Origin of the sequence: Nocardia sp. NPDC057663, from assembly GCF_042799895.1 — a bacterium.
Classification (GTDB): Bacteria; Actinomycetota; Actinomycetes; order Mycobacteriales; family Mycobacteriaceae; genus Nocardia.
The window spans coordinates 1-57,671 of the sequence record NZ_JBHVHX010000011.1 but is presented as its reverse complement, the minus strand read 5'-3'; the positions used below and the strand labels follow the sequence as shown (position 1 = coordinate 57,671).

The 57,671-nt window shown below is 63.4% G+C and carries 49 protein-coding genes and 1 rRNA gene (1 of these 50 running past the window's edge); 20 read left to right on the top strand and 30 right to left on the bottom strand.

Translation table 11 applies throughout. The features are described from left to right. The 5 genes from pglX to ACFVAV_RS22470 form a co-directional block, all read left to right on the top strand. Positions 1–3,179, top strand: the 3' portion of a protein-coding gene (gene pglX, locus ACFVAV_RS22490; RefSeq protein ID WP_379037053.1) for a BREX-2 system adenine-specific DNA-methyltransferase PglX. The gene continues 454 nt to the left of window position 1, outside the view; 3,179 of the gene's 3,633 nt are visible here — the last part of the coding sequence; the start codon falls outside the window, past its left edge; it ends in the stop codon at positions 3,177–3,179. Then, positions 3,179–7,081, top strand: a complete 3,903-nt coding sequence (locus tag ACFVAV_RS22485) for a phage resistance protein (protein WP_379037051.1) — start codon at positions 3,179–3,181, stop codon at positions 7,079–7,081. The genes pglX and ACFVAV_RS22485 overlap by 1 nt, the downstream gene beginning before the upstream one ends. Beyond that, positions 7,078–9,894: a BREX-2 system phosphatase PglZ gene (pglZ, locus tag ACFVAV_RS22480; RefSeq protein WP_379037050.1), complete on the top strand. Its 2,817-nt coding sequence runs from the start codon at positions 7,078–7,080 to the stop codon at positions 9,892–9,894. The genes ACFVAV_RS22485 and pglZ overlap by 4 nt, the downstream gene beginning before the upstream one ends. Before the next feature lie 61 nt (positions 9,895–9,955). Then, positions 9,956–11,269, top strand: a complete 1,314-nt coding sequence (gene brxD, locus ACFVAV_RS22475; protein WP_379037048.1) for a BREX system ATP-binding protein BrxD — start codon at positions 9,956–9,958, stop codon at positions 11,267–11,269. 131 nt (positions 11,270–11,400) lie between these two features. Further along, positions 11,401–13,530 (top strand): DEAD/DEAH box helicase, encoded by a 2,130-nt coding sequence (locus tag ACFVAV_RS22470; protein ID WP_379037046.1) that lies wholly within the window; start codon positions 11,401–11,403, stop codon positions 13,528–13,530. A gap of 27 nt (positions 13,531–13,557) precedes the next feature. On the opposite strand, the gene ACFVAV_RS22465 is transcribed toward ACFVAV_RS22470, so the two are convergent. Continuing rightward, the gene (locus ACFVAV_RS22465) at positions 13,558–15,297 is read right to left on the bottom strand and encodes a DNA/RNA helicase domain-containing protein (RefSeq protein ID WP_379037045.1); all 1,740 of its coding nucleotides are present in this window, start codon (positions 15,295–15,297) and stop codon (positions 13,558–13,560) included. 850 nt (positions 15,298–16,147) lie between these two features. Between ACFVAV_RS22465 and ACFVAV_RS22460 the strand changes: the two genes are divergently transcribed. The 5 genes from ACFVAV_RS22460 to ACFVAV_RS22440 all read left to right on the top strand — a co-directional run bounded on the left by ACFVAV_RS22460 (position 16,148) and on the right by ACFVAV_RS22440 (position 21,481). Beyond that, positions 16,148–18,649 carry an AAA family ATPase gene (locus ACFVAV_RS22460; protein ID WP_379037043.1) on the top strand — a complete coding sequence of 834 codons (2,502 nt, stop codon included), beginning with the start codon at positions 16,148–16,150 and terminating at the stop codon, positions 18,647–18,649. After that, complete coding sequence (locus ACFVAV_RS22455; protein WP_379037042.1) at positions 18,646–19,005, top strand: hypothetical protein; 360 nt, start codon at positions 18,646–18,648, stop codon at positions 19,003–19,005. Before ACFVAV_RS22460 ends, ACFVAV_RS22455 begins: the two co-directional genes overlap by 4 nt. An 11-nt stretch (positions 19,006–19,016) precedes the next feature. Beyond that, positions 19,017–19,358 (top strand): hypothetical protein, encoded by a 342-nt coding sequence (locus ACFVAV_RS22450; RefSeq protein ID WP_379037041.1) that lies wholly within the window; start codon positions 19,017–19,019, stop codon positions 19,356–19,358. A 163-nt stretch (positions 19,359–19,521) separates the two neighbouring features. Continuing rightward, a complete protein-coding gene (locus tag ACFVAV_RS22445; protein WP_379037040.1) occupies positions 19,522–20,124 on the top strand; it encodes a hypothetical protein in 603 nt (200 codons plus the stop codon). A gap of 58 nt (positions 20,125–20,182) precedes the next feature. Further along, entirely contained in the window at positions 20,183–21,481 is a 1,299-nt protein-coding gene (locus ACFVAV_RS22440) for a uracil-DNA glycosylase (RefSeq protein WP_379037039.1), read from the top strand. 264 nt (positions 21,482–21,745) lie between these two features. Here ACFVAV_RS22440 and ACFVAV_RS22435 read toward each other — a convergent pair whose 3' ends face one another. The 3 genes from ACFVAV_RS22435 to ACFVAV_RS22425 form a co-directional block, all read right to left on the bottom strand. After that, complete coding sequence (locus ACFVAV_RS22435; protein WP_379037037.1) at positions 21,746–22,282, bottom strand: hypothetical protein; 537 nt, start codon at positions 22,280–22,282, stop codon at positions 21,746–21,748. Next, complete coding sequence (locus tag ACFVAV_RS22430; protein WP_379037036.1) at positions 22,279–22,890, bottom strand: hypothetical protein; 612 nt, start codon at positions 22,888–22,890, stop codon at positions 22,279–22,281. Before ACFVAV_RS22430 ends, ACFVAV_RS22435 begins: the two co-directional genes overlap by 4 nt. A 139-nt stretch (positions 22,891–23,029) precedes the next feature. Further along, a complete protein-coding gene (locus ACFVAV_RS22425) occupies positions 23,030–24,157 on the bottom strand; it encodes a hypothetical protein (RefSeq protein WP_379037035.1) in 1,128 nt (375 codons plus the stop codon). Positions 24,158–24,487: 330 nt separating this feature from the next. Here ACFVAV_RS22425 and ACFVAV_RS22420 point away from each other — a divergent pair, with 330 nt between their 5' ends. Then, complete coding sequence (locus tag ACFVAV_RS22420) at positions 24,488–24,661, top strand: hypothetical protein (RefSeq protein WP_379037033.1); 174 nt, start codon at positions 24,488–24,490, stop codon at positions 24,659–24,661. A 369-nt stretch (positions 24,662–25,030) separates the two neighbouring features. Here ACFVAV_RS22420 and ACFVAV_RS22415 read toward each other — a convergent pair whose 3' ends face one another. After that, positions 25,031–26,971 (bottom strand): N-6 DNA methylase, encoded by a 1,941-nt coding sequence (locus ACFVAV_RS22415; protein WP_379037032.1) that lies wholly within the window; start codon positions 26,969–26,971, stop codon positions 25,031–25,033. A 415-nt stretch (positions 26,972–27,386) separates the two neighbouring features. Between ACFVAV_RS22415 and ACFVAV_RS22410 the strand changes: the two genes are divergently transcribed. The 5 genes from ACFVAV_RS22410 (at position 27,387) to ACFVAV_RS22390 (ending at position 30,305) form a co-directional block, all read left to right on the top strand. Beyond that, entirely contained in the window at positions 27,387–27,767 is a 381-nt protein-coding gene (locus tag ACFVAV_RS22410) for a hypothetical protein (RefSeq protein ID WP_379037031.1), read from the top strand. Between the two features lie 87 nt (positions 27,768–27,854). Continuing rightward, a complete protein-coding gene (locus tag ACFVAV_RS22405) occupies positions 27,855–28,355 on the top strand; it encodes a hypothetical protein (protein WP_379037030.1) in 501 nt (166 codons plus the stop codon). After that, complete coding sequence (locus ACFVAV_RS22400) at positions 28,352–28,930, top strand: exonuclease domain-containing protein (RefSeq protein ID WP_379037029.1); 579 nt, start codon at positions 28,352–28,354, stop codon at positions 28,928–28,930. Before ACFVAV_RS22405 ends, ACFVAV_RS22400 begins: the two co-directional genes overlap by 4 nt. A gap of 55 nt (positions 28,931–28,985) precedes the next feature. Then, complete coding sequence (locus tag ACFVAV_RS22395; RefSeq protein WP_379037028.1) at positions 28,986–29,576, top strand: DUF4352 domain-containing protein; 591 nt, start codon at positions 28,986–28,988, stop codon at positions 29,574–29,576. A 54-nt stretch (positions 29,577–29,630) separates the two neighbouring features. After that, positions 29,631–30,305 (top strand): DUF4352 domain-containing protein, encoded by a 675-nt coding sequence (locus tag ACFVAV_RS22390; RefSeq protein ID WP_379037027.1) that lies wholly within the window; start codon positions 29,631–29,633, stop codon positions 30,303–30,305. A 150-nt stretch (positions 30,306–30,455) separates the two neighbouring features. On the opposite strand, the gene ACFVAV_RS22385 is transcribed toward ACFVAV_RS22390, so the two are convergent. Next, the gene (locus tag ACFVAV_RS22385) at positions 30,456–30,965 is read right to left on the bottom strand and encodes a hypothetical protein (RefSeq protein ID WP_379037025.1); all 510 of its coding nucleotides are present in this window, start codon (positions 30,963–30,965) and stop codon (positions 30,456–30,458) included. Positions 30,966–31,144: 179 nt separating this feature from the next. After that, a complete protein-coding gene (locus ACFVAV_RS22380) occupies positions 31,145–33,025 on the bottom strand; it encodes a M91 family zinc metallopeptidase (protein ID WP_379037024.1) in 1,881 nt (626 codons plus the stop codon). A gap of 313 nt (positions 33,026–33,338) precedes the next feature. Here ACFVAV_RS22380 and ACFVAV_RS22375 point away from each other — a divergent pair, with 313 nt between their 5' ends. After that, positions 33,339–33,647 carry a WXG100 family type VII secretion target gene (locus ACFVAV_RS22375; protein WP_379037023.1) on the top strand — a complete coding sequence of 103 codons (309 nt, stop codon included), beginning with the start codon at positions 33,339–33,341 and terminating at the stop codon, positions 33,645–33,647. 28 nt (positions 33,648–33,675) lie between these two features. Here ACFVAV_RS22375 and ACFVAV_RS22370 read toward each other — a convergent pair whose 3' ends face one another. The 3 genes from ACFVAV_RS22370 to ACFVAV_RS22360 all read right to left on the bottom strand — a co-directional run bounded on the left by ACFVAV_RS22370 (position 33,676) and on the right by ACFVAV_RS22360 (position 35,322). Then, complete coding sequence (locus ACFVAV_RS22370) at positions 33,676–34,077, bottom strand: restriction endonuclease (RefSeq protein WP_379037021.1); 402 nt, start codon at positions 34,075–34,077, stop codon at positions 33,676–33,678. Beyond that, positions 34,013–34,597, bottom strand: a complete 585-nt coding sequence (locus ACFVAV_RS22365; RefSeq protein ID WP_379037020.1) for a winged helix-turn-helix domain-containing protein — start codon at positions 34,595–34,597, stop codon at positions 34,013–34,015. The genes ACFVAV_RS22370 and ACFVAV_RS22365 overlap by 65 nt, the downstream gene beginning before the upstream one ends. Positions 34,598–34,971: 374 nt before the next feature. Continuing rightward, on the bottom strand, positions 34,972–35,322 hold the full coding sequence (locus tag ACFVAV_RS22360) for a transposase (RefSeq protein WP_379037019.1): 351 nt from the start codon (positions 35,320–35,322) through the stop codon (positions 34,972–34,974). Between the two features lie 106 nt (positions 35,323–35,428). Here ACFVAV_RS22360 and ACFVAV_RS22355 point away from each other — a divergent pair, with 106 nt between their 5' ends. Beyond that, the gene (locus tag ACFVAV_RS22355; RefSeq protein WP_379037198.1) at positions 35,429–35,683 is read left to right on the top strand and encodes a macro domain-containing protein; all 255 of its coding nucleotides are present in this window, start codon (positions 35,429–35,431) and stop codon (positions 35,681–35,683) included. Here the strand turns inward: ACFVAV_RS22355 and ACFVAV_RS22350 are convergent. From ACFVAV_RS22350 to ACFVAV_RS22290, 13 genes are all read right to left on the bottom strand, one after another. Further along, a complete protein-coding gene (locus ACFVAV_RS22350; protein WP_379037018.1) occupies positions 35,616–36,089 on the bottom strand; it encodes a SitI3 family protein in 474 nt (157 codons plus the stop codon). The two genes, ACFVAV_RS22355 and ACFVAV_RS22350, sit on opposite strands and share 68 nt — an antisense overlap. Positions 36,090–36,111: 22 nt before the next feature. Beyond that, the gene (locus tag ACFVAV_RS22345) at positions 36,112–37,098 is read right to left on the bottom strand and encodes a hypothetical protein (protein ID WP_379037016.1); all 987 of its coding nucleotides are present in this window, start codon (positions 37,096–37,098) and stop codon (positions 36,112–36,114) included. Positions 37,099–37,377: 279 nt separating this feature from the next. Next, positions 37,378–37,596, bottom strand: a complete 219-nt coding sequence (locus ACFVAV_RS22340) for a hypothetical protein (RefSeq protein ID WP_379037015.1) — start codon at positions 37,594–37,596, stop codon at positions 37,378–37,380. A gap of 5 nt (positions 37,597–37,601) precedes the next feature. Beyond that, a complete protein-coding gene (locus ACFVAV_RS22335) occupies positions 37,602–37,904 on the bottom strand; it encodes a WXG100 family type VII secretion target (protein WP_379037196.1) in 303 nt (100 codons plus the stop codon). Then, positions 37,904–38,242: a WXG100 family type VII secretion target gene (locus tag ACFVAV_RS22330; RefSeq protein ID WP_379037013.1), complete on the bottom strand. Its 339-nt coding sequence runs from the start codon at positions 38,240–38,242 to the stop codon at positions 37,904–37,906. The genes ACFVAV_RS22335 and ACFVAV_RS22330 overlap by 1 nt, the downstream gene beginning before the upstream one ends. Before the next feature lie 295 nt (positions 38,243–38,537). Further along, positions 38,538–39,086 (bottom strand): CBS domain-containing protein, encoded by a 549-nt coding sequence (locus ACFVAV_RS22325; RefSeq protein WP_379037012.1) that lies wholly within the window; start codon positions 39,084–39,086, stop codon positions 38,538–38,540. Positions 39,087–39,114: 28 nt separating this feature from the next. Beyond that, entirely contained in the window at positions 39,115–39,825 is a 711-nt protein-coding gene (locus ACFVAV_RS22320) for a restriction endonuclease (protein ID WP_379037011.1), read from the bottom strand. Positions 39,826–40,039: 214 nt separating this feature from the next. After that, positions 40,040–41,218, bottom strand: a complete 1,179-nt coding sequence (locus tag ACFVAV_RS22315) for a TIGR02679 domain-containing protein (RefSeq protein WP_379037010.1) — start codon at positions 41,216–41,218, stop codon at positions 40,040–40,042. A gap of 41 nt (positions 41,219–41,259) precedes the next feature. After that, entirely contained in the window at positions 41,260–45,390 is a 4,131-nt protein-coding gene (locus ACFVAV_RS22310) for a TIGR02680 family protein (RefSeq protein ID WP_379037008.1), read from the bottom strand. 10 nt (positions 45,391–45,400) lie between these two features. After that, the gene (locus tag ACFVAV_RS22305; RefSeq protein WP_379037006.1) at positions 45,401–46,552 is read right to left on the bottom strand and encodes a TIGR02678 family protein; all 1,152 of its coding nucleotides are present in this window, start codon (positions 46,550–46,552) and stop codon (positions 45,401–45,403) included. Continuing rightward, complete coding sequence (locus tag ACFVAV_RS22300) at positions 46,536–48,035, bottom strand: TIGR02677 family protein (RefSeq protein ID WP_379037005.1); 1,500 nt, start codon at positions 48,033–48,035, stop codon at positions 46,536–46,538. Before ACFVAV_RS22300 ends, ACFVAV_RS22305 begins: the two co-directional genes overlap by 17 nt. A gap of 111 nt (positions 48,036–48,146) precedes the next feature. Further along, entirely contained in the window at positions 48,147–48,830 is a 684-nt protein-coding gene (locus ACFVAV_RS22295) for a helix-turn-helix domain-containing protein (protein ID WP_379037004.1), read from the bottom strand. Next, positions 48,827–49,204 carry a hypothetical protein gene (locus tag ACFVAV_RS22290; RefSeq protein WP_379037003.1) on the bottom strand — a complete coding sequence of 126 codons (378 nt, stop codon included), beginning with the start codon at positions 49,202–49,204 and terminating at the stop codon, positions 48,827–48,829. The genes ACFVAV_RS22295 and ACFVAV_RS22290 overlap by 4 nt, the downstream gene beginning before the upstream one ends. A 740-nt stretch (positions 49,205–49,944) precedes the next feature. On the opposite strand from ACFVAV_RS22290, the gene ACFVAV_RS22285 reads away from it, so the two are divergent. After that, on the top strand, positions 49,945–50,436 hold the full coding sequence (locus tag ACFVAV_RS22285) for a hypothetical protein (protein WP_379037002.1): 492 nt from the start codon (positions 49,945–49,947) through the stop codon (positions 50,434–50,436). 15 nt (positions 50,437–50,451) lie between these two features. Here ACFVAV_RS22285 and ACFVAV_RS22280 read toward each other — a convergent pair whose 3' ends face one another. From ACFVAV_RS22280 to ACFVAV_RS22255, 6 genes are all read right to left on the bottom strand, one after another. Further along, on the bottom strand, positions 50,452–50,973 hold the full coding sequence (locus tag ACFVAV_RS22280) for a hypothetical protein (RefSeq protein ID WP_379037001.1): 522 nt from the start codon (positions 50,971–50,973) through the stop codon (positions 50,452–50,454). Next, a complete protein-coding gene (locus tag ACFVAV_RS22275; RefSeq protein ID WP_379037000.1) occupies positions 50,966–51,799 on the bottom strand; it encodes a hypothetical protein in 834 nt (277 codons plus the stop codon). The genes ACFVAV_RS22280 and ACFVAV_RS22275 overlap by 8 nt, the downstream gene beginning before the upstream one ends. Positions 51,800–52,046: 247 nt before the next feature. Then, the gene (locus ACFVAV_RS22270) at positions 52,047–54,173 is read right to left on the bottom strand and encodes a hypothetical protein (RefSeq protein WP_379036998.1); all 2,127 of its coding nucleotides are present in this window, start codon (positions 54,171–54,173) and stop codon (positions 52,047–52,049) included. Next, positions 54,170–54,895: a hypothetical protein gene (locus ACFVAV_RS22265; protein WP_379036997.1), complete on the bottom strand. Its 726-nt coding sequence runs from the start codon at positions 54,893–54,895 to the stop codon at positions 54,170–54,172. The genes ACFVAV_RS22270 and ACFVAV_RS22265 overlap by 4 nt, the downstream gene beginning before the upstream one ends. A 33-nt stretch (positions 54,896–54,928) precedes the next feature. Then, positions 54,929–55,573: a Crp/Fnr family transcriptional regulator gene (locus tag ACFVAV_RS22260; protein ID WP_379037193.1), complete on the bottom strand. Its 645-nt coding sequence runs from the start codon at positions 55,571–55,573 to the stop codon at positions 54,929–54,931. Positions 55,574–56,017: 444 nt separating this feature from the next. Next, complete coding sequence (locus ACFVAV_RS22255; RefSeq protein WP_379036996.1) at positions 56,018–56,581, bottom strand: GNAT family N-acetyltransferase; 564 nt, start codon at positions 56,579–56,581, stop codon at positions 56,018–56,020. Between the two features lie 181 nt (positions 56,582–56,762). Between ACFVAV_RS22255 and ACFVAV_RS22250 the strand changes: the two genes are divergently transcribed. After that, a complete protein-coding gene (locus ACFVAV_RS22250) occupies positions 56,763–57,254 on the top strand; it encodes a hypothetical protein (protein ID WP_379036995.1) in 492 nt (163 codons plus the stop codon). A 166-nt stretch (positions 57,255–57,420) separates the two neighbouring features. Here ACFVAV_RS22250 and rrf read toward each other — a convergent pair. After that, positions 57,421–57,537: ribosomal RNA gene (gene rrf / locus ACFVAV_RS22245) — 5S ribosomal RNA — on the bottom strand. Between the last annotated feature and the right edge of the window lie 134 nt (positions 57,538–57,671).

Here is a 57,671-nt window from a genome sequence, read left to right as displayed (position 1 = left end):
ACGGCGCCCGCGACCTCATCGAATTCTGGCGCACCCGAGACGAACACGGCGTCCTCGTCCACAACTTCACCGACCCCCTCGACGAAGACGGCATCAACGGCTGGGACACCCGCTTCCTCGGCGACCTCTACCAAGACCTCTCCGAAGACATCCGCAAAAACTACGCCCTCCTCCAAACCCCTGAATTCGTCGAAGAATTCATCCTCGACCGCACCCTCGAACCTGCGATTCGCGAATTTGGGTACGCGGAGATCAAACTTATCGACCCGACCTGCGGATCAGGACACTTCGTGCTCGGAGCGTTCAAACGCCTGAACGAGCGCTGGACCGTCGAGCAGCCGACCAAGGATCGACACGAACGCGTCCAGGCCGCGCTGAAGTCCGTCCATGGCGTCGACCTCAATCCCTTCGCGATCGCCATCGCCCGTTTCCGTCTCCTCGTGGCCGCGATGGCCGCCGCCAACGTCCGCACACTAGTCGAGGCCGCGCGCTACGAGTGGCCGATCAAACTCGCCGTCGGCGACTCACTGATCAAGTCTCGACAGTTGGAACTCAGCCTCGACGGGGACGACGGCGACCCGCTTGCCGAGTTCTCCTACGCGACGGAGGATGTGCACGAGCATCCAGGAATTCTCAGCCCAGGCAGGTACCACGTCGTGGTCGGCAACCCGCCATACATCACGGTTAAGGACAAGAACCTCAACGAGATATACCGCGGACTCTACAAGGCGTGTGCAGGCAAATACGCGCTGTCAGTCCCCTTCGCCCAACGATTCTTTGAGCTGGCAAAGGTTGGCGACCCCGATGGCCGCGGCTTCGGCCTAGTTGGGCAAATTACCGCCAACTCATTCATGAAGCGCGAATTCGGAACCAAACTAATCGAAGAGTTCTTCGCGCACACAGTCGAACTCACCGAGGTCGTAGACACCTCCGGCGCCTACATCCCAGGACACGGCACGCCAACCGTAATTCTGGTTGGAACGCGCCGGTCAGGAAAGAACCGATCAACGACAATCCGGACCGTCCGAAGTGTACAGGGCGAACCAAAAGCACCCCTCGAACCGGAGAATGGCCTGGTCTGGCGCGCCATCGCGGACCAAATCGACAGCGCTCCTAGCGCAAGTCAGTGGGTTTCCGTCGACGACCTCGATCGAGATCGATACTTCAGTCGGCAACCATGGGTGCTCCTTGATGGCGGACTCGAAATGACTGAAAAACTCGACGAGGGTGCGACTAAAAGGCTATCGGAGGTCGCAGACTCTATCGGCATCACAAGCTTCACCCTTGAGGATGACCTCTATCTTATCCCGCCAGAGGATGTCGCACGCCAACACATCCCGAGCGAATACATACGCCCAATGGTAACCGGTGACTATCTTCGCGACTGGAACGGTGGCGGGTTCGATGATGCGATTTTTCCCTACGACGATGAGTTGCGCCCGGTCGCCGTCGAACAGATTCCCGCGCTCTACAAGTTCATGTGGCCAGCTCGAACGAATATTTCGCGCAATATGATGTTCGGCGGGAAGACCAAGGTTGCAACCGGCTTGCGGTGGAGCGAGTACGGACGCCTCACTACGAAAAAGCTGCGCGTGCCAAAATCAATCACCTTTGCTTTTGTGGCAACGCACAACCATTTCGTGCTGGACCGGGGCGGGAAGGTGTTCAAGCAGTCCGCGCCGGTGATCAAGTTGCCGGAGGGGGCGAGCGAGGAGGAGCATCTGCGTCTGCTCGGGCTGCTCAACAGCTCCACCGCCTGCTTCTGGCTCAAGATGGTGAGTCAAGACAAACCAAGCAATGGGGTAGGGCGCGGGCTAGAGTCCGAAAAATGGACCGTTCGATACGAATTCACCGGCAGCAATCTTGAGGATTTTCCCCTACCAGACCGATACCCAGAAGACATCGGCACGCAGCTTGACCGGTTGGCTGCGGAATTGAATTCGGTATCGCCCGCCTCGATCTGTGCATCTTCGATCCCGACCGCCAATAAAATTCGCGATGCCCGCAACAAGTGGCACCGTCTCCGCGGACAAATGATTGCCCTCCAGGAGGAGCTTGACTGGGAAGTGTACTCGATCTACGGCCTAACCGACCGCGACTTCACGGCCCACTCACATGAAATCCCCGAGGTTAATCTTGGAGAACGCGCATTCGAGATTCATCTCGCCCGTCTCGTCGAAAATGAAGGCCTCGAAACCGATTGGTTCCGCCGGCATCGATCCACGCCGATAGTGGAAATCCCTGCACACTGGCCGAACGAATACCGCCGCATCATAGAGCAACGGATCGCAGCAATCGACTCGAACCGAGCACTAGGGATGATTGAACGCCCGGAAAACAAGCGCCGATGGTTGACCGATGGCTGGGACTCACTGCAGGAACAGGCACTCGGTTCTTGGCTTCTCGATCGCATGGAGTCTCGCGAGCTGTGGTTCGGTGACAGCGACCAACCGCAAGTCCTCACCCTGGCCAGGCTCACCGATCGTTTGGCTGCCGACGACGACTTCGTCTCCGTCGCGGCCCTCTACGCACCGCGCACCGATCTGGCAACGGTAGTCGCCGACCTCATCACCGACCAGCACGTGCCGTTCGTATCTGCTCTGCGCTACAAGCCATCCGGCCTCAAGAAGCGCAAAGACTGGGAGAACGTGTGGGGCAAGCAGCGGCAAGAGGACGCCATGCCCGACGGCCACGACAAGAACGAATACCGCAAGACCATCCCTGTCCCACCCAAATACACTTCCGCCGACTTCCTACGCGCCTCCTTCTGGCAAGCTCGCGGCAAGCTCGACGTGCCTAAGGAACGCTTCATCTCCTACGGCGCCACCAACGCCACCACACCGGAGCTGTACGGCTGGGCTGGCTGGGACCACCGCGAACAAGCCATGGCCATCGCCATCTACCTCGCCGAGCACAGCCTCTCCACCGAGGAGATCACCCCGTTCCTGGTCGGCTTGTTCGAACTACAGCCCTGGCTCGACCAGTGGCACAACGAGATCGACCCCGACTTCGGTATCGCGCCTTCGACCTTCCTCGCGGGCGATCGGCACGACAGGCAAGGCGAGCACGGTCTGACCGACGACGACCTGCGGAACTGGTGCCCACAACCCGCCACCCGCGGTCGCCGAACAACAACGAAGCGCACCACCAAGACTGAAGCAGCACAGGGGGATAACTGATGGACCAGCGCCCACTTCTGCGCGACCTCATCGATATCAAGGAGCACATCGCCGGCTCGGACTATGTGCTCACTCTGGCAGACGCAGTCACTGAAGAAGGCTCAACAAATGCTGTAGAGGACTACGTGCTCACTGAGCGCCTCCTCGGAAACTTCGACGAGGCTCTCGCGCTGATCAAGTCGGCGCTCGACGGCAACACGTCGAAGCCAGCCTTCCTGCATGGTTCGTTCGGTGCCGGTAAGTCGCACTTCATGGCGGTGCTCTACGCCCTGCTCTCCGGCAACCCGGTCGCCCGCTCCCGGAGCGAATTCGACCCGCTGCTCACCAAACACGAGTGGCTGCTGTCGGACGGCAAGAAGTTCCTGATGGTGCCGTATCACATGATCGACGCCAAAGCGATGGAGCAGCGGGTGCTCGGCGGCTACGTCGACTTCGTCCGCAAGCGGCATCCCGAAGCGATCATCCCGCCGGTGTACCGTACCGACGCACTGTTCACGGACCTGCGCTCACTACGCACCCGGATGGGTGAGGAGTCGTTCCTCGCGGCCCTCAACAGCGACCACGTAGATGAAGGTGACGACGAATGGGGTGAGCCGACCGCCTTCTGGACCACGCAGAAGGTCGACACCGCACTCGCCGCGTCCGAGGCCCACGACGGCAGCGGACTCAATCTGGTCAATCCGTCCACCCCGCCGGAGCTGCGCGCCAAGCTCGTCCACGATGCCGGCACCACACTGTTGCCCGGCTTCACTCAGCGCGCCGCCGAGGACGAGACCGGCTTCATCTCCCTCGACGCCGGCCTCAGTGTCATTGCGTCCCACGCGAAATCGCTCGGCTACGACGGCATCATCCTGTTCCTGGACGAGCTGATCCTGTGGCTGGCCAGCCTCATCCACGACGAGAAGCGGGTCGCGCGCGAAGCCAGCAAGATCACCAACTTCCGTGAGGGCGGCGACGCGCGTCGCGATATCCCGATCATCTCGTTCATCGCCCGCCAGCGTGACCTTCGCGAGTTGGTCGGCGAAGAACTCGCAGGCGCCGCGGAATCGGCGATTCAGGATGCGCTCAACCACGCGTCGGGCCGCTTCGACCTGATCAGTCTTGAAGACCGCAACCTGCCGCAAATCGCGCACGCCCGACTGCTCAAGCCACGCGACGACGACGCAATAGCCCAATTCGACGCGGCATTCGAACGGACCAGGAAACTCAGCCCGAAGGTGTGGGACACCCTCCTGGGGTCCGACGAGTCCACCACCGGCGCCGACGAGGCCTCGTTCCGGTTGAGCTACCCGTTCTCCCCCGCCTTCCTCGACACCCTTGTCCACATCTCGGCCGCCCTGCAGCGCTCTCGCACCGGCCTGAAACTGATGGGCCAGCTCCTCGCCGATCATCGCAACGAGCTGCGCCTCGGCGACCTGGTCCCGCTGGGTGACCTCTACGAACAGCTCACTCGCGGTGGCGACCGCCCGTTCGTCGCCGACAAGAAGGTCCTCTTCGACGCCGCCGACAAGCTGTACAAGTCACGTCTGCGCCCGTACCTGCTCAACACGTGCGAGGTCACCGAAGACGACATCGACGCCTACATCAACCGGCGCGAGACCATCACCGATGCCAAGCTCCTCGGCAACTGCAAGAAGTTCGTCGGCCAGAACCGCCTCGCCTGCACGGTACTGCTGGCTGCCCTGGCACCCAGCGTTCCTGCCCTGCGGGACTTGACGATTCGCCGTCTCGGCGCACTCAACTACGGCTCGATCACCACCATGATCCCCGGCCGGGAAGAGGGCGTGATCAAGGACATGATCGGCGAGTGGGCCGGTCGCTTCCCCGAGATCAAGCCCACCGGCACCGACGCCAATCCCGGTGTGCGCCTGGAACTGTCCGGTGTCGACGTCGAGTCGGTGATCGCCAACGCGCAGGTCAACGACAATCCGGCCAACCGGCTCGCCCTCGCCCGCGACCTGCTCGCCGAGGAATTCGGGCTCGATCGTGCCAACGGTCGCTTCGATGCCGATGAGCTGCGCTTCGTCTGGCGTGGGTCCAACCGCATAGCGGAAGTCGTGTTCGGCAACGTCAGCGATGACGACGCGCTGCCCAACCACGACCTGCAGCCCGCCTATGAAGGACGCTGGCGCATCGTCATCGACCTTCCCTACGACGAAGGCACCCACACCCCGATCGAAGACGCCGACCGTATTCGACGGCTCAAGGAAGAGCAGGGCACCAACCATCCCAACACGGTTGCGTGGCTGCCCACCCACCTGACCAAACCCCGCTGGGAGGACTTCCGGCGGCTGCTGGTCATCACGAAGGCGCTCGCCGATCCGTATCGGTTCGACACGCAGTACGCCCAGCATCTCAACCCCGACAATCGGGCCAGTGCCAAACAGCTGCTCGAATCGCAGCGCGAGGTCCTGCGTCAGCGCGTACTCGCCACCTTCAAGCAGGCTTACGGCCTGGCCGAACGTAAACCCGAGGACGTCACCAACGACCTGGGCGAGTTGTTCCACCCGCTGCCCGACATCGATGGACTGACCGTCTCGATCGGCCAGCCACTGCACGACGCCATCCGCAACCTCGCAGGCAAGCTCCTCGCCCACCAGTTCCCCGAGCACCCGAACCTCGACCCGGACGGGAGCGGAGTAGCGGTCAAGGCGACCGATGCGAAAGTCGTTCTTGCGCAGGTGAAGGGTGCTGCCGAAGCTCGCGACGGACGTTTCGAAGTACCTGCCAAAGAGCGCGCACTCATGCGCCGGATCGCGGAACCGCTCGGTCTGGGCCAGCAGAAAGAGGCCTACTTCGAGCTGTCCAAACGATGGGCCGACCACTTCCGGCGCGCCGCCCAGAACAACGGCAGCACCGGCGACCTGACGGTCATCTCGCTCGGCGATTGGATCGACCTGCCGCAGCCGCGCGGCCTGGAACCACACATCGCCAACCTGGTGATCGCCTCGTTCGCCGAAATGGACGACCGGATCTGGGTCCGTGGCGGCGTGCCCATCGACACCCCTGAACTCACCAAGATCCACAACGGCGACGCATTGCGCACCCAGCCGCTGCCGAGCGAATCGGACTTCGACTCCGCCCGCAATCGATTCGAGGTGATCTTCGGCGAGAAGGCTCCGACGCTCCTTCGCGGTGGGCCGGTGCAGCAGTTCGCGCGTCAGATCAACGGTGCCGCCACCAGGTACCAGGACTCCACGGCTCGCCTTGTCGAACAGCTGGAGAAGCACGCCGATTTCCTCAAGCTCGATGACAGCGATGCCGGTGAGCGGCTTGCGCTGGCTCGACGCTCGCTCGAGCTACTGACCGCCCTCGCCGCGGTCGGCACGGGCGGGTCCGCCGGCGCGAAGAAGGCTGTCGAAACGCTGGCTCGGTTCGATCTGGTCGAGGTCAATGCGGACCGATATGCGACCTCGATCAAGTCGGCCGATCAGGTCACCTCTGCCCTGACACACGCTGCCTGGCGCAACCTCGAGCAGGCCACCCTGCTCGGCCCTGCGGGCACGTCCCTGCTCGACTCACTGCGCACCACAGCGCGCGCCGACCAGCGCTCGGCCGATCTGGCAGAAGCACTGCGCACCATCGACCGGCAGGTCACCGAGCTGACGACGCGCAAGCTGCGCGAGGACGCTCTGCGCCAACAGCAGAGGGACACGCCGGCGACGCCTGTCGAACCCGCGCCGGTGATCGCCCCACCCACACCGACTCCCGACGAAATTGACCTGAGCACCAAGACCAGCACGCCACCGATCGACCCCACCAAGTCTCGCGCGGGCCGCCGGACCGGCATCTACACCACCACCGCGCGCGACGCCGCCGCGAGCTTCTCCGAACAACTAGCTGAGCTGGCGGCGCTCGAGCCGACTGCGCACATCGAAATCACGTGGCGGGTCGTCGAATGACCAGCACCACCGACACGACTGCCCTGCGCATGTCGAGGGCCACTGTGGCCCAATATCTTTCGGCACACAAGAAACTCCAGACGGAGCTGGCCACGCCAGGTGGACCTGTCACCCTGCTGCTGCGCGGCGAACCGGAGTGGGAGGGCGAACCTGTCCTCTCGCTCGCTGAAGGCCGTCGAGCCCAGGTATCGGTGGCTGCGTCGCCGCTGGCGGTGCACGAAACCGTCCTTGCACACGCCCGCGAAATCGCTCCCGACCCGCGGGTTCTCGTGCTGCTCACCGATATCGAGGAACACGATCTCGACCCCGCGATCCTCGCGCGCGCCCACCGAGGACGGGTCTATGCGATCGACCGCTGGGACATCGTCCGAGAATCGTTCGGCGCCATATCCATTGATCCCCGGCTCAAACGGGACGGCTGGGCCTGCGAGGCTCTGCTCGACGCTGCCGGCGCCCCAGGGTGGCCCACCGCGATGGCAGGCCGCGTCCTCTCCCGCGTCGCAGCACTCACCGCTCTGACCGGGCGTCGGCTGCGCATCCAGTCGGGGACCGATCGCATCGACCCCGTCACCCTGCTGGAGTGGACACAACGTCCGGGCGCGTCCCAACAGCTACTCGATCTCCGGGCACCTGAGCGCGACGGCCTCATCGAATTCCTCAGCGAGTCAGAACAATGCGGTGCTACCGGCACCGCGGTAGCCGCGCTGACCGTAGCTGGACACGGGGCGGAAGCACTCGCATACGGGCTCGTTTGCGCTGCTTTGTGGCAGCACGCCGCCCCTGGCAACGCCGTCTATCAGGCGCGTGGGCGCGTCGAGCGCTGGCTCGGTGATCGCCCCCCTGTACAGGGCGAAGCACTCGACCGCCTGCTCGCGACCTACGGCCGCACCTGCGAGGACTACGTTCGCGATCTGTTGGTGAAAGCACGCGCCGCCACCGACCTCGACGACGAAGCTGACGACGCCGCTATGGCTGCGCACAAAGTCGCGAAGACCGTTCTGGCCCAGGCTGATCTATTGGTCCGCCAGTTCGGCGCAGGCGAAGCCGCAGCGCAGAGCCCGCTGCTCGCGGCCGGACTCGAAGCCAGGTTCACCGCTGCCGGACAAGCGCTCGGCCGGGGCAATCCGAAGGAGATCGACCAGGCCGTCGCCGCCCTGCGCGACCACGACCTCGCCGCGGATCACCGTGTGCGCATCACCCGAGTTCGCATGGCCCAGCGCCTCACCCGGTGGCTGCACACCGAGCCCGACCCCACTGTCGACACCCATGTCGGGGCTGCGCTGAACCGTCAAATGCACAGCACAGCCTGGGCCGACCGCGCCCTCGACTACCTCGACGCCGGCGGGGACGACGATCCTGCCCTGCGCGTCGCGTACGACACCATCGCCACCCGTGCCCGCGCCATCCGCCGCGAATTCGACCGCGAGTTCGCGAAAAACCTTGCGGTATGGACGGATGCGGGCACGACACCGGCATCCTTGCTCACTGTGGAAACCTTCCTCCACCGGGTGGTTCGGCCACTGGCAGCCGAGCACCGCGTGCTACTGATCGTGGTCGACGGAATGAGCGCCTCCATCGCCACCGAACTGGCAGGTGAACTACGCGCCACGTTCGCCGAACACGACCCGCTGTCCGACGGTGACGCTCGCCGCCGCTGCATGGCCGCGGCGCTGCCGAGCTTGACTGCAGTCTCGCGCACGTCGCTGTTCGCCGGAAAGCTCATGAAAGGCGACCAGAAGACCGAGCAGCGCCTATTTCCCGCGCACTCGTTCTGGGGAGCCAGGCGCGCCGCGGTCTTCCACAAGAACGACCTGCGCAGCAAGCCGGGCGATCGATTCGGCGCCGATCTCAACAACGCGATCAACGATCAGGACTGCCACGTCGCGGTAGTCCTCAACACGATCGATGACCGCCTCGCCAAGGAAGCCAAACTCGACGACTCCGGCTGGGAAGCCCGCGAGATCGGTGACCTGCGGGCACTCGCCTCGGCAGCGACAGCCCAGGGCATGGTCGTACTGATCACCAGCGACCACGGTCACGTGATCGACCGACATGGCCAGACCGTCGACGCCACCAACATCGAATCGGCGCGACACCGCCTGCCCGCCGAGTTCGACCGCGGTTCCGAAACCGAGATTGCGTTGCGCGGCCCGCGCGTCGTCTGGCCCGAGCCCGGCGCATCAATCGTTGCCTTGTGGGACAACGACTCCCGCTACACCGCGCAAAAGGCCGGCTATCACGGTGGTGCTTCGCTGGCCGAGATCACCATTCCGGTCCTGGCTTTCCTCCCCTACGGTGCCGAGCGCCCCTCCGGCTGGCGCGAGCTGGGCGACCAGCGCCCGTCCTGGTGGCGCGACGATGCTGATGCGCTACCCGAACCCGAGGCCCCGGTGGCCATCAAGAAGGCCAACAAGCGCGTCACCGACCGAATCGCGGAAGAGACCTCCGCACAGATCACTCTCGATATACCGCTGCCAAGTCCTGAACCGCTGTCACAACCGGCGAATCCGGCCCAAGACCTGGTCGCCCGACTCCTCGCGTCGGACGTGTTCGCGGCACAGCTGGAACAACTCGCACGCAAACCGAGTAGCTCCAAGCTGGAGAAGGCCATTCGCGCTCTCCTCGACGGTCCCCAATCCACCACAGCCCTCGCCCAACGGGTCGGTGATCCACCGATCAGGGCAAACGGATTCGCGGCCGTTCTCGGGCAGCTCCTCAATGTGGATGGCATCCAGGTACTGGAGATCCTGGCGGACGGCCGCACATTACGACTCAATATCGGGCTGCTACGCGCGCAGTTCGGCATCCGTTGACGAGTCCGGCCGCCGCAGTGTGCAGCATTGTCCAGGATCACCTCATGGAAAGATTGCCCTGGTGAACAGCGTTCCTTCCCCGGTCAGCGCCGTCCGCCGCCGTGACGTCATCGACGCCCTGCGGCGCGGAGCAGTGCCGGGCAACGGACTCGACCTGCTGGCGACCGGCCTCGACCGGTTCGAGGCAGCACTCGATACCGAGCTGGACACCGTCGCCTCCGGCGGTGCGGTGTTCAAGGCGGTGCGTGGTGAGTACGGATCGGGTAAGACGTTCTTCTCACGGTGGCTGGGCGAGCGCGCCAGAGCGAAGCGGTTCGCTGTCGCGGAGATCCAGATCTCGGAGACCGAGACGCCGTTGCACAAGCTCGAGACCGTGTATCGGCGGGTCACCGAGCAACTGACCACCACAAGCTTTCCGCCCAGTGCGCTGCGACCGGTTGTCGATGCCTGGTTCTACGCGCTCGAGGAAGACGCGTTGGCCGCCGGCGCGGACGAGGACGGGCTGGCGGACGCGGTCGGCGAACTGATGGCCGCACGACTGGCCGAGGTGTCGCGCCACGCCCCGTCGTTCGCCACGGCGCTACGCGGCTACCACCGCGCGCTACTCGACAACGACGAGGCCACGGCGTCCGCGATCATCGCCTGGCTGGGTGGCCAGCCCAACGTTGCGGCGGCCGCGCGGCGGGCCGCCGGTGTCCGCGGTGAGCTCGACCATTTCGGCGCACTCGGCTTCCTGCAGGGGCTGCTGACGGTGCTGCGCGACAGTGGTCATCGTGGCCTGCTCCTTGTCCTGGACGAGGTCGAGACTCTGCAGCGGGTGCGTTCGGATGCGCGAGACAAGGCGCTCAACGCCTTGCGCCAGCTCATCGACGAAGTCCACTCGGGTCGCTTCCCCGGCCTGTACCTGCTCATCACCGGCACGCCTGCGTTCTACGACGGGCAGCAAGGCGTGCAGCGATTGGCACCCCTGGCCCAGCGCCTCGCCACCGACTTCACGACCGACCCGCGATTCGACAACCCGCGGGCTGTACAGCTGCGATTGCCCGGATTCACGATGGAATCCCTTGTAGCGCTGGGCAGCACGATCCGCAACCTCTATGCCGACGGCAGCACCGAGCCGGACCGCATCCGCCGCGTCGCCGACGACGCCTACATCGCCGACCTGGCCACCGCGGTGAGCGGCACGCTCGGTGGCAAGGTCGGCATCGCACCACGGGTGTACCTCAAGAAGCTGGTCGGCGATGTACTCGATCGCGTCGACCAATTCCCCGACTTCAACCCCCGCGAGCACTACACGCTGACTGTCGGCGTCACCGAACTCACCGATGCCGAACGAAATCTCGTCAGCGCAGACGACATCGACCTCGACGTGTGACCTCGGGATCCACACGTCACGTCGCCACCTCCGACCTGGACACCCTGAAATCGTTCGTCCGAATCCTCGACGACCACCTGCCGTAGCGGGCGAGCGATCCGACGCATCCGACCACATGGCAAGATCGGCCCGTGACCGACGAGGTATGGGATCGACTCGATCCGGTGGTGGTGCACCACATCGTCAACACGCTCGGCTGGCCAGGCCTGCGACCCTTGCAGCAAGAGGCGATCGAGCCATTGCTTTCGGGCGAGGACGTCGTGTTGCTCGCGCCGACTGCGGGCGGCAAGACCGAGGCAGCCTGCTTCCCGCTGCTCAGCGCGATGACGCAGCAACACTGGACCGGGACATCCGTGCTGTACCTGTGCCCGCTCAAAGCGTTGCTGAACAACCTGGCGCCCCGGGTCGACGGTTACGCACAGTGGCTCGGCCGTCGCGCCGCGCTATGGCACGGCGACGTGTCGAACGCCAAACGCGACCGGATCCGCCGGGAACACCCCGATATCCTGCTGACCACGCCCGAATCGCTCGAGGCAATGCTGATCGGCACGAAAACCGATCACAACCAGCTCCTCGGCAATATCCGCGCCGTCGTCATCGATGAAGTTCACGCCTTCGCCGGCGATGACCGCGGCTGGCACCTGCTCGCGGTTCTCGAACGACTCCAACGTGTCACCGGCCGCCCGATCCAGCGCGTCGGCCTCTCCGCCACGGTCGGCAACCCCACCGAACTCCTCACCTGGCTGCAAGGATCAGGGGCGGTGGCCCGGGCGGGGCGGGTCATTGCCCCCGGCGTCACCCTGCCCGCGTCCGGCCGAACAACGTCCCCACCACCGGGCGATGTCGAGCTCGACTACGTCGGGTCGTTGGAGAACGCGGCAAAGGTCATCGCCGCACTCCACCGTGGTGAGAAACGGCTGGTGTTCTGCGATTCCCGCCGCCAGGTCGAAGAGCTCGGGTCCGCTCTGCGCACCCGCGGGGTGACCGTGTTCCTCTCCCACGCCTCGCTCTCTGTGGACGAACGTGCCAGGGCCGAACAAGCTTTCGCCGAAGCACGTGACTGTGTAATCGTTTCCACGTCGACATTGGAACTCGGCATCGATGTCGGCGACCTCGACCGCGTGATCCAAATCGATTCGCCGACAACAGTCGCCTCGTTCCTACAGCGCATCGGCCGCACCGGGCGGCGGGCGGGCACGACACGCAACTGCTTGTTTCTGTCGACCACAGATGACGCCCTCGTCCAAGCCGCGGCCCTGATCCTGCTGTGGAGCCGTGGCTGGGTCGAACCGATCGTCGCGCCGCCTGAACCTCGTCACCTGGTTGCACAGCAACTGCTCGCCGTTACGCTGCAACAGCACTCCATCGGCGACCGTATCTGGGCACAGGAATGGAATGGGTTGCCGCCCTTCGACATCAGTGGCGCGCCGATCCTGCACCATCTCATTGCGGAGGGGCATCTCGACGACGACGGCGGTCTGCTCCATATCGGCCCCTCCGCGGAAAAGCGTTTCGGCAAACGCCACTTCCTCGACCTGACCGCCGCCTTCACCGCACCTCCACAATTCACGGTGCTGGCTGGTCGTCAGGAAATCGGCCACACCGACCCCTCGGTCCTGACGGACGACCGGCCAGGACCGCGCCTGCTGTTGCTTGCCGGTCGCAGCTGGCGAGTCACCTACATCGACTGGTCCCGTCGCCGTGCGTTCGTAGAGCCGGCCGATGGCGGCGGTGTCGCGAAGTGGTCGAACATCGGGTTGCGCGGACTTTCCTTCGAGCTCGCGCGCGCCATACGTGACGTGCTGCTCGGTGCCGACCCCCCGGTCACCCTCACCCGGCGAGCAAAGAATGAGCTCGCCGACATCCGAGCCACGAAGTCGGTGAACAGCGTCGATGGCAACGCCACCGTGATCGACCGCGAGGGTGAAGCATTGCGCTGGTGGACCTTCGCCGGCTTCCGCGCCAACGCCACCCTCGCGGCGTCTCTAGCCGCGGTGGTCGATCCCACCCAGCGCCCCAACGACTTCAGCATCCGCCTCCGACCGGATCTGACCGCCGAAATGTGGCGCGCTGCGGTAGCCGACCTACGCAAACCGGACTCGGTACTGGTACTTCCGATGGCCGACGAGCGAGCAGCCCGCGGACTGAAATTCTCCGACGTACTACCTGACAACTTGGCAACAGCAACGATATCCGCGCGTCTAGCAGATATCGAAGGTGCTCGAAAGATACTGACCGAAAGCACAAGCTTGCACTTGTAATGACCTGGTGGACTGCCGGTCGCGCCGTCACACTGAGGCGGCGTTGGCTCCGGGCCCGAGGTGTGACGGTCCGGGAACCAGGCTGGTGAGCAATTCCTGAGTGTTCGGATCGGTGGCGTAGATGACCACGCCCTTCATGCCGCGTGTAAGCAACACCTTGTAGATATTGCGGACCAACCGGTCGAATTCGTCGTCGAACAGGTCCTTGGCCCGCATAATCCTATCCTGATTGCCCACCCGGACACTCTTCAGCGTCCTGTCGTGAACCACCATGTCCAGGCCGATAATGACCCCTGCCCAGTCGAATTCGAAGCCTTGAGCGGTGTAGACACAGCCGATCTGATCGAAGCCCGCCGGTTCGGTCGCCCAGTACAACCGGGACGGAATGCCGTTGACCGACCTGTCGCTCTTCAGATTCCACGGCATGGACCACGATCCGATACTGACATCGTGGACCAAGCTCCCGTCCCGGTTCGGATCACTCCACGGCCAGCAGTACCCGGCAGTGATGCGTGCCACCTGGCCTTCCTCGTTCTTCGCCCGCAGAAAGTCCTGCATCTGCTGCGGCGACTGTGCCACCAGAACCTGGAAGTTCGGGTCCCCGGTCCAGGCAGTCGGACCGCCTGCCCGCAGTCCGAGCAACCGACGAACCCATTCGTCATATTCCTCGCTGCCACCGTACCGGAACAGCCCATCCAACTCGACGTGGTGCACTCGACAACCGGCACGAGTCGCGTGATCGTGAATCTCGCGATAGGTCCCGACCTCTCCCGGCCGAACGACCTGATGCTCGTCCAGGAGGAACACTGGGACGTTGGCGGCTGCGATGAGCTCGTCGACCTGCGGTCGGCCGGTCCTTTCACTCTGCTTCGAGAATCTGTTGGTCGAAACAGCCCGGATACGATGCGCCTCATCGCAGATCAGCACATCCAGCTCGTTCTTCTCGTATTTGGCGAATGTGCGGTAAAACTGAAACAAACTCTTGAGCGTGGTAGAACCTTTGGCCGGAAATTTTCGAAGCGACTCGGTGAATGCCTGCGATCCAGTCGCATGTTTGACCCGCTTTCCTTCGCGGTGCAGTTCCGCCAGCAGCGTGATCGCAATGAGGCTCTTGCCACTACCTGGACCGCCGGTAACAATGACGACGCCCTTGCCATCCTGCTTATGAGACAGCCGTACCTGGTCGATAACTCGCCGGTAGGCAATTTCCTGCGAGTCGAGCAGCGAATACTCCGTCGCCCGACGCAATTCCGATGCGATGAAGGAAATCAGGTCTGCCCGCGGCCGAATCGGACTTTCCAGCAACTTTTCAGCTGCCGCGGCGCCGGACTTCGGAGCCAATCGGTTCGCGAGGAACCGCAGGAAGTCCTCGCGTCCCTCGGCGGTATACATGCGGCCGGACTGATCGGGTTGCTGAGCTCGCAGACTGCCGATCGAACTCTCAGTCGCGTTATGGAGGTAGGCAACGCCGTGTACCGCTCGCGGTTGATCGTGTAGCACTTCGACGTACTGCGTGAGGTACTTGCAATAGCCTCGGACCTGGTCGATCGGATGAAGCTTCTCGCCCGGAAGGCCGGTGGCCCTGACGATTCGGTCACTGTTGAACTCCAGCTCGGCCGCGCTCCACTGCTTGAGCTCGACGACCACGTAGGTGTCTGCGCCGGTTTCGGGATCGATCCCGCAGAGGATCACGTCCGCCCGGGAACTCGCCTCCGGCAGACGATATTCGAGCAACATCTCGACCTGATCCAGGCCGAGATCGGTCAAGTGCTGCGCGATCAGCGGAAGGCTCCAGACCGGATGCTGCGCTGGACAGCCTGGCCGGACGCCACCGCCTGCGACGCCTACGAACCCGAACCGTCCCGCATGACTCCGCGACGACACCCGCCATGCACTCAAGAATCTCGTCAAGTCCCCATTTATTGCTTGACAATGTTTTCGTCTTCTTGCAGCCTGTATATGTACACCGGGGCGCCGGTGTGGCCTTCACTCGCGGCAGCACACCGCGAACTCCCCGCACTCGACCACCAACCCGAGAAGGCACCGTGATCTATCCCAGCACCACACATTCCGCCCCCACACCTGCCCGCCCGGTCAGTCGGTAGCGCGAAACCACTGGTCATCGCCTTCGCGGCAGTCGGCGGCCTCTGCACCACCGGGTCCTGTTCGGCGCGATCGGTGCGGCGTGCGACCCCCGCGACAACAACCACCAGTGCCGCAGCATCGGCAGCACCCGCGGCAACGATTCGACCCACGACAACCACCCCGCCAGCTCCCCACCGAATACAACATCACCCCGAACCTGACCATCACGGGGAGTAGTACTACGGCTCGGCAGGCTGCAACTTCGAGTACGAGCTTCGGATCGTCACGACCGCACGGGTCGTCTTCGCCCCGACGACGCGCTACCGCGTCACCGTTGCACTCGACGAGGGCACCAGCTGGGAGCGGATCCACTCGATCACCGTCGCCGGTACGAAAGCCGACGTAATAACTGGGCGCCTGAGTAGCGATACCAGCACTGCACCGGTCGCCACGGTCCAGCCGATCACCCCGCTCTGACCTCAGTTCCCAGGTTTCACCCGAATCACGTTCAGTACGAGAAGGGTTCACCGCTATGTCAGACACCACCGAGGTACACCCTGCCGCCACCGATCTCGTTCCCTGGATCGCCGATCAACTCGATCGAGCCGAACTGAGCGACGAAGTCGGCCTGATGATCCTCACCGCACTAGAGGGCGACCAGCCGCTCGACGACTACCTCGGTGGTTCATCGCGAGACCTGCCCACATCTGGCACGAGCTCAGTTGGCGCACCGGATAGTTCACGCGGCACATTCCTCACCGCGATCGACGTCGAGGGCTTCCGCGGAATCGGCCCGGCCACCACGTTGACGCTTCGACCCGAGCCTGGCCTCACCATCGTCGCCGGCCGCAACGGCTCAGGAAAGTCGAGCATCTCCGAAGCATTGGAACTCACGCTGACCGACAGCGCCTACCGCTGGGCCGGCAAGAAGTCGACTCAGTGGCGCGATGCGTGGCGCAACCTGCACCACGGGACGGCACGCATCGCCGTCCACCTAGTCGAAGAAGGCGACGACCCGATCACGGTGAGCATCAACTGGGCCGACGGCGAAACCGATGTCGACCAGTACACCACCCGCACGCAACGTCGCGGCGGCAAACAGCAGATCGGACGCGCAGACCTCGGCTGGGACGGTCCGTTGCGACAATTCCGGCCGATCCTGTCCTACGACGAGCTCGGCGCCATGCTCACCGGCACACCGAGCGACCTGCACGACGCGATCTCGCGGGTGCTCGGCGTGGGACAACTCACCGATGCGATCGACCGAATCCAGGTGCGGCACAAGGCCCGCAAGGGACCAGGCGATGAGCTCGCCAAACAGCGCCGCGACCTCGCTACCGACGCCGCCGCGCTCGACGACAATCGCGCCGCCACCGTTGCGCCCCTACTGAAGAAGACCCTGCCCGACCTCACCAGCCTGCGCGGGCTGCTGCACAACGCCGAGACCGACAACGGCCCACTGGCCGGCCTCCGTGCGCTCGCACAGCTGCGCGCTCCCGCCACCTCCGACGATGCGAACGCCGTGGCGAAACGTTTGCGAGCGTGCATGACCGCGCTGGCCGAGCTCGGCGCCGCGGCCAGCGATAAGCAGCTCGCCACCCTGAACCTGCTCGAACAGGCTCTCCGGGTACACGCTGAGCACGGCGACATGACCTGCCCGGTGTGCCAGGGCGGCCGCCTTGACAACGCGTGGGCCTCACGCAGTCGAGAAGCGGTGAGCGCCGACCGCGACCACCTGGCCGCACTCGCTCAGGCCCGGAAACTGGTGGAGCTGGCACAGTCCGAAGCACTGGGCATGCTGTCGACTCCGCCTGCGCTTCTCCACCACTCCCCCGTCCCCGAACTCGACTCGGCCGTCGCCGCCGCCCGCACAGCGTGGAACCAGTGGGGATCGATCACCCGTGGCGACACCGCGCCTACCATGCTGCAACTCGCCGACCACCTCGAATCCGAGGTCGATGCGCTGGTCGAGGCCATCGATCAGCTCACCGAATCCGCCGCCGAATGCTTGTCCACGCGTGAGGACAGCTGGCAACCGCTCAATGCCCGCATCCGCGCCTGGTGTGCGGCCTGGGAAGCTTGGCTCGCGGACAAGCCGGTCGTCGACCAGCTCGCCGATGCGAAGAATTGGCTGCAGGACAACGACCTTCGACTGCGCAACGAACGGCTCTCGCCCATCCGCGAAGGAGCCATCCACGCGTGGGAAATGCTGAAGCAGGAAAGCAACATCGAGATCGGTGACCTCGTCCTGGAGGGCTCGTCGACCCGGCGCAAGCTGCGGATCGACTCGAAGGTCGACGGCGTGCCCGCAGGCGGACTCACCGTGTTGAGCCAGGGCGAACTGCACGCCATGGCGCTGGCATTGTTTCTTCCGCGCGCAACCATGGCCGAATCACCGTTCCGCTTCCTCGTGCTCGACGATCCGGTCCAGGCGATGGATCCCGCCAAGGTCGACGGGCTCGTTTCGTTGCTCAGCGAACTCGCCCAGACCCGGCAGGTCATCGTCTTCTCCCACGACGACAGGCTGCCCGCAGCAGTGCGCCGCGCGAACTTCTCCGCCACGATCGTGGAGGTGAGCCGCAACAACGACTCGCAGGTGTGCATCACCCCTGTCACCGATCCGGCACGTCGCTACCTCAGCGACGCGTTCGGGCTCATCAAGGAGTACGAGAACGACCGCATCCCCGACGTTGCACTGCGGCGCACATTGCCTGGAATGCTGCGGTTCGCGGTAGAAGCTGCCGCGCGCCATACCTACTTCACGCGCAATATCCGTGCGGGACAAGCGCTCACAGCCCTCGAGTACGAATGGGGAAAGGCGACGGCCACCCGATCGAAGGTGACCCTCGCAATCTTCGGAGAACAACGGGAAAACCACGTCCTCGACCAGTGGGCGCGCGCGGAGTACCTCAAGTCGGCATTGAGCACGGTGGGAACCAAGATGCACAACGGACTCACCGCGACGACCGACCCACGGCAAGCGGCCAAAGATGTTCAGCGCATGGTGGACGACATCGAGGCGGCGGCCAGATGAGCGCACTCTTGGCAATGGCGTTCACACAGATTGCCGGTCGGACCCCACACACCAACCGGATCGGCGCTTGGCTGACGCGAACGGCATTGGAGGAAATCATCGGTGACCTCCTCCGCGCACGTGGCATCGAACCCGGCCGCGCCAGCGGCCACGCCCGCCTCTCTTGCCTGGAGGTCGCCTACCGCGACAGCCCGGAGGTGGCGACGCAGGCGCAGTACGCATGGACCCGGCTGTCCGAGGCCTGCCACCACCACGCCTATCAGCTCTCACCGACCCACCAGGAAGTGGTCCATCTGCTCGACATCGTGCAGAAGCTACATGAGCGGATCGCCTCGAGATCAACCCCTCAACAATAGGAGAATCACCGATGAAGACCACCCTTGCGGCACTTGCCGGTTCGGCCCTGATCGCCCTCGGAACCGCCGGCCCTGCGGCTGCGGAGGCAACGCCTCCTGTCACCGCGTCCACAGCCCCGTCGGCCGCGATCCTCATCAGTCTCGACGCCGCCGGACATCCGGTAGCCATGTGCATGATGCCCGGCGACACGTTGGAACTGCGCGCAGGCATCGGTGCAGCGATCGGCGCGTTCGCCGGCCTGCCCATCTTCATAGTCGGCGCGGTGCCAGGTGCCCTTATCGGCGCCGGGTCCGGCGCACTGTCGTGGTGGATCGCCGACCAGCAGCGCCACCGGATTCCCGGCCCCTGCTGACAGCTACAGGCAAGTCATAGACCACATGCGAACCCGGTCGGCGACCACACGACGTCGCCGCCGGCCTCGCGAATGTAGAAAGTAGTTAACGTAAATGAGTCAATTTGTTGACCGGGAACTCGGCGGGCGCCCCGACCGCACGATCACTGATCACGATCGAGGCGTGACAGTCGATCTCCGGAAGGTGGCACCCAGACAATGGCGGTTCGTTGTTCGGACTGCTGAACTCGATTCCAGCGGCGTACTCCGGATCGGTGAGATGGTGAGTGCGGGTGAGCGCTCGACCGGGCGCCGTGCCGATTCGCTCGCGCTGGAGCTTGCTGTGGAGTCCGAACCGGCCGCTCAGGCGTTCCGCGCAGCCAAGTTCGCCGAAAGCGCTGAACGGAGGGCATATTGGCGGCGTCAGGAGGAGACGCGGCTCGCGGAAGACCAAGCGAGAGGTCCAGCAGTCCAGGAGGCACTACGCCGACGGCTCGGCTGGGGTGATCCAGAACGTAAGGCCGGTGAATGGCGGCCCGGCAGTGTCATCGAGACCGCACCGATTCGTCCCGGGGCGGGCAAGCCGATTTCCGTGGCGGAACTGTCTGCCTATCGTGTGGTCGCCGCCGATCAGGTCGACCCGGATGTGTTCGCGACATGCACTGAACACCGCACGCTATACGGGACGTACAGCCAAGGCCGCGCCCGCGAGCTGGCTCGACGTGACCGCTGGTGCCCGGACTGTAGCGCACCAATGCGAAACGCCTCCGTGTCCGGTCGGGACTGATTATCGTCGGTGTGACGTTGCCGAATCCTGAGACCTCGAACAGATAGTAGGGCCAACAATGAGTTTGAGGGAACGCATCGCGCAAGCTCCGTCCGCAGCGCGGGCGCAGATCTCGGATATCGCGGCAAGCACCCGTACGCGCCTCAGCGCTGCCCGGCAACGCGCGCGTGAGCTGAAAGACGAATGGCAGGAACGCTGGTACCGCCGAAACCATCCTTCGACGGCGCAGGATCCTCAGATCAAAGATGCCGAGGATGCGTTCTACCAGGCAGCGAAGTCCGTCGTCGGCCACATCAGTGCGATCGAGCACGCGCAGCGAGAACTCGGCTCAGAGATGCCGCCCAGAGAGTTCCTCTCGACCGGGTCCATGCGCGAGGAGCGACGGATGCATCGAGACACCATCCGTCAGTCCACGTCAGACGCACGCCGCGAATTCCCTTTCCTCCGAGAACAATTCGCGACGACGATCAGACAGTCGTCCGTGCCCGAAGTTGCGCTCCAGTCGAGTGCGATGGTCGACTCCATCGACCTGTACTTGCGGAACCGATTCGATGGCCAGTTCCATCCGGAAGATGCGTTGACCCGCCTTCACGCCGCAATGTTCGATCAGTGCCCACTCGTTTCCGCCGAGGACGACGACGCAGCGGACACCGATTCGGCCACGTCTGATTCCGAGCTGACCGACGCGCGAGCTGACGACGAAGCGCCGAGCGAAGCTGAACCAGCCGCGGCGGTACTCCTCGCCCGACGTATGCGTGACCCGGAGTACCGACGGCACCAGCATTCCCTCGTCTACATAGATCGCCTGGCACCGATCAACCAGCTCGTCGACGCGCTTCGCAGTGAGCAGGGCGAATGGATGCCGTACGTCGCACCCACCTACGGCGGCATCGAGGCGCGCATCCTGGCTGTGTTCCGCGATCCCGGTCCACGCACCCAGCAGGACAAGGGCAGTGGATTCCTGTCACTCGAGAACGACGACCCGTCCGCCGAACGACATCTCGGGTTCGTCACCGATGCCGGTATCAGCCCTACCGAACTCACGGTGTGGAACACCTATCCCTGGTACATCAATCGCAACCCCGCATCAGGCGAGATCGACCGCGGGCTCGACCCGCTGCGTCGACTGATCGATCTGCTTCCAGAGCTGCAGGTGGTGATCGCGCACGGCGGTGCAGCCCAGACAGCGTGGCTGCGCTTTGAGCGCAAATACCCGCGCGTCTCCAGTCGTCTCAAGGTGATCAAGACGTATCACACCAGCCAGCAGGCACTCTGGACGCCCAACGTCGAGGAGCGGGAACGTCGCCAGGCCGATATCGCCAATGCATATGCGAAGGCCGCCGCCCTGCTCGACTGAATCGCTTGCTACACCCCGTCGATCCCGACGACGCCACCAACCAACGCTTCCGCCAGCACGTCCCGCATCTCCTCCTCAGCCTGAATCGCCGGCCGCAGGGATACGATCCGCTTTCACAAGTGTTCGGGCTTCGGCGCGTGCTTTCCCTCGGCGCGGAGCCGTTAGGCGGTGGTCAACATCTCCTCATTCGCTCGAGGTCCGAGCTGGTCGATCAGATCGTCGGTGACGTAACTGCATACTGTCTCAACCTTCTCGGACGCGGCGCTAGATGCCACGGAATTCTATGTGGACGATCCGCGTAGCCTCATCCCGCACGTCGACAGTGACTTCGCGAATCATCACCTTTCCCGACGCCGAGGTGAACCACGCCTCCTGCCCTTGTTCCACCCGCGGCGATGATTCCAGCGGCGGCCCGGCGATCGTCTTCACGGAGTAGGGAGTTACGCGATGGACGAGCACGTCCGGGAATCGAGATTGCTCCAGCATAAGGGCGAGGTCGGCAGGGGAAGCCTTCAACGCAATCTGGTATTTTCGGTCTCGTATGATTTCGCGCTTTACGAGCAGCACCTCAGCACTCGCAGGCAGGACCCATCCGCCGTATTCAGTTGCTTCTTGCAACAATTCCGGACTGGTCGACTCCTCGACATCTGCCACCATCATCCGATCGACGGCGTGGTTGACTGCGCGATTGCATCCGTACAGCCCGAGGGAAATCAGTAAGCACAATCCCAGTGCCCACGCGACCCAAGCCTGCCATCGGCGGCGACTGACACCCGGCTGACCAGCTGCGGTCGGTTTCATCGAGGAGTCCCTGTTCCACTCGGCGCAGGCAGGCCCAGATCGCCCACCGAGGGCAGATCTCCCGCGTAGTGTTTGATCGTAGACGAGCCGATCATGTCGAACTCTTTCGCCAGACCCGCAGTGTGCAGGGCACCTAGTTCACGATCGGTCCAAGTGACTCCACCGATCTCAGTCTGCTTGTCACCATCCCAGTTATATCGATCATATAGGTGGCATTGATAGTCTAGCTCTATGCGATACTGCACACCTGCACCAGTCAATTTCTCGATCTTCACCGCTCCGCATGCAGTAGTTTCTACCGCACCGATCGCCAGATACCAATCGCGGTCGGCGAATATATACTCTTTCCACGCCGCCTGAAACGACGCCGAGATGGACTGATCTGTTGTGATGCTGCCGATACGTTTCGCGATATTCGAAACCTCGACGGTGATGAGGTTGTCGAAATGCACCTTCAACGCCGGCTCGTCATTCATGATTCTATCCGGATCCAACTTCCAGTCCGTGCCTGTGTTCGCAAGATAGTGTTCGAGATGATCAGCGGCATTGGTCAGTCCAGCCGCATCGGCAGCGGCGGTCGCGAAGATCATTTGGTCGAAGAACTGCAAGTCATCGTACCGAGCCCACAGAGGCTGGGAACCGTGCGCGCCCTGACCCGGATCTGGTGGCGGCGTCGGCGGCATGCCAGGAAGATTACTTGTCATCTACGTCAACCAATTCTGGATTAGCAGCCAGGTAGCATCACGGTCAGAATACGGAGTCAACGCGATCCTCCCACCACATGTTGTCACCATATCCAAACTTCCGAGTGCCGATGTCGATAGCGATCTTCGCCGGAAGATCGAATTCACTGGAGGTGAAGACAGGTATCGATCGCCCCGGCGCGTACTCCAGCACCGATGAGATCTTGTCTACCATCGTCTGAATCTCCTCCTGACGCGAAGTTGTAGATGTTTTGAGCGCATCCAAGGCTGCGGTTATCTCTGACTTCATCGTGTCGTTGATCGGGTTATTGATATGCGGGGCCCATGCGCCGAGCGGAAAAGTTGCGCCAAGAAATGTCATCGGCTGCAGGACTTTTCCGCACAGATCCGCCGCTTGGTTGTATACTAGACGTTCGATATAGTACCCGCCGTACTCGACAATTTTGGACACCGCGTCGAGATCGAGGCTCCTGGTGCCGACTGTCTGCCCGAGCTTGTTCGAGCTCACCCCGAATGACTGCGCGGCCTCCCCGGACCAACTGCCCTGGAGCCACTTGGTGCCGTTGATGAGGTTTTCGGAAGTGACATAATCGTTGATTCCGAGCAAGCCGATCCGCTTACCAATCGCTTGTAGCGATTCCCAGTCGGCCACCAACGGTGAGAGTAGGTCGACCGTCGGCTGGACTCCGATCGCAGCGCTCAGTCGCTCGTCGTAGACAGAGAGCAGGCCGATCGCCGATTCCACGGTCTGTCGCACTGTGTACACGTTGTCTGGTACCGCAGGAAGACTCGGAAGCTGCAACCCGCCGAAACGGCTTACTCCGAAACCCCCGCCGTCGGCAGACTGCGCACCGCCAGCGCCCACACCATTCGATGTCGCGGAGATCGCAGCCGCAATCGCCCCGTCCGTCGACCCCAACTGTGTCGCTGCCGTTGACAAGTTTGTCCCGAGGCCACTGATAGCGGTCGCCTCGGTGTTCAGCGCCCCACCTACCGCGCTGCAAAACTTCTCTACCGATGGCGCCACAGTCGCGATCAGCCCTGTAGACCCCGCTGGTAACGAGACCGCTGGCAGCAAGCGTGAGACATTCGAGGCCGAGCAAGCTCCTATTTCTCCAAGATCTACGGCGAATCCCGCGCAGCTCGGCAGCTCCACCGACAGGTCAGCCACGCGAACTCCACGACACCCGAGCGTCAGCCCCGGCCGATGCCGTAGCCTCGCATCCAAATGTATTGCCAAACAATAACATTGAGCACACCACCCCTTCCGATCGGAGTGTATACCGTCAGGTGGCTGGCGGGTCGTCTTGCTCATTGCTCTCGCTGCACGGACCGGAGCTAACGGCGATAGCGCTAGCTCCGATCTCACATGCATGGCCGTCCACACCCTTCGTGCCGAGAGGAACCGGGGCGGCATTCGACAGGAAGGCGTGCTGATGACAGTGACTGTTGGCCGGTTCGCCGTCGGGTTGGTCGCCGCGGCCGTGGTGGCGCTGGCAGGGTGCAACGGAGACACACCGTCGACTACGACCACCTCCACCTCCACCTGGTCGGTGTCGCAGAGTTCGCCCGCGTCAGAGCCTCCGCCTGCTACACCTTCTACCCCGGCGTCGCCACCACTCACCACAGACAGCACGACCATGGACACACCACCACCACCGGCCCCGCCCGCTGAATTGACGCCGACTGCCACAGCGCCACAGGCGACATCACCTGCGAGCCAGCCATCCGAGCTGACATTCTTGTACTGCGAGAACGGCACTGCGATCTACAGTGGCCAGGCGTACGTCGTCGGAGACCCGCGCTGTCCACAGCCCACGCCGGCCGGCGACCCTTACGGCCGGGACTACCAGTGCGATGCGCAGGGGACCAACTGCACCTACCCCGACGGCTCTCCGGTTCCTGGTTATCAGCGGTGCGGCACCCGGTGTGGCGAAGCACCGACTTCCGGTGAGGTGCAACGCAAATGGATCGAATGCATCGCAGTGAAGTCGGAGGAGCAGTGTCGAGCGGAGCGATGAGAATCCGGGCGTAGGATCGCTCACTACTCGCGGCCTGGAGCCAGTACCCCCGCGGTCAGCCCCGTCCCGATCAGCTCGGCGGCACTGACCGCGGCATCCGCGGTCCGAGCCGCCGCTACTCGCAGGAGATGCAGTTTGCGGAAAGCCTCCGCATACGGTTTCTGCTCCGTGAGACGGAGGATCGGGATCCGCAATCGTGACGGGTCGAGCCGGATCGTGGTCGAGCCGAACATCGCCGCCGAGTTGTCGGGGCTGCCTATGAACCCCGCGAAGAACCACGGATCCATCCTGCTCGGGTCGGTCCGGAACACGATCACGCCGGAACCGGGGACCGCACCGATGTCGGCGCCCTCGGCGACGCGGGCGCCTTGAGCGGCGCCGTGGTCGTCGCGGAATCTGGAGACCAGGACGTCACCTTCGCGGATCAGTTCGGCGGACACTGGAACACCCGCGCCAGTGAGGCCAGACGGGCCTTGCCCGGCGAGGAGATCGCGGCCGGACAGCACGGGACGCTGGGGTGCGTCCGGGTCTGCGGCTTCCGGGGTTGTCGGTACGAGTCGAACCGCCCCACCTCGTTCGAGATCACCGACGGTGGCGGTGCGCAGCGCTGTGTCGCCGCGGGTTGACCATTCCTTCACCGTCTCGGCGACGCTGCGAAGTTCGGCGAGTTGCTCTCCGAGAAGGGCGATGGCGGCGTGTGCGGAGGCCGCCACATTGCTGGGGTCGATAGCGGCGCGGACTCGGCGGGCGGGCGTCAGGTCGACGTCGTCGTCGAGAATGTCCATCGTTCGGACGACCGCGGAGAGGTCCGCGACGGTGGCGGCGTCGACGTCACCGTGGTCGAAGGCGCGCCACGAGTCGAGGACTCGTTCGGCGAGAACTTGCCAATCCGATTGGGCGTCACCGTGACTGGGGAGTCGTGCCGAGTCGGTGAACAGCACCGATTCAGCGGGTTCCGCGCCGGGACGACGCAGCACCCAAATCTGGAGCCCCACCTGACGTGGCGTCGATGCCCCCTGCGGCAGCGCGATCACCGCACGCAGGGCACCGCCGCGGAGCAGCTCCATGCGGATCCGGCGTCCAGATGTTCGGGAGGCGACGGCCGGCGGAAGAAGAACAACAGCAGTCCCTCCGACACGCAGGTGCGCAAGAATGTGCTGAACCCAGGCGAGTTCGGATTCACCGCGCGGCGGCACCGAATACTCCCAGCGGAGGTCGACCGCCAACGACTCCGCCCCCCAATCACGTTGTGCATAGGGAGGGTTGGCTAGCAGCGCGTCGAACTTCTCACCAGGGAAGGCGTCGTCGAGCAGGCTGTCACCGGTACGGATGTCGACCGTGGCGGCGGGGACCCTCGCATGAAGAAGAGCGGCGGTCCGGGCTGCCTGAACGGGGAGCACGTCCTGGCCGGACAGCGCGGTGACGCCGATCCGGGCGGCTTCGAGAAGGAGAGTGCCACTGCCGCAGGCGGGGTCGAGCAGGCTGCGTGGCGGTGGAGAAGCTGCGGCCGTGAGGATGTCGGCCATGAGAGCGGCGACGGGCGGGTCGGTCGGGTAGACACCGGTGCTGGGCACCGCGTCCAGGCCGCGCTCGGCAAGCACATCCAGGACCTGCTTGACATCGGTCGCAGCGATGGCGTCGCGAAGGGCTGCGTGCAGTGGAGTATCCGGCGCCGAAGTGAGGTCACCTACCAGCTCCATCAGCGCCGGCACGGTGGCTGGGTCGACGCCGAATCGCAGCACGGTGCGCAATTGCTGCAGCGGTGAGTCGGCGGTCTGCACCCCACGTCCGCGCAGCCATTGCTGCACCTCGCCGAGATCGAACAGGGGTCGAGCCTCGGAGCCGCCGGTCACCGGGACCGGGAAATCGGCGTGCCTACGGCGCCAATTGCTGACGGTGGCGCGGGTGACACCGGCCATCCGGGCGATCTCCGCTGCGGCGACTGTGGCGGTTGAGTCCGACATATGCCTCCCTTTCGACCTGCCACCACGTGGAGGGGTCGTCAAACGCAAGGTTACACGGTATGGGATTGACGATGTTTTCAACACTCATCCCAGTTCGCAGCCAATGTTCACCACACGAAGGATTGAAAACATTGTTAATTGCTTGACGTTGAGATGACGCAGATGCTACGTTTTATCCATCGGCAACGCACCTCCCCGCCGACCGCAGAGCAGACCGAAGTTGTTGCTCCGCAATAGATCCCGACCACGATCCGGCCGCCACAAGGCCGTACTTCGTCGTGCCTTCCATCACCCGAGAGGAGAGCGTATGTCCACCCATCGACGAGCTCGGCACCGTCGACACCGGTCAGGAAGCCCTCGTGCAGTAACTCTCCGGAATGGCGACGACCTGCGCAAACAGCGACTGCGTACCCCGGTGACGCGCTGCTTCCACGGCAAGCGGCGGTACTTCACCCGTGCTGATGCCGAGCTCGTCCTCGGTGGCATCGACACCCGCGATCCCCGACGTCGCGAGGTGCGGTGCTACCAGTGCCCGGCATGCCACGGCTGGCATCTCACCAGCCAGACGATCGAGCAGTACGCCGCAAGCACCTCACCAACTCCACCCGGCCGGGCGCCGATCAAGCTGGACGTTCCCATCAGCAGCAGCCCGGTGCCGACCCCTGCCCAACTGGCAGCCCGACTCGGGGTTCGGCCGATAACCCCACCCGCACCGCATCCTGCCTCGACGATCGCCCGGCTGCGCACGCTGTTCGACCGGATTCGGCGACGGCTCGCCGAGCGCCGCAGGCGCTGACATATCCATCGAATTCTCGCCGGGCAGGTACTGCCACGGCGCGACCCCGCACGCCCCGATCGGGTGTTGCCGACCCACGGAGTTGACATGACAACGACTTTCGCGCCACCGCTGGTGGTGCTCGACACCACCGATCAGGAGCTCGTGGTCTGGCAGGTGAACATCAGTCCGGAGCCGATGGTCTCGCGATTGACCGGTGCCTGGGTCGTCTCGCACAGTCGAACCACGACGATCCAGCATCTGGTGCACGGACTTCCGTCGGTGCGACACAAGCCGATCGATCTCCCCGCTGGGGTCACCAGCTCAGCCATGATCGACGTGCACGCCACCGCGGACGCGGTGCGACGCGAAATCGCCTCGGCCGACGCCGTATTCACCGCCGAAGTCGCCGGCGGCCGGACGGTCGAGCGTCCGCGGTGGCCGGTGCTGCCAGACGTCAGACCGATCAACGTTCTCGCCTTGGCCACTGCCATTGCCGACATCGCCCATGGCTGGGCCGAATTCGAAGCACTCCGCCTCTCGCGGCCCTACCTCGTTCAGTGCGGTGGCCCGCGTATTCGACCCCTTCCCCTGGAGGAATCCCGATGACTCTGTCGTTCGCCGCTTTCGACGTCGAAACCGCCAACCCAGCCCGCGGCAGTATCTGTTCGATCGGCATTGCGGTCGTCCGCGACGGTGTGCGGGTGCGGACTCACTCGCTGCTGTGCAGGCCGCCCGCCGCTGTCGACAGTTTCGCGCCGTTCAACGTGCGCGTCCACAAGATCACGCCGGCGACGGTTGCGGGCCAACCCACCTTCGCCGAACGGCTGCTCGAGGTGCGAGCCCTGGTAGGTGACCTGCCGGTGATCGCCCACAACGCGACGTTCGACATGAACAACATGATGCGAGCCTGCGAATTCAGCGGTGCTCCACTTCCCCGGTGGACCTACGGATGTTCGTTGTCGTGGTCGAAACGGCAACTGCGGCTGGCGAATTACAAGCTCAGCACGGTATCGGCCGCACTTGGGGTTTCGCTCGAACAGCACCACGAGGCGGGAGCCGACGCCGCCGCGGCTGCAGACATCACCCTCGTCTTGGCCCGTCTTGCGGGCGCTGTCTCGATCAACGAACTGGCCCGGCTCAACAGCTCACCGCTCAGCGTGCTCGGCGGGGTCTACGGCTGATCGCAGCCAGTCCCGACAACTGAATACCAATTCCTCTCTCTCCCCAGGAGTCACGATGACCAACCCCCAGTACCCCGCCCAGCCCGGCTACCCGCAGGGACCCCACTACCCGCAGCCGCCGCGGAAGAAGAAGGTGTGGCCGTGGGTGGTCGGTGGAATCCTTGCCGTCATCCTGCTGATGTTCGGCGGCTGCGTCGCGCTGATCGGCGGGGCTGCGAACGAGGTCGCCAAGGCCGAGGAGAAGCGCAACACCGCCGCGCCGGCCGGATCGGAAGTCCGCGACGGGAAGTTCTCGTTCCTGGTCACGGGTGTGGAAGAACCGGTGACGGTGATCGGCACCAATGACATCCTGAAGGAACAGGCGCAGGGCGAATTCATCCAGGTCCACGTCGACGTGACCAACGTCGGTAACGAGGCGCAGTACTACTTCGGGTCGAATCAGAAGCTGATCGACGATCAGGGGCGCGAGTTCGCCAACGACACGAGCGCCGAGATCAACGTCAACGACCATCTCACCGAGGAGATCAATCCCGGCAACAAGGTGTCGATCACCCTCGTGTTCGACGTGCCCCAGGGCACCGTGCCCGCCGCGGTTGAGTTCCACGACTCGGCGTTCTCCGGCGGCGTGCGCGTCGCACTGAAGTAGCTTGATTCGGCGCCGGGACAGGTAGTCCCGGCGCCCTCGGACCGAGGAATCTCGATGACGAACCCGCCCGGCTATCCCTCGCAATCGCCCTACAACGTGCCACGCCCGTACCCTGCCCCCGGTTTCCGGCCGCCACCCAAGAACAACAATGCGCTGATTCTGTGGATCGCGGGCGGCTGCATCGGTGTGTGCATGCTCGGTGTATTCGCCATCGGCGCAGATACATCGGACTCGTCGAATCGTTCAAGCACCACCACCAGCCGCTCGGTCCAGGCGGGAATCCCGACCGGTACTCTGGCGCCGACGACAGTCGCTCCGAAACCCGCCAAGAACCATCCGGCGCCCGCCGGGACCGCGGTGCGCGACGGCAAGTTCGAATTCCTGGTGACCGGCGTCGACCAGGGCGACACGGTGCTCGGCGGTGGTTTCTGGTCCGAGCGGGCGACCGGGGAGTTCGTCGTGGTCCGGGTCCAGGTCACCAATATCGGCAACGAAGCCCGCACCTTCTACGGCACCAACCAGTACCTCTACGACGAGCACAACCGGAAGTTCGACAGCAGCTTCGGAGCTAATGCGGCACTGTCGGACGATTTCGGCAGCATCGAGCTCAATCCGGGCCTGAGTGTGACGACGGCCATCGTGTTCGATGTACCGCCGGGGACTGTGCCCGCGGTGCTGCAGTTCCATGACTCGATGTTCTCGGGCGGAGTCAAGGTCCGGGCCGGTTAGCGCGAATCTGTTCGCAGCCCGAAGTTCTCATTCAGCCAGGAAAGTCTCATGCCGAACCCAACGCCGCATCGCTGGGACCGAGTCGGCGGTATCGCCTGTTGATGACTTCTCTGAGCGCACACACGGCTTCCATGGTGTTCTGGCAGGCGCTCAGAGTGGCTCTGGATCGCTACACAGATGGGTCTGTGCTTTGAAGTCGAGATCGCGATAGTCATATCGCTGCTCGCCGTCGCGTTCAGTCGGCTCGGGGGTAGTCGTCATCGAGCGCATCAGTCCGACACAGAAGACGATGTGTCCTGGTCGCGAGGGCATGGGCGCGAGGTCGCCGGGGTCCAACGGCTCATATGGATGAATGGTGGTCAGGGGTAGGGAAACGTTGAATTCCTCGGCGAAGGTGGCGCCGGGGTCGATCCGAAGCGAAGCCGGCGTCGGCGGTGGGATGTACAACAGCTTCGGGCAGTCGGCGGGTCGGAAGAAACGTTTGCTGATCTCGACGATGCCGTCGCTACGCGGAACAATGTAGTGTCCCTGCACTCCTCGATCTCCATCGGCGTCCGGGACACGGACTGCGACGTAGACCGCTTCGGACCGGTGGTTCGTCAGCCGATATCCAACGACGATTCGATCACCGCGTAGGTCGAATGTGGTGTCGAGCTTCACGGTAGGGTCGGCGGCGGCGACGGGCCGCGCTTCACAAAGGAATGAGTTAGCAGGTGGGCTGGCCGCCTCCGTCGACTCCGCTCGACGGACCGGACCTGTTGGACCGCAAGCAGTAACGAGTCCGAAAGCAACGGCGCCGACCAGCGTGAGGATCTGCCGGGCCCTTATGTGCCTGGTCATCATTCCGCCGGGTTCGCCGGGACGTAGTGTTCGCGAGTCGGCAGGCCGAGTTCTTCTCGCATCGCGTTCTCCGTGATTTGCGACGGATGTTCGCTGTCGGGCACGCGCTGCTCAGGGGTCTCCGGGTTGTGGTCGTGATCGATCGGCAGGCCTACCGCTACGCGTTCTCCCTCCTGCATACCCCTGTCGACGACATCGTCGCCGTTGTACTCGATGGGATTCTTGTCGTTCCACCGAATCGTTCCGTGGGTGACGTCGTAGGCGTGGGCGGCCTCATGCTGGAGAACGACCGAGGGCGGCGAGTGATAGTAGGGCTCATTTGCGTACTTGTCACCGAACGTGACCATTGTCGGATCGTAGGTGATCGTCGAGTCCGAACCGACATTCGGTTTCCCCGAAGGGGCGATAGTCGCCCGGCTCCAGTCGCCATTCGTCGAGTTCCGGCCGTCCACACCCTCTTTGATCGTGACCGTGTGCTCGGTGTTGCTGAGTCCCTCCAGCGTCTGCTGACCGGTCGGGGATGACCGGTAGAACTCGAGGTCGGCGTTCACACGTTCTTTGAATTCGTCGCTGCCTTCGACCTTGATCTTGTCGGGGTCGATATTCGTCAGGACGACATCGACCACGGTGCTTGTTCCCCCGTTGCCTGCCTCCATCGTGGTGTCCTCGCCACGCTGCACGTAGTAGGTGTCATTGCCGCCGAAGCTGTCGCCGACATCGTCTTTTCCTGCTCCTGCATACAGCTTGTCGTCGCCGACGCCACCCCGCAGGATGTCGTCGCCGAGGCCACCGGACAGGATGTCGTTGCCGTCGCCGCCGGTCACGAAATCACCGCCTTGGCCGCCGTCGAGATAGTCGTTGCCGCCCTCGCCTTGTATCTGGTCGGCGTCGTCGCCACCGTAGATGACGTCGTCGCCATCGCCTCCCTTGATGAGGTCCTGGCCGGTGGATCCGTTGATGTAGTCGCGGCCACTACCACCGACAAGGGTGTCGCTGCCCTTGCCGCCCTCGATCTTGTTGTCGCCGTCGCCGGCTGTGATCGTGTCATCGCCGTCGCCGCCGGAGATGGTGTCGTTGCCTGCGCCGCCACGGATCGTGTCCCGCCCGTCGCCTCCTTCGATCTTCACGCCGACCCTGGTTCCTGGCGAGACGGTGATCGTGTCATTGCCTGCGTCGGTCTTGATCGTGATGTTCTTCGATTGGTCTGCCGTCAGCGGGGGTTCGACCGGCTTCCCGTTCACCGTGACACTGGCGATGTGGGTATTCGGGTCCTCCGTCACCTCGACGGTGTCGTCGCCGGCTCCGGTTTCGATGACGATCCCCGTGTTATCGCGAGAGATGTTGGGTTGATTGCCGGGCGCTTCAACGACCACGTCGCCTGCTGCTCGGTTCAGCGCAACAGCGTTCTCGTCATCCAACGCGCGCGCGTCGGTGATGACCTTGGCAGCGTCGACTTCCAGTTGCGCTGCGACCCGCGTGCGGCGCGCCTTCTCGTCGTCGGACAGGCCCTCCGTGCGGCCGGTTTCGGCCCAGAGATCATGCAGCTTCCCCTCCACCGACACGGTGAATCCTTCGGTTCCTGCGAGGCTTTCGATCTCCACAGCCTTGGTGCGCAGGCCCTCCATCGTGGTGATGGTGTTCAGCGCCAGCGAATTCAACGGTTCGACTTGGCCGGCCAGGCGATCCAGCTCCGTGGCGAACGAGGTGATCTTCTGCTGGGCCGCATCATCGGCGGCGCCCGCCCACCCCTCGATATCGGCCGACCGCCGCACCACGGACTCGAGCAGGCGGATCGATGCAGCACGCTGCGAGTACGCCCGTGCCATCGCCTCGAGACTGTCGCCGTTCCAGTCCTTCACGTCGTTCCATGCCAACGTCATCACGCCACCATCCCGGGCGCCCGCCGATCCGCGGTACCCAGTCGAAACTCACCCCGATACCTATAGAGACGCGGCTCGACCCGAAACGGTTCCATTCGATCCTCCAAAACCCGGATCTTCTCCAAACACCCTGGAATACAAAAAGTTTCATGGTGATCGCCGGGTGTCACGAGCCACACGATGGCGACTGCGGAGCATGTCGATGAGTCATACTGCGATGAGCAGCAACGGCGCTCGAACGGCCACACTCCCAGCACAACCAGGGATCGTGGGGCACGGGCAGAGGATGAGCTCCGCAGAAGTTGAGGATCCAATGGGCGTTAACGAGAACATGTCGGTGGCCATCACGGCCTTACAGCAGACGGCAACCCGGCTGCGTGACGAGGTGACGACCTCCGGGATGGACCTCACGTCGTGCTCCAGACAGATGGCAGACCAGCATCAGGGGTGGGGTCCCGCCACCGAGGCCGCCAGCACCGCATTGCAAGCCGCCTGGGACCAGGCAGACCAGGCCTTGCTGGGCAAGCTCAGCGCGATATCCGATGACTTGGATGCGTGCGCGCGCGCCTACACCGCGGTCGACTCGGCAACAGCCGGCGCGCTGTCACAAACCCAGACCTGAGTTCGGAGACCCGGTCCAACACCTCGCCTCACAGTGCCTCGAAATAGTCTTCGTCGAGTTCCACGACAGAGAAGACCGCGCGCTGCTGAACGCCGACCCCGTACCTGATCATCAGATCGGCCAACCGCTGCCCATCGATCAGAATCACGCGAATAGGGACGTTCTTCGCATACTCCCGCGCGTATGTTGTGAAGCTGCTGGTCGTGATGAGCACACCACGAGTCGCACCGACACCGTGCAGCGCGCCGACGAACGACTGCACCGTCTCTCGGCCGACCGAGTTTCCCGGGCCGTACCGTTTGGCCTGCACGTAGATCTGGTCAAGGCCAAGCGCATCCTGGTCGATCACTCCATCCACGCCGCCGTCACCAGAGCCGCCGATCCGCTGCGCACGCTGCTCTGTGCCGCCGTAGCCCATCGCGACCAGCACGTCGAGCACCGTCTGCTCGAATGCAGTAAGGATCCTGACCGCGCAGCTTTCGCAACAGTTCGGAGGCGACATCCGCGTGCAGACTGGCGACGCCGGATTCGATCTGTTCGAACGGCGATGCGGCGGGCAGCAGGTCAGTGGATGCGACTTCGGCGACAGCGCTCGCGGCAGGAACATACGCTTGGTACGCAGGGAGAGCCTTCAACGTCTTGTCGTCCAGTCCGTGCGGGTACTTCACAACAACGTCGTGACCGGCCTGCGTGATCTGGAAGGTGGCTCGTGCCGGCTTGCTGACCAAGTCGGCACGCACCAGTCCGCTGAGCGCCCAGCCGATGCGGTTGTCCGCACGGAGCTGCCCCGACGGCAGAACCTCGGATCGTTGGTCGGCCGTGAGACCGAGGTGGTTGCAGACAGCATCCACCAAATCCCTCCTGCGCCAGACCTTATCGTCCTCCAGCACTGTCAGAATCGGAGTCAGCATTCCGTGCCACACCGGCATAGCCGAAACAGGTTGGTTCACTGTTGTACCTCGCGTCCTGTGGCCGCCATCGACCAAGCGACTCCCGTGCATTCTCCACGGATGGCGAGCCGCGGGTCTTACAGGGGCAAAAGAGCCGTGGCTGCATCGTTTTCGGCCTCCAGGCGAAAACGCGCCAGCTGGCTAGGGCCTGTCCTGCAAGTCATCGGAGCCAGAGGACAATCGCGGCGATGGTGAGTTCTGCCTGGTAGTAGACAGCACGTTTGGCGTAGCGTGTGGCCAGGTCGCGGAACTGCTTGAGCCGGTTGAAGCATCGATCTACCACGTTGCGCCGTCGATAAGTGTCGTGATCGAACGCTGGCAGGCGCCCACCGCGTGCCCCTTGCGCTGCGCGGCGGGTGATCTGGTCCTCACGTTCAGGACTGACGAACCGGACCCGGCGACGACGAGGGATGCGAGTACGCCTTGTCCGCGATCACCATCTCCGGTCGGATCCGCGGCCGACCGGGCCCGGTTCGAGCCACGCTGATGCCGTCGAGTAGCGGCAGGATCTGTGGATTGTCACCGGCTTGGCCAGGCATCAGCAGGATCTGCATCGGCAAGCCACGACCGTCGACAGCGAGGTGGATCTTGGTGCTCAGTCCGCCGCGAGACCGCCCGAGCGCTTCTCCGTCGAGGATGTTGCTGCAGGTGATGCTCCCTTTTTCCGGGCGCCTGCAGCATGCTGGTGGGCCCGGACGACGGTGGAATCCACGTTCAGGATCCACTCGACCTCACCGATCGAGTCGTCCTTTGACGATCACCTCGTCCAGGATCGTCTGCCAGGTCCCGTCGGCGGTGGCACTGGTCGACGCGGTGAACACCGTCGGAGTGATGGGCAAGGGGATCGCGCTGCGGTTCAAGCAGACCTACCCAGAAATGTTCCGGGAGTATGCAAAAGCCGCGCGGGCCGGCGACCTCCAGATCGGCCGAATGTTCGTCTGGCAGACCGGCGCGACGACCGGGCCGCGGCTCGTGATCAACTATCCGACGAAGCGGCACTGGCGCTCGGCCAGTCGCTTCATAGAGCGTACGACATACGGGTGTACGATTGGTGTAGCATTTCGGTGCGCTCAGGTGTCCACATAAAGGGGGCTGAATTTATTTCGAGGCTGCCTGTACGGCGAATCGCCCAAACATCGCCGGATTCCAAGAAATATACGATCATGTCATCGGTCGTCGCCGCAAGCAGTTTGGTCGCGATGAACAACATATCGGTGACTTGAGCATCCAGGCTTTCGGTCTTATTTAATCTAAAAAAGACCGATACTGTCGGCTTGAATCCGAATTGCTCCTCTATGGGGTTTCCCCAGGACGGAGATCGGGCGGCGCTAACGCGAATATACAACCCCCGTTGAACCGAAATACCATCGATGAGGCCGTCCACAGTTGCCCGATCAGAAATTTCGCCCGAGAGGCAGATCGAGTTCACCAAAGCGGCAATTTCTGACACGCTTCGATCTGTTGCGACGGCCACCATGTAGTCGAGTGCCATTCAGGTCTCCATTGTGTGATATTCAGGGAAAGACCGGGACTACGTTACCAGACTTGTCGATGACCAGAACCTCCTGCAGACCCTGGACCGGCCACTGCTTCAATTGATTCGCTACGTCTTCCGGACTTGCACTACTGTCGCTGAGGTTGAGGACAATCCGTTCGGTTTGTCCAGAAGATACCTTATCATCGATGACACCCGCTATATTCCTCACGTTCCCTGTCGACGGCGAGTAGCAATCGAAGACTTTGCCTTCGATTCTATAATCTGGATTCTTGTCGCCAGGGACCGACGGATTCTGTTCAACTTGATATCCCTTATCCGCGAGAATGCTGGCGGATTCATTTTCGCGTGTAAGTGACCGAATATTGTTGGGATCTTTGTCGTTCGGGTTGATGTAAGTCGGCGAGCCGGATGGTTTGCCTCCGAGTGTCCCGGTCGGTTTCGTAGTAGAACTCTCGTCGCCACCCTTCTCAGTGTTCGTGGCAGTGATCACTATCGGCAGCTCGACAATGGTCAGAAGTTCGCCGTTTGTCAGCGTGGCGGTGGTGAAATTGAGGGCGCTGAGCGTGGTGAGGAATATGTTGGCTGGCCCGGCTATCGCCCAAGCCGCGTCGTTGAGGAAGTCGATATCTATATCGACTTTGTTGTCGTTGGGCGACTGTTGTTGCTTGCGCGGTGCCTTTTCTTTCGCTGGTTGCTCTTTGACATTTACCATCGAACGCCCAATCGATATGGCGGTGACCACAACTACCGCTGCGAACTGAGTGTTGATGTCGGCACGCATTTTCGTCAAGGCTACGTTGTGGGCTTCGACTGCGTTGGCGATGTCGTGGGCGGCGGTACGGATTTCGCGGAGTTTGTCAGCGAGCTTGCGAAGGTTGGCTGTGTGGTTCGGGATGTCGTCCGGGACTTTAGGTCCGAAGCCTTGTTCCAGCCCGGAGGCGACAGTTAGCAGCCGGGCCACGCCGTATTCGAGAGGGTCTGAATTGGCGAAGGTCTTCCACATAGTTGCGGCGCGTGCGAGTTTGTCGGTGTCTCCATCGGGGACTTGACCGCCGGTGACAAGCGTGGTGACCTTGTCCTGCAGTTCGGTCCAGTCTGTCTGAAGCCCGTTGGTATAGGCTCCTGACGACGCGATTCCGACTACTGTGCCCGCGCCGTAGGGCAGCTCGGACGGGATGCCGGTAGGCGAGGATGGTGGGTCGCCTTTGTTGGGATTGCGGTTGGCTGTGTATTCCGCGGACTTCCAGTTGTAACTGGACGCAGTCAGTATGTCCCCGTAGTGTTACAGGGCTCGCGCGAAGTTGGTCGCGACCATTGTCAATGCGGCGGCACGGTCGTCGTAGGCTTTCGACCACGACTTGACTGCTTCGTAGCCGCCAGCCATCGCGTTTGTTTCTAAGAGTACGGATTGCGGCGTTTCGTAGACGGTTTGGAATTTCTTCGACAAGTCGTAGCATGCCGTGGCCGCGCTGTCATAGGACTGCGGCGAGACTGCGGCCATAGAAGTCAGCCACCACTCATTCTCAAGTTGGCTTGCTGCGCCGCACTGTAGGCGTCGCGGGCGGTGACGGCGGCATTGTACATCTGGGTGAGTCCTTCAGTTACCGTGGTAGCCCCGGTAGCCCATTCTCGGTAGGCTTCCTCTTGCGCGTCGGCAGCGGCCCCCTGCCAGTTTTGCTGGATGGAGGCGATTCGGTTGTCGATGCCGTCGAGGCTTTCGGTGAGGAACCCGATGAACCCATTGGCCCGGCTGATGAGCTGGTCCAACTCATCGACGTCGAAGGTGAAGTCGCGGGAGTCGTCGGCCATCACATGTTCAATTGTGGTAGGTCGAGCGAACTCAAAGTATCGGAGTTCAAGATGTCTTGGCTGGCAACGGCTTTGCTTGCGATGCCCAGTAGTTCGCCCATCGTCGTGAGGGCGTTCAGTACGTCTGCGGCACCCTTCTTGGTTTCAGTCCAGCCGTCCCCGAATGCCTCTGCTGCCGCACCGCTCCAATTGTCCAGGACAGTCGATACCTCGCGGTCAAGCGTGCCGAGTCCGTTGATCAGGGACTCTGCGACCTGCTGGATATAGACTCCGGCATCGGTCACCTCGCCCGGCACCATCGCGAAAACTGTTCCAGGCGTATCGTTTTCACCCGCCACGCGCCCCCCGTTCTCAGGCCATCGGAGCTAGCCTAGTCACGGCCGCGTGGGGCTGCAACAGACGAGGTTCAACCAAAGGAATCGAGCCCAGACAGCACCTCGGGCGTCACCGGGGGGTCATCGAACGCACCATCGCCTGGCTTGGTGGCTATCACCGGCTCTCGATTCGCTACGACCGCAAGGACACTCACTACTGCGGTTCCTTACGCTGGCAGCGACGCTGACCTGCTACATGAAGCTCGCCAAGGCCCGCACCACCACATGAGACACGCTGTTAGGGGCACCCCTCACGTCATTACTTCTCGCGCGCCGGTGTCACCAATTTCAGTAGGTCGAGCAACTCCCTCGCATCCGCCAGCTTCTGCGGCTCGTCCTCGGGTGCGTCGATATTCCAGTGGGCGATTTCGTTCCGGTACTTGGCCACAGCGCGTAGTCGGTCTACGACCCGCAGCTGCTCGAACGGCCAGCCCAGCCATTTCCACACTTCAGCCCTCTCGAAAAGGTACGAGTAGTTGCCCAGTGTGAGATCCTCGGGCTCCTCGAGCACCATGAATGGGGTTACCCGCGCCTCGAGCTCGTCAGCGAGATCCGCCGCGGTCACGATGCCGGTGACCACATTCTCGGAGTCGACCATGATGACGAACCCGAACTTGCGGATATCGTCCATGCGGCTGAACAGTTCCTGCTCACTGTGCGCAGCTGGTGGATACTGCGCCGCCCGCGCGTTCCACAGGTCGTCGGCTGCACCTGTGATCGACCTGTGGGCGATGCTCTCCCAAGTCACCACGCCGACCAGTCGGTGGTGGCCGTCGACAATAGGCAACTGCGACAGGCGTTTGGTCACCATGAGCTCGATCGCCTTGTGGAGCGAATCAGTCTGCTGGACTGCCACTACCGCCATCTGCTGGCGAACGTTGCCGACGCGCCAGGTGAGGTCGCTTTCCTGTCTCGACGACCTCGCTTCCACTCACGGCCGGGGAGGCTTCGGTATCCTCGGGATCGTTCGCGACAACGGTGACGATACTGTCGAGCTGGACGGTCGTGAAGTCTGGGCGTACAGCAAGCCCATTCTCTTGTAGTGCAGATCCAACCTCTTCGAGCGCATCGCTGGTCCGGCGACCGAATCCCCACAGCCCCAGAAGATCTCGCACTGACAGCTGGCGCGAACCGGCCGTGTCCACATCCGAAACCAGCGCATCAATGTCGGCTGGCGCAGCGATTGCGCCGGAGTACCCGGGGTCGATTCCGGTCTCGGCCAGCGCCTTGACACGCTCGGCCGCGTCGCGGCGGCTCAGCTCACTGACAGTCAGCAATGTACCCATGCTGTCCCGGAGATCACCTGAGATGGCTGCTCTTGCGACAGTGTTGAGCCACTTCACCGGCCGAATATGCCGGTAGCCGATGGGCTGGTCAGCTCGATAGCTGTAACCGCCCATGATCTGTCCGATCTCCACGACATCCCGGTACTTGCGCGGCATCACGACGAAGTCCCCGACGGCGATCTCGTGCAGGAAGCGCCAGATTTGATGCGCCCAGTTCTTCCGCGTCCGCTCGCTCTCAGCGGGATAGCACTGATCGAGCAAGGCACACAGATCGTCGAAGGTTTCCAGGTCTGACAGATCGTGACGAACTTCGGATCATCCCGCGATCGCCGCCCCGATCGCGAGTGCGGTCTCCTCGCGGTGACCGTCCCATCCTCCGCGTACTGTCCACGCCCGCAATGTGTTCCCCCTGTCCACGCTGTGATCTGGCCATCATTCCACCACTTGCCGCATGGTGGTGTCGGGTCTGCATGATTCACAGATCACCGATCAAGCTCTTCAGCACCGACTCCTCATGCACCGCTTGTCCGGCGCGTTCCATCGCAATCTGCAGATCCGGGTCCCACGGCGTTGCGACTGAGCGCCCGTTGAGCGGAATGCGGGGAATTCCCGCTGAGACCGCCTCCTGATAGTCCTGCAAGCCCATCCGCCATGGCTCAGCGCCGGCTGCGATCATGCGGGCGGCGATCGCAACACCGGGCCAATCGAAGTCGCCGTGGTAGCGGAATGAGACTCGGGCCGCCAGCAGTCGCCCTGCCGACGAGGGGTTCCCGCTGAAGCAGGCCACCGGTCGATCGATTCCTGATTCAGCGATCCGCTGAAGGACCTGCGGGTTCTCACAGCCACTGACGATCTCGTGTGTCGGGACCAGAGCGCGCGGCGCGACAGCGAGCTCCGCCATCGTCATATGGCTGATAAGGCCCAGGTCGGCGCGCATCTGCATCATCCGTGACCACGCGTCCCGACCTGGCGGACGGAAGCCCCAGATCAGGACCGTGCCGGAAATCCTGTCGACTGACACCCCTACCTGTTCCCACAGTTCGATTCTGCTGCGGGGCGTTTGCGGGTCCTCGACGCCGAGCGCGAAACCCAATCCGCGCAAAGCGATTCGGCCGGCGAGCTGATCGGCATCGAGGGCGTGCGAGGACCCACCGACCGTGTTGGCCAGTTCGCCGAGCATTCGGCTGGTCCCCGGTTCGGCCAGCACGATCGCCAGGGCTCGTGCGGCGACCTCGAACTCTGCGACCGCGGTGTTACCTCCTCGGACAAGCAGTGTCGACCGATGCAGCCACGAAATCCAGGATCGGGCCCAATCGACGGCGCCGAGGCCGTTTGCATGCAGTGACCTCTCGACGCTATCCCACAGTTGGCGCACAGCTTCAGCGCGTTCGAGGCGTTCCGAGGGGCGGTCACGGAGCGGCCCGCCAGTGAGGTCAGCGACGACAAGAACCAAACCTGTTTTGGCGGCGCTCTTTCTCAGAGAGTTGTCGAGCTCGTCTAGCTTCAGACGCTTCTGACCAGGGCTGATGCGTGCACCCAACAGGCCCGACAACCGCTGTGCTGCAGCGCTATCCAGCTCGACAGCGACGGTGCCGACTGCCCGGTGTCCGTTGCTTTCCAGCCGCTTTCGGATCTTCTGCCAGACCTCGGCCAACGAAGCATCCGCCAAGTATGCCCTCGTCTTCGCGGGCATACTCATGCGGACGGCACCATCTGCATGTATGTCTTGTTCCGGCCGTTCCACTGGATCCAGGTCGGGATCACCGCGCTACCGCCGATCCTTCGAATTTCGTAGATGTCGAGAGCAGGGACTTCAGGCACGGTGCCCCACAGTGCATGCCCGGTCATCACGAAGTCGATATCGAGGCGCACCAACAGCCCCATCAACTCTCCGATCGCTCGCTCGTCGACCTTTGCGAACGCATCGTCGAGAAGCACCAAGCGCAGGGCTCGATCGCTCTCCGGCAAGCCGGAAAGGAAGCCGTCGGCAGCGACGAACAGTGCCACGTACGAGACGAACCGCGTTTCACCCTGGGAAATTTTGGCTCGCCGCGATATCTGGCGCCGCTGTCCGAGATCGGGACCGAGGATGGTCACCTGCACGGCATGCCATGCCCGGTAGTCCAATGCGGCACGGAGATGTGTCACGTAGCCGGCAGAAGAGTCCGCCGCGTGCAGCTGCTCGACGCGGCGACGGATCAGCCTGACGAGCTCCTCGTCGCTGTCTTCATCACGGATGTCACCGTCTATCCGGATGAGGTCCATCGCGCGCCGCAGCTCCGGATCCGTGGTGTCGAGTGCCCAGGCGATGGACACCCCGATGCCGTGACTGGTGCGGGTGCCGGACAAGCTCTTGTCCATTGCTTTCATCAACTCATCCGCCTGATCGACCCGACGCCTGAGCTCATCGGCAACACCTCCGAGGACGAATTCGGTGAAGACTTGACGCTCCCGTTCGGACAAAGCGGCACGCCCCTGTTCATCGCGCTCGGTCAGGTACGTGAGCACTGACGTGCAGTCGTGGTGTTCCTCAGCCCCCTCGATATGGACCAGGTACGCATCGGATTCCACCGATGTGGCGACATCCAGTTGGCCGCTGACTCCTGCCTCGAACCGCTTCAACCCCGCGATGAGCATGTTCAGGTCTGCTGGTTTGGCGACCTTCCACGCGGCTCGGGCAGCTCTGACAACCTCGCGAATACGGTCCAGGTCCGTGATGTCGTCGATGCGTTCCACAGAGACTGCGGAGGCCGCAGCGGCCAAACCAGGCAGCCGCAACCGTGCGTCGTATGCGGCTGTTGCCGCGCGCAGTTCGCTGTGGCGCCGCTTCACAGTGGCCGCCGACTCCGCTCGGTCACGTTCAGCCACCGCCAGCCGGCGAGCGGTATCGGTTTCGCGACCGCGCAGCTCATTCAGCTTGTTCTCGGTGCTCTTCAGAGCGGCCGTGCTCAGTTTGAGTTCATTCGTCAGCTCCTCCACCGTGAGGTCGAGTGCGGCGTGCCGGGCAGCGATCTCCGCTGCCTCGGTCACCCACTCAGACCTACGCCGTTCGGCCTCGTTCTCCGCTGCGATTCGCGCATCCCCTGCCTTGGCAAACCGCGATGGGAGATCACTCAGCTGGCTTACAGCTTCGACAGTGTCCGCAATCGCGCGTTCCAGTTCCCGGCAGGCTTCTCGAGCCCCAGTGCACAGTTTTCCGATGGATGCCAGCGCGTCGGCTGCGACAGGCAGGTCCGCGCTCTCACACAGCTGGCTGTGGGTCTGAAACTCGGCGCTCCACACCTGGCGGGCCGCCGTCGCGGCCTTCCGCTGGGCCAGCGCATCAGCTTCGGCCTTGGTTGCTTCCGTTTCGGATGTGCGCGCAGCCTGTCGCTTCAGCTCCAGTTCGAGCGTGCGTGGAGCCGTGACCAGGTGCGCATCGAGAGCAGTGCGATGCTCATCGATGTCGACAATCAGTGATGCACGATGCCTTTCCGCGGTTTCCAGTTCGACGAGCTGTGCTGCGATCTGTTCGAGTTCACTCGCGCGTGCGGCTGCTCTCGCCGCAGCACCGATGTACCTGGCGGTGGGCTGGCTGTGTCGGCCTGCAAGAACCCCGTTTCGCCAGCTTCCGTCAGTGCCGATCGACGCCGCACTCTCGGGATCATGCAGCCCGATACGGCTGAGAACTGCCTCGACCACACCTGTCGAAACCTTCGCGGCAGGGTCAGGACGGAGGACCGCCGATATCGGCGAGCCACAAACCGCTGCCGACCCTGCCAGCAATACTTCGCCGTCCGTTGCACGGACCGTGGCGTCAGCTGTGACCGTTGCGGTGAGAAGCCCCGAGGCGAGCAATGCTGCTTCGATACCCGCGCGCTCTACCGGGGTCACCTGCGGTTGGAAGTCGACGGCCGCGCAGAGGGGAACGCCGGAATGCTCACGGTGCCACGGACCGTATGGGGGTTCCGGATCGCGTTCGGCTTCGAGGTCGGCACGACGCTTCGCCACCTCTTCTCGCCTGCTGTCATCAGCACGCTGATCGTTGGTCAGGGTCTGGCGGCGCAGCGCCAGCATCTCCTTCGTCTGCCCGGCCGCGCGCTCAGCGGTGGACGAGAGCTCCGACAGCACAGCGTCGTCAGGATCGGCATCACCGCAGAGCGCCTCGTCATCAGAGGCGAGCACGTCGCGAATCACCGCGGGCCACGTGACGCCCAGCATCAGGCGAGCCGTTTCAGACGCCGAGACCCATTTGCGCCATCGCTGATTCAACGAAATGGCTAGCTCATCGCGGGCGTCGGCGTCCGCGTTAGCCGCCGCTCTGCGCTCCTCCGCGACGTGAACAGCCCGCTCCGCGCGATCTTCCTGATCATTGACCCGACCGAGGTCACGGTCGAGCCGGTGCGCCTCGTCGGTTCGACGTTCAACTACTTGTCCTCGCTGGAAAGCCGCCTCACCACAGCGCGCAGCCGTATCAGAGACCAACCGAGGGTCTGGAGGGTCCACAGTCACCGCATGCAGGACCGGCCTCGCTATCGAGACCGGCGGACCATCCAACGAATCCTGAATAGTTGCGGTCGGCGCGGGCGCGCTCTCGCGGTCACAACTGATCACGTCGGGAAGTTCACCGAGGCCGAGCCTCGAGGCAATCAGCCGGTCCTTGGCGGTGCCGAGCAGCTCGGCCGCCTTACCGACGGTGTCGGCGACCTTGTCGATTTGCGCCGTCATGCCGTCAGCTGCCTGTTGCTCGGCCGATCGAGCCGACTGGGCGGCGTTCAGTGCAGTCTCGGCGGTGGAACGAAGCAACACGAGCCGGTCGTCCCGCAATTGCAGCTTCTCCGCGTCGGCGAACTCTGGTCGTTCGCGCAGGACATCGATGGCGCCGACGAGTGTTCGTCGCTCCTCATCGTGCTCGCTGATCTTCTCGGCGACAGTCGTGGCGCACTTTGCCAGGGTGCCAACCTCGCCGTCGGCTTCTGCCCGCGCTGCCTCCGCAGTGTCGACCGCCGCCAGGCACGACTCCACTGTCACGGCGCCCGCGCTCAGTGTCGTTGCCGTATACCGTTGATAGACCTGATGGAAAGCCCGCACATGCTCGAGCGTTTCTGACAGTCGTTGCTGGGCATATCGTGTCTCGGACAGGTCGTCGAGCCGCTCACCGGCCGCGTCGAGCATCTGCTCGCTCAGCGGCGGTAGCGCATCGGACAGAATCTGTGGGAGTTTTCCCTCGTCGATGCGGTTGCCGACGTCCGGCGATCGCAGCGTGTGCAACAACTGCATCAGGCCGGTGAACCGGTCACGCCCGGTTTCACCGTGCAGACCGAACACCTTGGTGCGCACAGCCTCCCGATGATGATCGGCATCGCCGACACGGCCGGCTCCGACGAGCTCGATGAGCTTCTCCCGGGGCAGTGGATCGCGGCTGTCCCCGATGAGAATCAAGTCGTCCCCGACTCGGCGATCTGTCGTGAAGAATCTCACCTCACTGCGTCGTGCAGAGGCGCTGTACTTGATGTGCGCGCCGAGTGTGAGGTACTCGCCCGGTCGGGAGAGTTCCAGCCACAGATAGCCCACCCGATTGGTCTGAGAACCGATACCGGTGTGCATGAGCTCGTCCAGGCTGACCTTCTGCGAGCCGGTGGCATCCATGCGACGACGGTCGGCGTCGAGCAGGAAGGGCAGCAGCATCTCCAGCGCTCTGGACTTCCCGGAACCGTTGCTGCCGCGCAGGATCAGCCGCCCACCCGACATCGTGAATTCGGTGTCGATGTAGTGCCAGACGTTCACCATCCCGGCGCGCGAAAGCCGCCACCGGTCCTCGAAATGCTTCATAGCCAATGCGTTCATGGCATGCTCCTCATTCGAACGCCAGCTGGGTGCCGGTGGAGTTGGGCCGTGGCCGATAGCGCGCGGCAGCAGCGTGGAGTGTCAGCATGTCCGGTGTGGTCTCGGCCAGCCGAAGCGAGACGAGTAGCTCAACCGCATCGTCTCGCAAAGTTCTGGGAGCTCCGGCATATTCGCTTCGCCAAGCCCGACCGTGCGCACGGAGCAGTTCGGACACAACAGAATCGACCAGCGGCCAGGTGAACTCCATCGCCGCCGCGTCGTCATCGACGGAATCGAGCAGCCCACCTATCAGCAGCAGGGCCGCCTGTTTGACAGTGCCAGACCCAGGAAATTCTATGTCCGACAGCGCACCACCCGGATCGTAGCCGAGCACACCCTCGGCCCGTACCTCCAGAACCAGGCCGAACGCGTCGCTCAGCATCCGCGTGAGCTCCGATCGTTCACGGGAAAGGACATCGAGTTCTTCCGGCCCGAGATCGGAACGCGGCACCACCGGTTCCTCCACAAGCCGTCGTCGGAGCAACCGGCGCGGGGCATCAGGCTGGGGCGCAATCACATCGGCGGATGCTGTTCCTGGTCCAATCGTTCTGACGAGCAGATGTGGCAGGAGCGGACGGCAGATCGTCAGCAATGCCTCGTCACCTGATTCTCCCCACTGCGCCAATGTTCCGTCTACCTCGGTCAACACACCCCATTCGAGTAGAACCGCCAACGCAGCTACTAGTTGTCGGCGATCACTGATTCCGTCCGACAACGGGATCGCCTGCTGCGCAGCGTCGGTGCGGATCTGCGTCACCAAAGCCGACAGCAGAATCTGCTCACCGACTCCTGGAGCGAGCAGTGCTGCACCAGCGAGCGCAATCAATGTGTAGCCACGGGCACCGAATTGTGTTCCGTTGCGACGAGCCAACACCCGGCGGGCGGCGTGTGGCTTCGGCGGCAACTTCGCTAGCCGCGCGAATCCTGATTCCACCACCAGGTGATAGCCGACATTTACCGAAAAGAGTCTTCGCAAGGCGGTCGAATGCTTGCGGATCAACGCCATAGCCTCGGGGGCACGCGCCGCAGTCACAATCGGTGTTCGCAGGAGTATTCGCGCGGCTTCACGCGTTTCGGCGGCGTCCTGCTTATCCGTTGCAAGAGATCTATCCGACGTCGCCATCTCGTTCTTCCCCCCACATCGGTGCTACCGGACGGCAGCTGAGCTGATAGCCACGGACGACCAGCAAGCCGTCGGGTGAGTTCACCGTTGTCGACCCACCCGGGACAGCATCCAGCACTACACCGAGGTCGTGATTGGTAATGGTGGTGGTGTCAGCTGCGAGCAAACGAGCGAGCTCGTCCAGCAGCGCCGTCCGAGCTTGTGGCGACAGCTGAGCACCATCGAGTTGCCCCGCTGCGGACAGTTCGGCGGCAACCTGCGCATTGCGTTCCGTCTCCAGCCGCACCGCGGCCTCGACCACCGCACGGTCACCGGTGATGTCGGGCACTCGGGCCGAACGCCCCTTTGCCGCGCGAGTACCACGCTCTCGCAATGAAACCGGGACATCGATCGGATCTGCGACCAACCACGATGTCATCGGGCCCACGCGCGGGTCCGGTTCTTCAGGGCCGAGCGATAGGTGCCTGGTCGACCACACGCCGAATGCCGCGGCAAACAGCTGGTGGGCTTCGCCGTCGCTGGAGTGCTGAAACCAGCCCGCCAAACGCAGCAAATCGGCTCGCCGGGAGAAACCGGTCGACGTCGAATGGAGCATTCGTTTGGCATTGGCCAATAGCTGCCCCAGCGCCTGACCAGCCGCTGCACGCAACTGCTCCGGCCCAGAGTCATGCCCAGAGCCGGTGTACCACTGCTGTAGCTGCGCCCAGTCCGAACGACTTCGGCCACCGGCTCTTTCGACCGTCGCCAGATCACCCAGCTCGAGCCGCGCCACTGAGTCGAGGATCGACAGAAGTTCATCCAGCCTGTGCGCCACGACTGCGAGCCGTTCGGCGATCAATGGCGCATGGCGGTTCACATCAGCAGTGATCAGATCGACGTAGTCGAGGAGCAGGCCCTTGAACTGCGCATACTCTTCGCCGTGCAGGTCGAAGCGACTGAGCACGCCAGCTATGTAAGCGTAGAAGTCTGTGACGCTCGCGGTAAAGAGCCGCTGGTTGTTGAAGATTGTCGTGACGACGCCGGCGAGTTTGTCTGCCCGATCGGCCGATCGAGGAAGTCTCGTGATTGCGATGACGTCCGCCAGCGAGTCCGCAATCTCACCGAGCAGTTCGCGAGCGACCTCCCGGGCGCCGTCCGCTGCCTCCATGATCTCCACCGCACCGCGGTGCACGCGGCCGCCCAAACTCGAGACCTGATATCGAGAGCGGGCACGGAGATAGTCCTGCACCGAGCTCACCCGCGCATCGCGCAACGAAGGCACAAGGTTTCCCCATCGGACGAGCTGCTTACACCTGGCCTCGACCGTGTCCGAATCCATCGATAGCCCCTCGCGATCGAGCAGCTCGACCACGGTCGACGCCGACATGTCGGCCAACAATGATGCAGTGAACCGCGACATGATGGCGATGTAATCCATCCGTTCGTCTGCGGCGAGGTAGCGGAAGAGATCGAGGTGCGCCGAGGTGACGCGTGGATCCGTCATGTGGAACCTTGCTCTGGGGATTGTCATCGACGCCGCGTTCTGTGACGCCTGCGGGTTTGAGCACCTTCATCGGGGAGACCACAACAGCGCCGGCCACCTGTGCGAAACGAGCTAGACCTGACCACGCGTATCATCCAGGCAATCCGATCCGGACGAGACATCCAATCGGAGCTGCCGGACCAACCGCTCCATCTCCTTCTCCCATCCGGGAGTCCCGCCGCCGGCGCTATGGATTGCGGTTCGCACCGCAGCTGTACCGCGAGTGCAAGCTTGGAGTAGGTCGTCGGCGCGGACCTGTAGTTCGACCATGATCTGGCCCTCGCGGTGGTCCAGCCGGGCGGATGAGATGTGGTCCAGTGCTTGCAGATTGGACCACAACTCCTCGATATGGGCAGCGAAGTCGGCTCGATCTTTGATGCCGTCGGCACTGATCGAGGCCCGAAAGCACACCGACCAGGCGCGCTCAGGAGAGCCACCCCGATCCATGAGATGTCGCCTCACCCGTGCGCCGACGGCGTCGTGTCCAGGAGCTCCACTGATCGTTTCGGATTCGAGCCGCACGCGATACCCGAGAACATGCATCATGCGCGCCAAGCTTCGCAGGGTCAGGTTGCGTCTGCCGCTGAGCCGCTGACTCACTTCGGTTGGCGTCACCTCGAGCAGCTCGGCCAGCTGCTTCTTACTCATGCCCTTCGCGTCCAGTGCGCCGTGCACCATCTCGGTAGCCGACAACAGCAGACGCTCCTCCGCGAACAGCGCCTCTGCCTCCGGCGTCCGCCGGAACCATGTCGTCATTGTTCTTGCGCCTCCTTCCAGATCCCCCGTGCCCGTTCGGCCTGCGCGCATACCTTGCGGTCGGACGGTTTGACAGCACCATGCGTCGCCACCCAGTCCTGCCTCGACCTGATCACGTAGAGCCGATGCCCCGACCTTGTCTTGATCTCATGAACTGGCGGCTCGCCATTGCATTGCAACGGGCGCATCTCCTCAGGACTCCGCAGGAAGCCCACCTCCGTCAGCCTGTCCAACCTTGCCCGGAACTGAGCCTGAGGCTGCAGCGGTAGGCCATCCAGCCAGGCCGAAGCGAGGCATCCGCGGCCCGGCACTACTACGCCAAACACCGTCAGCGCGCGACCCTCATAGATGACCTCCAGCTCAAATGAAGACATAACTTCACTTTCTTGGCAGTGTACTGCCCCGATCCAGTAACGCGTGAACTTTGACGCAAAGATGTGACTGGGAGCGAAACCCGCTGCGATCCCCCGCTGCGATCGATACCGTACTTGAACTCCCATGGCCTGACCAGCGTCAGTTGCCATCCAGTTCTGCCCTCCACTGCTCGACCGTCCTCACCGCAATGCATTGCACCCATCCTCCTGGATGTCAACGGAAGTCGGCGGTTCGCCGCAGCGCCGGCCGCAGCGATCGGCACCGATGACCCGGGAGCCGTCCGGCCAGAAGCAGCCGTTCGCGCCGCACTCGTATCCGCGCCCGTTCGAGGGTGCGCCCGACTCGGATTCCGCGTCGAGGTTCTGCTGGCCGCCTCGGGTGTCGAAGCACCATTGGGAATAGCGGGTGGTGCAGTCGCTCCAGACGGCCGGTCCGGGCGTTCCTTCCAAGCATTCGACCGGGTACGGCTCGGACGCACGGGTCGGCTCAGGCTGAGCAGCCGGTTCGGTTGGTGCGGCCGAAAAGGTGGGGTGGGTAACGGCGCGAGCGTTTCGGGCGAAGGTGTTTCTCCCAAGGATCCTGCGCGTGCAAACCCCTGCGAGATCGACTGTGCGCGCGAAGCGTCTGCAATTTCGTCAACCGACTGTGTGAGCCGGCCGGGCGTAGCACAACGGCAGCCGAAATCCGTTGTGTGTCTTAGTACCTGGAGATCAGTAGCCCACACTGATGTGCTGACCCCATGATGATTCACACCAAGCGCCTCAGCCCACTCGACGATCTCAACACCGCACTCCGCACCATCTCCGAGTTCAATCGCGTCATCCTCGCCGCTGACACCAAAGCGGGCCTGCTGTTGACCGCCAACGGATTCGCGCTGACCGGGCTGGTCACCACCGCGCGCACGTCGATGAACACCGTACTTGTCGTGATGGCGATCGGACTCGCGGTGAGCCTGATCGTCTGTATGGGCTACCTCGCCGCGACGCTGCGACCTAGACTCGGCGGTTCCGGAACCGGTAACTGGTTCTGCTTTCCGAGTTTTCCCGTCGAAGCGGACGACCGACCGCGGACCCCGGTGCTGGCCGATCAGGCATGGTGGCAAGCCGGCGCTCTGGCCGAAATCGCCCAGCACAAGTACCACCGGTTCGCGGTGGCCCTGCGCTGGACGGCGATCAGCCTCGTCCTCTTCCTTGCTTGGTTCACTGTGGCGCTACTCGGCGCGCCCGCCTGATCGACGCATCCGGAGCTATCCGCTCCAGTGCTGCACCGGAGACACACACGGCTGGCTATCGGCCACGCACGACCCGCTGTTCCACGAGAGGAATGCCAGGATGAGCAGGATGCCCGCGATCGCTCGCCGAAACTTGCCGACCGATCCGAGAATCCGCAGCACAACGGCCAGAGCGGCCCGCAACCAGTCCACCAAGACCAGCACGCTCTCACCGTAGCCGTACACGAAGGCTCCCGGCTTTCGCCCGGCTTTGACCAGGAGCTTGGTTACCAGCCACTCCGGCGCCAACAACACCACCGGGACCGGCGCGGTGAGCCGCTCTTCGTGCCCGACCAATTTGCCGCTCACCCACGGCACCAGCTTGCCGACGACAACCGTCAGTACGGTGAACGCCACCGCCGCGGTGGTCAGAAACTCCACCGTCTCGGCCCATTTCGCGGTGAAACCCAGGTCGAGCAGGACTTTGTCCAGCTGCGCGATCAGTCCTCCGAACACGGGCAACTCGATCAACGGATTTCCCGCAAGGGGGTCAGACATCGTCGTCATCATCATCATCGGACCGATCGAGCACCTCGGCCTCTTGGACGAGTGCCGACATCGGTGACGCGGCCAGCTCGGGCTTCGGCGGTACCTCCGGGCCAGTTCCCAATGCCGCTGGACTCAAATGGTCGGCGATGACCGCCGTCGCCCGCGCCATGATGTCTTGGACATCGCGCTTGTTGACCAGACTTTGATCCAGCAGCGCGTTCAGCATGCCGTGCGCGGCATCGAAGTCAACCTGCTTCTGACGCATCATCAACGCGATGACCTCGTTGACATCGTCACGGTTGGACGCCAGCCGATACGCGAGCACGCTCAACTCACCACCTTGCAGTGCCTCCGCATAGAAGCTCATCCGCTGTTGCTCCAACTCGAGGTCGCGTCGCTGGGCGAGCTTGACGAGCTCGTGGTCCTGGTGGGAGGTCTGCAGTCGCAGACCGTGCTGGGATTCGTTCTCGCTCAGTTGCAGTTGCGCGGTGTGCAGACGCGCGTCGTGCTCGGCGGCACGACGTTGCGCCTTTCTGTGGTCGAACGTGGCTTCCTGGATGTAGGCGTGCGTGCTCGATTCCGGAGCCAGCTTCACCGAACAGCTCAATAGCGTGATCCCGCAGCCCAACTCGAACACTCGGCCGGCGAAGTACTCGTTGATGTCACGCTCGGCCACCGCGAAACCTTCGACCTTATGTTCGCGGCTCAACCGACGCAATTCCCGTTCGAGGAACGGCCGGTACACCTGCTCGCCGCTGGCGGGGTGGTCCTTGACCGCTTTCACCGGGTCGGTCACCTGCCACGTTGTGTCGACCTCGGCGGTGAAGGTGAACACTCCCTCAGCCGCAGGTAGATCGAACTTGCACGGTTCGTGATGTACTGCGACATCCACCCAGTGGACGCCGACAGGACGGCCGAAGAACACCTCACCCGCCGAGGGCCGACGAGTCAACAGCAGCAACTCGCCTGCGCGATCCACCGACACTGCCGCGTGTCCATCGGTCGGCGGACGAAATGTCCGCCACGCGGCCCGCTCCACCGCGGCGTAGCGGATCAGCGGGCGCGCTCCGTCGATTGTCATGTCAATTCATCCTTTTCGGATCGATCATTGTCAGCAGTTCGGCAACAGCCGCAGCCGGACCGTTGCGCTCGTCAGCCCATTCACGGAGGTAGTACGGAACGACTCCGTTGTTCTGATCCGCCTTCTCCAGGTCGGCCAGCAGTCGCCCCAGCGGCCCGCGTAATTGAGTGTCGTGCTCGGCGATGTATACCCATCGCCGTATCTCGTCGTAGGCAGCCGGCAGAAAATATGGTGCTTGCATCAGGCGGGCGAAGAGCACGACGATATCGTCGCGATGCTCGCTGGATCGATCGGCCAGCCAGACCAGGACCGGCCACGGATGCACACCCTCGGCGGTATCGACCGACAGATCGAAGCTCAGTTGCAGGACGCATAGGAATCCGGTGGCACGCAGGCCTTTCCGTTCCGACGCGGTCCATCTTCGCAGCTCACGCAGGACGCGACCCGTCTGCTCTCGAACGTTGAAGAGCTCGATCATGCTGTAACACACAGCATTTCGCAGTTCAGGGTCAGCGCTGCGAGCTGTCTGGCGCAACAGCCCGATGGCACGATGCGGCATGAGTTGCCCCACCGCGCTACCCAGCGCAGCCGTCGCCGTGACTCGCCGTGCCGGTGGCTGTCCCGGCCGCGACCATGCCGCGAGCATCCGCGCGACCAGCGGCGCGAGTTCAGGCTGCAGACCGGGGAACTGCAGCGCGCCGATCGCGGCATACTGGTCGTTGCGCCGGCCGCTGTCGGCCCACGGTTCGATCACCAATTGTCTGGCGTGTTCGAACTCGAATGTGGACAACAGGCCCACGGCGACGCCCGCCCGCGTACTCACCCTGAGGTCGCCGACCCCGCCGAGTTCGCGCAACCAGTCACGAACCAGCTCGTGCGCAGCGGGGTACTCCTGCCAAACGTATTCGAGCAGTCGCCGGGGAATTCGTTCGTCCGCGAATCGCACGACGTCGACCGGGATTCGGCCGTATTCACTGTCCTCGTTGGACCGATACGACTGCGCCCTGGCCCTGTTCAGCAGCTCGGCGCTCCGCACGCCGAACACCGACTGCGCCGGCCCGCCGTCTTCGTCGACGGCCTCCACTGCCGCAATCAGCCTCGCCAGTGTCCGGCCCGCCGCGGATACGATGTGCAGCGGCATATTGTTGAACACCGCCAAGGCGATCGCGAACGGGCGAGTATCGGCGTCGAGATCGTCGAACCACTGCCGGAACCGATTGTCGTCGGACGCTGAATACCTACCGACAACCTCGGCGATATCGATGCGGCCCCGGGCGACGTCGACAAGCTGCGCGGCCAGTTGGGTCAGTTCGCGGGCCGGCGGGCGATGCTCGGAAACGAGGCTCAGCAACTGCGTCACCTCGGCCCGATCGAGCAGGCCGAGCTCATCAGTGGAAAGCTGACTGACCAGGTAGTTGTGCACCGTCGCCGAGACATCGGCGGGCTCACCGCCGTCGAGCACGAATGGGTAGATATCGGCGCCCAGCTCGGCTCGTTCGTCCACGATGACGACCAATCGGCATTCGTGCTCGACCAACCGTCGCCCGAGTTGCTCGAGATGGAACTCGCTCAGGAACCGCAGCTGTTCGCTCTCGGGAGAATCGAGCAGATAACCCGTCCGCTGATCGAACTCGATATCCAACGACCGTAGTGCCACATCAGGATTGAGCTTGTGCACACCGCCTGAGCACAGGCGACTCAGCGCCCGCAATGCGGTCGCGGTCTTTCCCCAACCCGCAGGGGCGCGCAGAAGCAATACCGGCTCCGACTTCAGGCGGTCGCACATCTGCTCGAATCTCGGCGGCGGTTCGAACATCTGCGCGAGATCATCGAGCCGACCGGCTGACACCGGCCCGCTCGGCACGAACCCCACGCCGGATACGCTCGCGTAGTTGTCGCGGCCGACCAGGGTGCCGACCTGTGTGTCACCGATGATCACCGTGTTGGCACTGAGCGACAGCCCGAGCGCGCCGACCGCGTCGGTCAGCGCGGTCACCGCGGCACGCGCCTCACGTTTGCGTTCCGCGTCGGTGGCTCGCCGGCGGATACCCGCCGCCTCCGCCTCGGCGTCCTCGACGAGCTCCGGCCGCGTGGTCTCCTCAGCGACCGGCGCCTCGGAATCGGTCACGCCGGCACCGTCCCGCCGACGTTGTCACCACCGATGATGGTGCGGGCTCGCACATCACCGACGATCATGTTGTTGGCCCTGATCGAACCGGACTCGTCGATCGGGACGGCCTTCTTCCGAGCTCCGCCAGGCTCGGGGGCAAGGGTGGGAAGCGGAGGCTCAGGGTAGCCGGGGACCCGAAGCCATGCCCGTACCTTGCCTTCCTTGGTCGTGATCTCGGCATCGCGGTACTCGGCGGGGCTCACCCTCGGCCGGTAGTTATGACGAACGACACCCTGATACACGAGATCCGAGACGGCGATGACCCCGACAGCCCTGGCCGCAATCTTCAGCGTGTCTTTGACAACGGCGGCATCGTTGAGCCGGAACGTGGCGGTCAGCGCGTCACTGGACCAACCTTGCTCGTCCTTGTGCACATAGCCCTCGTGCACGGCGATACGGACACGCATCCAATCGAGCGGGCCGACTGTGTGGTTGTGGACACGCACGCCCTCCACCACGGACTCGGCAACCTTGTCCAGGACGTCCAGCACCGGTAGGTCGAGTACGAACAGGCAGCCGTCGCCCCGATCATCGCCCACGACAACCGATCCGGTGCGATCGGTTACCTCGCCGAGAATCCCGTATAGCGTCGAGCGCATCGCCGCGAGTTCGGCATTGCCCAACTGACTCGAGTTCTCGACGTCGACGACGAGAAAGCTGCGGTGCAGCGGTTCGTTCATGGTTTCCTCCGTATGGTGTGGATCGCCTCATGTCTATCGGGGGTCGTTGGGCATGTCTGCGTCCAAATGCACACTCGGCAGCCCTTCCACGATGTCGGCGAGAAGATCTGGCCGCAGTAGCTCCACCCGTCGCCGACCGGTCCGCACGGCATCGAGCGCACGCAACCGCTTCAGGGCCTTGGACACTGCTTCTCGCGACGCGCCCGCCGCGTGCGCCAACTCGTCCTGTGACAACGGCAAAGTGATGATCACCCCATCGTCTCCCCGCTCGCCGTAGCGTCGGGCGTAGTCGAGCAGCAAGCGCGCGATTCGCTCGGTAACGCTGTACGCACCGAATTCGAGGCGCTGAACATCGGCTTCACGCAGGCGGCTCACCACTATCCGCAACAGCGTGAACGCGACCTTGCCGTCGCCGATGAGCAAGTCGCGAAACGCCGACCCCGAGAGCACGGTCGCGGTCACCGAGGACAAGGCTGTCACCGTGGCCGAGCGAGCCCTGCCGTCGATCGCGGAGAACTCGCCGAGCAGATCGCCCGGCCCACGTATCGCCAGCAGCGCTTGTTTGCCACTGACCGCCGCTGAAGCCACCTTGACACGCCCGGCCTCGATGACCACAACATGCTCAGATTGCTCGCCTTCGCGCATCAGCACCGACCCGGCGGACCATTGACGCCGTATACCGGCATCCAGTAGGGACTTTCGACTGAGCTGCCACGCCTCGTCGAGGTTCAGATCTCCCCCTAGGCAAAGTCACTGCCGATGTATGACAGTGATCTTGTCTAATTATCAAGTGCAACAACATACTTCGGGCAGTTGCGCCCCCGGCTGAAAATCTACTCAACACCCTCCCCCGACCGCAACACGATTACCTCACCACACGAGTTGTCGTGCTGAGGCAGGACGGTCGCGACAGCCGAGCCGCAAAAAGACACCAACGGGATCGGTACGGATTCGGGTTGAGCAGGTGCAGCCGCCGTCACCCAGTGGAGTCCGTCGGCGTTGATCTGCGGTAGCCGCTTGCGGCGGCTGGTTGAACTCGATTGTTGCTCAATGCAGTACTGACACCCCGCTCAGAAACAGAGACCGCGCCGTTGAGCGGCGGACGACCACGTCGTCCGCCGCTCAGGCTTTGAACGAGTGCAGGGCCGCGGCCAGCAATGTCTGCTCGGCGTCGAACTGCTCGAAGGTGCTGACCGTGCGGAAACCCAGGCGGACCGCGAGTCCGAGTGAACGCTGGTTGGCTGTCTGGGTGACGACCAGGACCGGCTGATCGGGAAGTTCGTCTGCGGCTGCACGCAATACGGCGGTGGCGGCCTCGGACGCCAGTCCCGCGCCCCAGGCGTCGCGCCGCACCAGATAGCCCAATTCCAGCTCTTCGCCGCCTTCGATGACTCGACCGGGCTGGTCCGGGGCCCGGCGTTTGAGCTCGAATGTTCCGATGAGGTCATCGGTCGCTTTGTCGGTGATGACGAAGGTACCGGGCGCATCGGTCGCGTTGGCCGCACCCCCGATCGCGTCGAGGTATCGCTCGATATCCTCCCGGAGACGTGGACCACCGATATAGGCCGCAACCTCCGCGTCGATCCGTAGCTCTACGAGCCTCTCCCGATCGGCGTCACGCGCCTTGCGCAGCAGAACCCGCTCCGCGACGATCTCCACAGCAGACAGCGTCGGCAACTGGCTCATACGGCGCCCCCTTCGCTGATACCGGAGACCACCGGCACCACCCTCGATACTAAGCGTCGCCTGTTGCCTTCCAGAACGGCGGCTGACGCCTACCGTCGGCGGGGTTGCCTAGATCGCCGATGAGCGCCGCACCGAGGCGCCGGCGCCTTGGGCATGCGTTGGTGTCGACACGATTGGCGCCATGGCGGAGATCGCGACGATTGTTCCTGTCGAGGGAGGTTGGCGGGTCCACAGTGGCCGTGGGCGAGAGGTGGTCGTCGAGGACATACGTCAGGCGGCATTCGACATCGCCAGATTGATCGATCCAGATCGCTGGTACGAAATAGCGCGCAGCCTTGTTCTCGTCGACACGAGCGGCGCACAGGTGCACGCTTTCACGGTGTTCTTCGACTGGAACAACGATGAGGCGCGTGTCCGCGCGATTGCCGACGAGGTGCCGCCGGAGGGCTGCCGGTGGTATCTCGAAGGTTCGGGTGTGCATTGCCTGCGCCCTGGTGGGACCCGGTTGGAGGCGATAGCCGCGCTCGCTGCGGAACTTCGCGAAAACTATGGATTCACAGTCGACTTCGGATACGACAAGGACGAGTGGGACGGCGAGCCGGACCGCATCGCGCATCTGCTGCTCAATGCCGTCAACCGGGCAGCGTCGAGCGGCGTGACGAACACCAGTTGATGCGGTTCGTCACCACAGCTCTCGGCGGAACTGTCACCATGACAGAGGGTTCGGACGAAATGTTCGAGAGCTACGTGCTGGAACGAGACCCGCCCCCGCGAGAGACCTTGTCCGGGAACGCAAAAAGGCCCTCCAACCATAGGTTGGAGGGCCTTTCGCAATGATGTTCCGGCGGTGTCCTACTCTCCCACACCCTGTCGAGTGCAGTACCATCGGCGCAGGTGGCCTTAGCTTCCGGGTTCGGAATGGGACCGGGCGTTTCCCCACCGCTATAACCGCCGTAACACTATGAAACTAGACAGCGCTCCCCACCCAGAAACAATCCCCAAAAGGATCACCCCTGGCGGGTGTGCTGCAGTGTCTGTTGTTTCAGATACCGCACAGTGGACGCGTAACACCTTCGATAGTAAGCCCTCG

What these genes read in the sequence shown, in the direction of transcription:
- ACFVAV_RS22485 (WP_379037051.1), top strand. Translation starts at nt 3,179, where the DNA reads ATGGACCAGCGCCCACTTCTGCGCGACCTCATCGATATCAAGGAGCAC.
- pglZ (WP_379037050.1), top strand. Translation starts at nt 7,078, where the DNA reads ATGACCAGCACCACCGACACGACTGCCCTGCGCATGTCGAGGGCCACT.
- ACFVAV_RS22460 (WP_379037043.1), top strand. Translation starts at nt 16,148, where the DNA reads ATGTCAGACACCACCGAGGTACACCCTGCCGCCACCGATCTCGTTCCC.
- ACFVAV_RS22455 (WP_379037042.1), top strand. Translation starts at nt 18,646, where the DNA reads ATGAGCGCACTCTTGGCAATGGCGTTCACACAGATTGCCGGTCGGACC.
- ACFVAV_RS22450 (WP_379037041.1), top strand. Translation starts at nt 19,017, where the DNA reads ATGAAGACCACCCTTGCGGCACTTGCCGGTTCGGCCCTGATCGCCCTC.
- ACFVAV_RS22440 (WP_379037039.1), top strand. Translation starts at nt 20,183, where the DNA reads ATGAGTTTGAGGGAACGCATCGCGCAAGCTCCGTCCGCAGCGCGGGCG.
- ACFVAV_RS22435 (WP_379037037.1), bottom strand. Translation starts at nt 22,282, where the DNA reads ATGAAACCGACCGCAGCTGGTCAGCCGGGTGTCAGTCGCCGCCGATGG.
- ACFVAV_RS22415 (WP_379037032.1), bottom strand. Translation starts at nt 26,971, where the DNA reads ATGTCGGACTCAACCGCCACAGTCGCCGCAGCGGAGATCGCCCGGATG.
- ACFVAV_RS22405 (WP_379037030.1), top strand. Translation starts at nt 27,855, where the DNA reads ATGACAACGACTTTCGCGCCACCGCTGGTGGTGCTCGACACCACCGAT.
- ACFVAV_RS22400 (WP_379037029.1), top strand. Translation starts at nt 28,352, where the DNA reads ATGACTCTGTCGTTCGCCGCTTTCGACGTCGAAACCGCCAACCCAGCC.
- ACFVAV_RS22395 (WP_379037028.1), top strand. Translation starts at nt 28,986, where the DNA reads ATGACCAACCCCCAGTACCCCGCCCAGCCCGGCTACCCGCAGGGACCC.
- ACFVAV_RS22390 (WP_379037027.1), top strand. Translation starts at nt 29,631, where the DNA reads ATGACGAACCCGCCCGGCTATCCCTCGCAATCGCCCTACAACGTGCCA.
- ACFVAV_RS22380 (WP_379037024.1), bottom strand. Translation starts at nt 33,025, where the DNA reads ATGACGTTGGCATGGAACGACGTGAAGGACTGGAACGGCGACAGTCTC.
- ACFVAV_RS22375 (WP_379037023.1), top strand. Translation starts at nt 33,339, where the DNA reads ATGGGCGTTAACGAGAACATGTCGGTGGCCATCACGGCCTTACAGCAG.
- ACFVAV_RS22355 (WP_379037198.1), top strand. Translation starts at nt 35,429, where the DNA reads ATGGGCAAGGGGATCGCGCTGCGGTTCAAGCAGACCTACCCAGAAATG.
- ACFVAV_RS22350 (WP_379037018.1), bottom strand. Translation starts at nt 36,089, where the DNA reads ATGGCACTCGACTACATGGTGGCCGTCGCAACAGATCGAAGCGTGTCA.
- ACFVAV_RS22345 (WP_379037016.1), bottom strand. Translation starts at nt 37,098, where the DNA reads ATGTGGAAGACCTTCGCCAATTCAGACCCTCTCGAATACGGCGTGGCC.
- ACFVAV_RS22340 (WP_379037015.1), bottom strand. Translation starts at nt 37,596, where the DNA reads ATGGCCGCAGTCTCGCCGCAGTCCTATGACAGCGCGGCCACGGCATGC.
- ACFVAV_RS22335 (WP_379037196.1), bottom strand. Translation starts at nt 37,904, where the DNA reads ATGGCCGACGACTCCCGCGACTTCACCTTCGACGTCGATGAGTTGGAC.
- ACFVAV_RS22310 (WP_379037008.1), bottom strand. Translation starts at nt 45,390, where the DNA reads ATGAACGCATTGGCTATGAAGCATTTCGAGGACCGGTGGCGGCTTTCG.
- ACFVAV_RS22305 (WP_379037006.1), bottom strand. Translation starts at nt 46,552, where the DNA reads ATGGCGACGTCGGATAGATCTCTTGCAACGGATAAGCAGGACGCCGCC.
- ACFVAV_RS22300 (WP_379037005.1), bottom strand. Translation starts at nt 48,035, where the DNA reads ATGACGGATCCACGCGTCACCTCGGCGCACCTCGATCTCTTCCGCTAC.
- ACFVAV_RS22295 (WP_379037004.1), bottom strand. Translation starts at nt 48,830, where the DNA reads ATGACGACATGGTTCCGGCGGACGCCGGAGGCAGAGGCGCTGTTCGCG.
- ACFVAV_RS22290 (WP_379037003.1), bottom strand. Translation starts at nt 49,204, where the DNA reads ATGTCTTCATTTGAGCTGGAGGTCATCTATGAGGGTCGCGCGCTGACG.
- ACFVAV_RS22285 (WP_379037002.1), top strand. Translation starts at nt 49,945, where the DNA reads ATGATGATTCACACCAAGCGCCTCAGCCCACTCGACGATCTCAACACC.
- ACFVAV_RS22280 (WP_379037001.1), bottom strand. Translation starts at nt 50,973, where the DNA reads ATGTCTGACCCCCTTGCGGGAAATCCGTTGATCGAGTTGCCCGTGTTC.
- ACFVAV_RS22265 (WP_379036997.1), bottom strand. Translation starts at nt 54,895, where the DNA reads ATGAACGAACCGCTGCACCGCAGCTTTCTCGTCGTCGACGTCGAGAAC.
- ACFVAV_RS22255 (WP_379036996.1), bottom strand. Translation starts at nt 56,581, where the DNA reads ATGAGCCAGTTGCCGACGCTGTCTGCTGTGGAGATCGTCGCGGAGCGG.
- ACFVAV_RS22250 (WP_379036995.1), top strand. Translation starts at nt 56,763, where the DNA reads ATGGCGGAGATCGCGACGATTGTTCCTGTCGAGGGAGGTTGGCGGGTC.